The 49,363-nt window shown below is 58.8% G+C and carries 33 protein-coding genes, 1 pseudogene and 1 riboswitch; of the genes and pseudogenes, 17 read left to right on the forward strand and 17 right to left on the reverse strand.

Annotation, left to right across the window (positions count from 1 at the left end; genetic code table 11):
* Positions 1 to 664 precede the first annotated feature (664 nt).
* A complete protein-coding gene (locus H8A92_RS04375) occupies positions 665 to 1,645 on the reverse strand; it encodes a hypothetical protein (RefSeq protein WP_229194624.1) in 981 nt (326 codons plus the stop codon).
* A gap of 757 nt (positions 1,646 to 2,402) precedes the next feature.
* Between H8A92_RS04375 and H8A92_RS04380 the strand changes: the two genes are divergently transcribed.
* Together H8A92_RS04380 and H8A92_RS04385 are read left to right on the forward strand one after the other, a co-directional pair.
* Positions 2,403 to 2,777 (forward strand): VirK family protein, encoded by a 375-nt coding sequence (locus H8A92_RS04380; protein ID WP_229194625.1) that lies wholly within the window; start codon positions 2,403 to 2,405, stop codon positions 2,775 to 2,777.
* A 1,714-nt stretch (positions 2,778 to 4,491) separates the two neighbouring features.
* Positions 4,492 to 5,232, forward strand: a complete 741-nt coding sequence (locus H8A92_RS04385; protein WP_229194626.1) for a hypothetical protein — start codon at positions 4,492 to 4,494, stop codon at positions 5,230 to 5,232.
* A 231-nt stretch (positions 5,233 to 5,463) separates the two neighbouring features.
* On the opposite strand, the gene H8A92_RS04390 is transcribed toward H8A92_RS04385, so the two are convergent.
* The 3 genes from H8A92_RS04390 to H8A92_RS04400 form a co-directional block, all read right to left on the reverse strand.
* Positions 5,464 to 7,782: a hypothetical protein gene (locus tag H8A92_RS04390; protein WP_229194627.1), complete on the reverse strand. Its 2,319-nt coding sequence runs from the start codon at positions 7,780 to 7,782 to the stop codon at positions 5,464 to 5,466.
* Positions 7,783 to 8,215: 433 nt separating this feature from the next.
* A complete protein-coding gene (locus H8A92_RS04395; protein WP_229194628.1) occupies positions 8,216 to 8,569 on the reverse strand; it encodes a hypothetical protein in 354 nt (117 codons plus the stop codon).
* Between the two features lie 177 nt (positions 8,570 to 8,746).
* Positions 8,747 to 9,628, reverse strand: coding sequence for a radical SAM/SPASM domain-containing protein (locus H8A92_RS04400; RefSeq protein ID WP_229194629.1), 882 nt, complete (start codon positions 9,626 to 9,628; stop codon positions 8,747 to 8,749).
* A gap of 1,370 nt (positions 9,629 to 10,998) precedes the next feature.
* A riboswitch (cobalamin riboswitch) is annotated at positions 10,999 to 11,211 on the forward strand.
* Positions 11,212 to 11,307: 96 nt separating this feature from the next.
* Here H8A92_RS04400 and H8A92_RS04405 point away from each other — a divergent pair.
* The 5 genes from H8A92_RS04405 (at position 11,308) to H8A92_RS04425 (ending at position 19,647) form a co-directional block, all read left to right on the forward strand.
* The gene (locus tag H8A92_RS04405) at positions 11,308 to 13,245 is read left to right on the forward strand and encodes a ribonucleoside-diphosphate reductase subunit alpha (protein WP_229194661.1); all 1,938 of its coding nucleotides are present in this window, start codon (positions 11,308 to 11,310) and stop codon (positions 13,243 to 13,245) included.
* Positions 13,236 to 14,309, forward strand: a complete 1,074-nt coding sequence (locus H8A92_RS04410; protein ID WP_229194630.1) for a ribonucleotide-diphosphate reductase subunit beta — start codon at positions 13,236 to 13,238, stop codon at positions 14,307 to 14,309. Before H8A92_RS04405 ends, H8A92_RS04410 begins: the two co-directional genes overlap by 10 nt.
* Before the next feature lie 592 nt (positions 14,310 to 14,901).
* On the forward strand, positions 14,902 to 16,146 hold the full coding sequence (locus H8A92_RS04415; protein ID WP_229194631.1) for a cytochrome P450: 1,245 nt from the start codon (positions 14,902 to 14,904) through the stop codon (positions 16,144 to 16,146).
* A gap of 305 nt (positions 16,147 to 16,451) precedes the next feature.
* Positions 16,452 to 16,778, forward strand: a complete 327-nt coding sequence (locus H8A92_RS04420) for a hypothetical protein (protein WP_229194632.1) — start codon at positions 16,452 to 16,454, stop codon at positions 16,776 to 16,778.
* Between the two features lie 640 nt (positions 16,779 to 17,418).
* Positions 17,419 to 19,647, forward strand: a complete 2,229-nt coding sequence (locus tag H8A92_RS04425; RefSeq protein ID WP_229194633.1) for a hypothetical protein — start codon at positions 17,419 to 17,421, stop codon at positions 19,645 to 19,647.
* A gap of 944 nt (positions 19,648 to 20,591) precedes the next feature.
* On the opposite strand, the gene H8A92_RS04430 is transcribed toward H8A92_RS04425, so the two are convergent.
* Both H8A92_RS04430 and H8A92_RS04435 read right to left on the reverse strand, forming a co-directional pair.
* Positions 20,592 to 21,116 (reverse strand): hypothetical protein, encoded by a 525-nt coding sequence (locus H8A92_RS04430; RefSeq protein WP_229194634.1) that lies wholly within the window; start codon positions 21,114 to 21,116, stop codon positions 20,592 to 20,594.
* A gap of 9 nt (positions 21,117 to 21,125) precedes the next feature.
* On the reverse strand, positions 21,126 to 21,500 hold the full coding sequence (locus tag H8A92_RS04435) for a hypothetical protein (protein WP_229194635.1): 375 nt from the start codon (positions 21,498 to 21,500) through the stop codon (positions 21,126 to 21,128).
* Positions 21,501 to 22,140: 640 nt separating this feature from the next.
* On the opposite strand from H8A92_RS04435, the gene H8A92_RS04440 reads away from it, so the two are divergent.
* Both H8A92_RS04440 and H8A92_RS04445 read left to right on the forward strand, forming a co-directional pair.
* Positions 22,141 to 22,347: a hypothetical protein gene (locus H8A92_RS04440; RefSeq protein WP_229194636.1), complete on the forward strand. Its 207-nt coding sequence runs from the start codon at positions 22,141 to 22,143 to the stop codon at positions 22,345 to 22,347.
* 1,355 nt (positions 22,348 to 23,702) lie between these two features.
* On the forward strand, positions 23,703 to 25,370 hold the full coding sequence (locus tag H8A92_RS04445; protein WP_229194637.1) for an ABC transporter ATP-binding protein: 1,668 nt from the start codon (positions 23,703 to 23,705) through the stop codon (positions 25,368 to 25,370).
* A 301-nt stretch (positions 25,371 to 25,671) separates the two neighbouring features.
* Here H8A92_RS04445 and H8A92_RS04450 read toward each other — a convergent pair whose 3' ends face one another.
* From H8A92_RS04450 to H8A92_RS04465, 4 genes are read right to left on the reverse strand one after another with little or no spacing between them, the layout of a single operon-like run.
* On the reverse strand, positions 25,672 to 26,841 hold the full coding sequence (locus tag H8A92_RS04450; RefSeq protein ID WP_229194638.1) for a Wadjet anti-phage system protein JetD domain-containing protein: 1,170 nt from the start codon (positions 26,839 to 26,841) through the stop codon (positions 25,672 to 25,674).
* A gap of 2 nt (positions 26,842 to 26,843) precedes the next feature.
* Positions 26,844 to 30,278 (reverse strand): SbcC/MukB-like Walker B domain-containing protein, encoded by a 3,435-nt coding sequence (locus H8A92_RS04455; protein ID WP_229194639.1) that lies wholly within the window; start codon positions 30,276 to 30,278, stop codon positions 26,844 to 26,846.
* The gene (locus tag H8A92_RS04460; protein ID WP_229194640.1) at positions 30,275 to 30,913 is read right to left on the reverse strand and encodes a DUF4194 domain-containing protein; all 639 of its coding nucleotides are present in this window, start codon (positions 30,911 to 30,913) and stop codon (positions 30,275 to 30,277) included. Before H8A92_RS04460 ends, H8A92_RS04455 begins: the two co-directional genes overlap by 4 nt.
* Entirely contained in the window at positions 30,903 to 32,432 is a 1,530-nt protein-coding gene (locus H8A92_RS04465) for a Wadjet anti-phage system protein JetA family protein (protein ID WP_229194641.1), read from the reverse strand. Before H8A92_RS04465 ends, H8A92_RS04460 begins: the two co-directional genes overlap by 11 nt.
* 676 nt (positions 32,433 to 33,108) lie before the next feature.
* Here H8A92_RS04465 and H8A92_RS04470 point away from each other — a divergent pair.
* Together H8A92_RS04470 and H8A92_RS04475 are read left to right on the forward strand one after the other, a co-directional pair.
* Positions 33,109 to 33,363, forward strand: coding sequence for a hypothetical protein (locus H8A92_RS04470; protein ID WP_229160131.1), 255 nt, complete (start codon positions 33,109 to 33,111; stop codon positions 33,361 to 33,363).
* The gene (locus H8A92_RS04475) at positions 33,360 to 34,103 is read left to right on the forward strand and encodes a Fic/DOC family protein (protein WP_229194642.1); all 744 of its coding nucleotides are present in this window, start codon (positions 33,360 to 33,362) and stop codon (positions 34,101 to 34,103) included. The genes H8A92_RS04470 and H8A92_RS04475 overlap by 4 nt, the downstream gene beginning before the upstream one ends.
* Positions 34,104 to 34,149: 46 nt before the next feature.
* On the opposite strand, the gene H8A92_RS04480 is transcribed toward H8A92_RS04475, so the two are convergent.
* The gene (locus H8A92_RS04480) at positions 34,150 to 34,290 is read right to left on the reverse strand and encodes a hypothetical protein (protein ID WP_229194643.1); all 141 of its coding nucleotides are present in this window, start codon (positions 34,288 to 34,290) and stop codon (positions 34,150 to 34,152) included.
* A gap of 66 nt (positions 34,291 to 34,356) precedes the next feature.
* On the opposite strand from H8A92_RS04480, the gene H8A92_RS04485 reads away from it, so the two are divergent.
* Positions 34,357 to 34,638: a hypothetical protein gene (locus H8A92_RS04485; protein ID WP_229194644.1), complete on the forward strand. Its 282-nt coding sequence runs from the start codon at positions 34,357 to 34,359 to the stop codon at positions 34,636 to 34,638.
* Between the two features lie 276 nt (positions 34,639 to 34,914).
* Here H8A92_RS04485 and H8A92_RS04490 read toward each other — a convergent pair whose 3' ends face one another.
* Positions 34,915 to 36,246: an MFS transporter gene (locus H8A92_RS04490; RefSeq protein ID WP_229194645.1), complete on the reverse strand. Its 1,332-nt coding sequence runs from the start codon at positions 36,244 to 36,246 to the stop codon at positions 34,915 to 34,917.
* A gap of 126 nt (positions 36,247 to 36,372) precedes the next feature.
* Here H8A92_RS04490 and H8A92_RS04495 point away from each other — a divergent pair, with 126 nt between their 5' ends.
* The 4 genes from H8A92_RS04495 (at position 36,373) to H8A92_RS04510 (ending at position 43,144) form a co-directional block, all read left to right on the forward strand.
* A complete protein-coding gene (locus H8A92_RS04495; RefSeq protein ID WP_229194646.1) occupies positions 36,373 to 36,948 on the forward strand; it encodes a hypothetical protein in 576 nt (191 codons plus the stop codon).
* Between the two features lie 137 nt (positions 36,949 to 37,085).
* Positions 37,086 to 40,496 carry an autotransporter family protein gene (locus H8A92_RS04500; protein WP_229194647.1) on the forward strand — a complete coding sequence of 1,137 codons (3,411 nt, stop codon included), beginning with the start codon at positions 37,086 to 37,088 and terminating at the stop codon, positions 40,494 to 40,496.
* A gap of 186 nt (positions 40,497 to 40,682) precedes the next feature.
* A protein-coding gene (locus H8A92_RS04505) for an IS630 family transposase (RefSeq protein ID WP_229194648.1) occupies positions 40,683 to 41,631 on the forward strand; the annotation gives its coding sequence in 2 pieces (ribosomal slippage) (positions 40,683 to 41,018 and positions 41,020 to 41,631; 948 coding nt in all).
* Between the two features lie 889 nt (positions 41,632 to 42,520).
* Complete coding sequence (locus H8A92_RS04510; protein WP_229194649.1) at positions 42,521 to 43,144, forward strand: hypothetical protein; 624 nt, start codon at positions 42,521 to 42,523, stop codon at positions 43,142 to 43,144.
* A 270-nt stretch (positions 43,145 to 43,414) separates the two neighbouring features.
* Here the strand turns inward: H8A92_RS04510 and H8A92_RS41175 are convergent, their stop codons facing one another.
* The 4 genes and pseudogenes from H8A92_RS41175 to H8A92_RS04530 form a co-directional block, all read right to left on the reverse strand.
* Entirely contained in the window at positions 43,415 to 43,549 is a 135-nt protein-coding gene (locus H8A92_RS41175) for a transposase (protein ID WP_229194662.1), read from the reverse strand.
* 640 nt (positions 43,550 to 44,189) lie between these two features.
* A pseudogene (locus tag H8A92_RS04520) lies at positions 44,190 to 44,546 on the reverse strand (transposase); the annotation flags it as partial.
* 309 nt (positions 44,547 to 44,855) lie between these two features.
* Positions 44,856 to 45,290: an SET domain-containing protein gene (locus H8A92_RS04525; RefSeq protein ID WP_229194650.1), complete on the reverse strand. Its 435-nt coding sequence runs from the start codon at positions 45,288 to 45,290 to the stop codon at positions 44,856 to 44,858.
* A gap of 862 nt (positions 45,291 to 46,152) precedes the next feature.
* Positions 46,153 to 47,556 (reverse strand): hypothetical protein, encoded by a 1,404-nt coding sequence (locus H8A92_RS04530; RefSeq protein ID WP_229194651.1) that lies wholly within the window; start codon positions 47,554 to 47,556, stop codon positions 46,153 to 46,155.
* 339 nt (positions 47,557 to 47,895) lie between these two features.
* On the opposite strand from H8A92_RS04530, the gene H8A92_RS04535 reads away from it, so the two are divergent.
* A complete protein-coding gene (locus H8A92_RS04535) occupies positions 47,896 to 48,222 on the forward strand; it encodes a hypothetical protein (protein WP_229194652.1) in 327 nt (108 codons plus the stop codon).
* A 190-nt stretch (positions 48,223 to 48,412) separates the two neighbouring features.
* Here the strand turns inward: H8A92_RS04535 and H8A92_RS04540 are convergent.
* Positions 48,413 to 49,363 (reverse strand): type III polyketide synthase (locus H8A92_RS04540; protein WP_229194653.1); only part of this gene is annotated, 951 nt, incomplete at its 5' end.

A 49,363-nucleotide genomic window follows, 5' to 3' on the forward strand; every position in this document is an offset into this window, starting at 1 on the left:
TTCACGTGACAATAATAGGCTAACAGCCGAGATGCGGACGAGCGATCGCGCGAACCAGTTTGGTTTATAAGAGACTGAGAAGAGAATCGATTGCCTGACGTCATTTTTGAATGCTGCCTCCATAGATCTTCGGTCGACTATGAGACGTTTAGCCGTCCGCAGCAAAATCGATTGTTTTGATGGAACGCATCCAGGTGACGGATCGGACCGGCTGCAACAGTATCGCTTGCCGGAGACGAGTGGATAGCTGATGCGGTCGCGGCCAAAGTGTTGATCGCCCGTTCAATGTCAGGTCGAGCTAGCTAAAAGGGCGATGCTTCGCGTTCAGCGGCTTACCTCATCACGCCTCCGGCCACGCGTGATGGCCACTAACAAATAGATGCCGTGCGATGTCAGAACGCAGCCAAGATAACAGGACGCCCGAACGGCCGGCTCCTCCCGACCGTCGAATTGCGGCTTTCCCCCTCGGAACCCTCAACCGCCTGTTGCGCATTGCGTAGAGCGCTGCCCCGTTCGATCGGCGAGTTGATCAGATATGGGCGCGCCATGCCCTATACTCAAATTGTAACGCGTGAGATGTGCCGTGTTCCAGATCTACCTTGAGGTGGTTGTCTCGGCGCATGAGCCCAAACGAACCTGCCAAATGGCGCGGTCGACAGAGTATCTATTCACTACTCCCGCGCTTGTAGGGATTGGCTTCGCTTGCGGTTCGGTAACTCTCCAAATTGCCGCCCAGGAACAGGCGCTCAGTCTCTCGGGTTGGAGTTCTGCCGAGTGAGCACATCAAATCGACGTCCCCGTCGACGTGGTCCGGATCTTCGGCATTCATTCCAAGACCGATGCTACTCAGCACGTCGTCAGGCGTCCAGACCGCAGCCTTCGGAACCGTGTAGGTATGCAGGGTGTCGGCATGGGTGGCGATCGCTCTTGCCCAAGTGTCGCGCGAAACGGCGAGTTTTCCCGGATCCTCGACCAACGATACGAAGGCAGATGTGGTTGTCTGGCCGCGCATATGCCAGCCAGCTTGGCGCGCCCGGTCCAGAGGATAGCGCTCTAGCGGGTATCCAACGGAAGAGTGATCCCGAGCAGTGTTGCGGACATGCGATATTGCGCTTGTGTTTTCTTCCTTGCGCGGCCTGCAATCGCTGTTCTGATTCTGAAACCGCCGCAGTGTGACATATGACGAGCCCGCCACGTCCTCGAACACGCGGTCCCGATCGACGGGAGGTGCCGTCGCCGGTGACCAATGTGCCGATTGCTGCTCGGCAAGGTCGATCTCGTTCCGGAGCGCTTCAAGAGTGGCACCTGTCAATGTTGCGGCAAGTTGGGCGCGCGCGCTGACAAAGGATGTGGCTGGATAGAAAACGGCTTCCGGGGCCGCCTGGTTCGACGCAGGCGACGAGGTGCCGGTTGCGGAGCTTGCCAATGACGAGACTAAATCCGACCTTGGCAAAACCGGTTCTTGGTGATTGAGGGTCAGGTCATACAGCTGCTGCTCAAAGCTCCCTCGATCTTCGGGATTGTGTGCGGGTGCGCTGGTCTGGGCGTTAAGCTCGGCTGATTGCCTCTCGATCCGGCTCGGCTGCTGCAGCACTTCGTGAACCTCGCATGGAGTGTCGGCGGCCTTCCGGATATCAACATTCATTTGTGTCTCCATTCGAGTGCCGGCTATTGGCGCAGACTATTGCAGGCACAGCTTTCGAGAAGCTGACGGACCAGGAAGGAAGCCATTTGCCTTGACCTTTGAGGGAGCCGGACGGATTTGGTCAGTGAGGCGATCGTCAGCCAGAAGGAAGGCACGCAAAACCAGGAATCACAAGTCGGCGCTGTCTTGTGCTCTCTGTCGTTGCTGTTTCGAATGGGCCGAGATCAGGTCCCTTGACTGAGCTTGTTCGGACTGCCGCGCTAGGTTCGCTCCACCACCTCATTGCGGGCACGCCGTCTGGGGCAGCAGTCCTTGCCCGGGTATCACATGGACAAGCTGGCGGATGCGAGGCCGACGTGTTCTTTTTAAGTCGTTTGCTCACACAGATGTAAGAACGGCATCCTCTCGGCCGTCGGACCTGCAATGGACGAGCGCGACCGGTCACCGTTTTTGTGGTTTCCAAGCAGCCGACGCTCGATCAAATCGTCTAGTCGATTTCGCACGGGGGCGAGCCACTTTAGCAAACCTGACCTACGAGGTTGTGACGTCGGAATAGCCGTCACAACCACTTGCGTCTAGTTGCGGCAAATTGTCTTTGTCGCAGGCGCGCTTGATGTCTCGAATCCGCCAATCGGCTGACACGACGTCTTGCAACGTACGATCTGTGGTACTTATCGAGGGAGAAGAGCGTATGAAGTGTACTGGCAAAGGACTGGCCATCGTATTGTCCTTGCTTTCGACCGTAGGCGTGAGCACGATGGCGACAGCCGATGAGCCTTCGCCGAAATACACCGAGGTGCTCCATGCCTTGCAGACCGGCAAGAATGTGAAGCTCGTACTGGACATGAGCCGCTGTACAGCCGCGGAGGGTGGCAAAGCTGCGTCGGCAACTCAGGCTGGTCTGGTCATCAATGCCTTCAGGGTGACCCCCCAGAACGGCATTAGCTTCGCCAATGCTCACCAAACGGTGGACGGCTCCGGACATGCCGTGACCGAGTACATCCGCCATAGCCTCAGCCGCGAAGGCAGGCTCACGGTGCGGGCCTCGAAGCTTGTTGTCGGGACCACCGAACTCGTGAACCAGGGCGAATTCATCTGCGAACTGCCGGATGGCGCTAAGTTCATCTGGTAAACGAAGAGAACAGCACAGGGGGACGCGCTTAGAAACCTTGATCCTTAAACCGTGCAAACACCTTCGCATGTCATGACGGATGGTTTCGATCGTGAGAGACGGCCAGATTGTATCTGGCCGTCGTTTCCCGAGCCGCATCGAGTGCACGAACTTGCTGTCTCAAGGTACCGTATGATGGCCATCGATCCTCATTGAACCTCAGTTGTCGGAAGATCGGCGGTTCCGGCTATCCTCATATTGTTCGGAAACGGGCCTGTCATTTGAACATTCCAGACGGGTCTTTCCAAAGTACGTCCGCACCTGATCCGCGATCCTGTGATGTTTGAACCGATCAAGCTGCTGGCCCGCGATGATGACGCATACTCCTCAGCCGCCCGACAATGCGCTCGTATCATGCTTCCCGCGTCTTTTTGGTCCTTTCATCTGAGAGTATCGTGCTTCCAAATGTGGTGACAGTGATTGAACCATCCCGCCTAAGATCGTGCCGCGACTGCCGCGGTGGGTTTGCACGCCGCTTAAGCCTTCGTTTGGACGCAATTCTTGATATTTCAGTTTTCCTTTTGAGGTAACGATTCAGCGCAGACTTCCACGCTGAATCGTCATGCCCAGCCCACTGAGACCAGGGGGCGCAGCAGGGACGACGCTGCCGAGGGGATCACTCAGCCTGCACAAGCGCAGCGCGGAAGACCGGAGAGACGGCCGCGGCGAGCGCAACGGCCCTCGTGGGCGCCGGGGGTAGAGCCCCTCGCGAGGGGGCGTAATCGAAGGCCCGGATGGGAGGCTCGGCGTGCGTCGAGCCAAGTCGGCGAAGCCGACGCGCCAACTCGATAAATTGCTTATTTGACTAAGGCAAACACAACACGGCGCCGATCGACCTCCTCAACAGTTGAGAGCCAGTCATCCCCTTTTTGGCGATGGAAGAAAGTTAAGAAATGATCTTCCTCGGAAAGGCACGATCTGTTTGTTAGAGTCGATCTCCGCACGCGATACGCTCATTAAGTTGTCAAAAATTCGACGAATGAAGATTGTCCTAATTGGGCATCAGTGCATCTCTCTCGTATGCACGTGCCGGCGACGTTAAACTGCCGTCGTTGTCGGAAGATTGTGAAGACGCCTGAGATAGAAAGCACAATCACCAATGGCGAGACTGCTATTGAGATGATTGAAGCGCAGGTTGTGTGTCTAAGAGTGACCGCGACCAGCTTGGAGCAGGAATTTTGTACGAACTGGACTGACTAAACTAACCATGAGGGGGCCCAGCGCTGTTGCCGGGGGGCCAATTTAAAGCGCCAATAGCGAAACAGAAGGCTTTTTGATCCACCAGCGACGTCGCTCGCGTGGTTGCCGAGACGGCAGCATCAAGATGAGCCGCTGCGGACAAGCTCTACTGCTAGGATCGAGACCTTAGTATGTCGGGAAACAGACAAACCCAACACAAGCGTCATCCAAACTGTCGACTATTGCTTGGCACGAAGAATGCACAGCCCTAGCCATGCTGAGAAGCGTTCCGGGCATGGCTACCATCGCAAGTTGCGGCCGTGGCTGGCACTGAAGTGAGCGGCGCGTGACATAAGGCAGACGGGGTCTGCTCGGCCGATACCGGCGGGCGTCTTATCACGTCGCCGCTAACTTTCAACGGCGTGAATAGCGGGTTTGTAGCGCGCTTAGAGCAGAATGAACGGGACGCGCTGGAGAGGGCGCGAGACCTCGGAAAATGAACGCAGAGAACAACTTCGCGGCCCGGCTCCTTGACGCCGGACGCCTAGCAGCAATCGCCCGTACACGTGGCCTGAAGGCGGATGTGTCATACTACGTCGAGGAGGCGCTCAAGGAGCTTTGGCGGACCAGATCACCGGAAGAAGCAAAAGCGATCGCAGAGCGTTGGGTCTTATGGGACGCAAAGGGCAAGCCTTGGCCGCGCATGCCCCCACTGGAAAACGTCGTCCCGTTCAAACGGACCGGCGCGGCCGAGATGCCGAGGACGCCCTTGCAAGCAATCCGCGAATGGTTCGAAAAACAAGATGAGGACGTGCGATGTGAAATCGCCGGCATGGCGGCGCTTTTTATTTTCGAAGGTGGCAATCTTCTCGACTTCAGCAGCAAGGAATGGTGTGACCATTTGCGCCGATGGCTCAGTGAGACGGGATTACCAAACCATAAGGTCATCGGCCGTGCTCTGACGTTTCGCGCCTGTTTCGAGTATTTCTCGGAGAGCAGGTTTACCGAAGCGGCGTGGATGCGATCCAAAGAGGCAGCCGTGAAAATCCTTGCAGATGCTGGCCGCGACCCAACCTCCGAAGCTGCGAGTCTCGCACCTATTGCCCAAAAAGTGCTGGAGACCTTGCCCGCGCGAAAATTTCGCTGGATCGAAGTAGGCAAGTCCTGGAGCATACTCGTCGATAGCAGACTGGCACCCCGGGTCCTCAGGGGTTGGAACGCCTTGCATATGGAATAAGATCAAAGGCAGGGCTTGAATGTGTGCTCGGCACAGCACCGTATACAGGAAGTCGACGGAGTCGTCGTCCGTCTCGAAAAACTGAGCCAACACCTGCGAGACAAAAGACAGAATACTAACCAGACCGCCCACAGCGAAGAGAGGAAACGCCGCGCAGAATGCGACGTTGTAATTGAGTGGCAAGCCGGCTGAGCTCGTTAGCAGGTTGTCCAAAGTGCCAACGAGCATCATTCAGTCAAGTGGCGGCCGATGGAACAGAAGAATGCGGCCTCCGGGTAGGCTTTCGGCCGTGTAGGGCTGACCGTGGATCAAAAAACAGGTCATGGGGACGCCTTGGCTCGGCAGAAGGCCCAGGTTTTGGAGCATGTCGATTACGAGAGGCGAAGCCTCTCGGGGGCCGTGCCTCCAGTCTTGGCCGAACAACTCTCCGAGTTCAGGCACTTGCGGGGCTGGCTGATGGCTCCATGCCGAAGCCGCAGACGGCAATGGAAGGTCTGGCCCCAGTGCCGCAGGGACGTCCTTTTGTAATTCGAGCGTGGCGGGTGGATTAAACCCGGGTACAGGGCCGCCATAGGTAGGCGGGGGAGCCGTCGGCGTCACAAGCGCAGCTTCACCCCGCAAAACGAAGCTAGGGTGGTGGATAAGTTGAACGTCGTTGGGCCCTCTCGGTCCCAATACAGCCGTGTAGCGTTCACCGGCAATCTCATAGTTCATCACTGGATTTTCCGCATCAGGCAAGAAGTCCCAATTACCCAACTGAGAAAGCATCATGTCGGGTGCCGGCTGGGTGCAATGGGAAAAGTCCTTCGGCACGGAGAATGAAACATCAAACGTGTCGCCGACGGCGAAAGAGCGCAGATGAATAAGCTGAATATCATTGTGTCCTCCGGGTCCTAACACGGCAGTATAGGGCTCACCGTGAATGTCGTAGGTCTTCACCGGCTGCGTCGCGTCCGGCAACAGACCCCAATGGCCCAGTTTGGAGCGCATCATATCCGGCGCGGGCTGGTTGCCGTGGGAGAAGTCATCTGGAACGACCAAAGAAGCGTCAAAGCTTTCGCTGACCGGGAGTGGCGTTGTGGCCAGGGCGGCACCGCCTTGGTTCATCATGCGTGCGAAGTATTGTTCAGAGGCAAGGTTCTGCAATCGCGAGTTCGGCGGAGAGGTTGCGGCATCGAGAAACTCTTCTCGGCCGGCACTCTCAATGGGCAGGTTGGCAGCAGAGTCCGGTCCCCGCCAAAACTCCGGAATGACAAGATCGTCCGCGACCACGAAGCCCTCCAGATCGGCGGCTTCGAAAAGCTCTTCCTGGGCTACGCTTTGCAGGGGCGAAGGGACGTCCGGATTCACCCGCGATGCCAGTTCCGATGCATCGAAGGTCATCCCCGGCAGCAAACGATCGATGCCATCGAAAAGCTCCGCCCGCTCTGCACTTTGCAGGTCCCAATGGGAGGCTGAGCTCATCGTTCGCGAAAGTGCCGATCGATCGTAGGGCGCGGCTGCCAGCAGGCCCTCGCGATCCGCAGCATCGAAAAGCTCTTCCTGAGCAAAACTCTGTACGGACGAGAAAGCGGGGGCGCGCATTCCCTGCCAAAGTAACGGTGCATCGAAGCCGGAGGCCGCAAGCGCTCCGCTCCGCGCCGCGTTGTCGAAAAGCACATCCTGCGCGACACTTTGTAGGGGAGAATGAGCGGCCAAATCCATTTCACCCCAAACCTCCGGAGCATTGAGATTGCCAGCCAGCAATACGCCCTGATCCGCAGCATTCTCCAAAAGCTGGTTCTCGACAGTCAGCATGGAGGAACGCGCGGCCGGCTGAGTTGGCGGATGCGAGCCACCTCCTTGTCCTTCCAAATTGTCCTGCCTGACGCCCGCGCGATAGTCGCGGAGTCTGTTCAAAGCGTAGAGGAGTTTCTTGTCTTTCGGGAACAAAGTATCGGCGTGACCGCGCAACTTGTCGGCACTGAGCCTGGCAATGGACAGGGGGCGGAGAGCTGACGCCAACTTCCGGAGGCAGCTTGCGTAATTTCCGGCCGTTTTCGCGTCGATCCCTCGACCGAAGCCTGCCTCGGCGGCCTTCCTAATGAGGCGTTCGTCTTCGTTCGATGGACGGTAATGTGTCGTGATCCGAAGGGTGGCGCCAGGCTTGCGGTAGCGGCTGACAATCAACAATGCTGGGGCGATAATCTTATCGTTTGGCAGCAGCTTCTTGGCGCAATCGAGCAGCGTATCATCATCGAGGGCCGCTATTGATTTGCCATCCTTCTTCAGCGCCTCAGCCAACTTGCGAAGGCGGCGATCGTAAATGCTGATGGTTGTCGGCCCGGGCGGTGGTCCTCGCTCGAGAGCCGCACCAGACGCTGCCTGGATCAGGCGATCGTCTTCCTGAGTGACATCGTAAAGCTGACTGTGAGCATATATAGGCCCCAGCTGTTGCACATCTGCCAGCTGCTGCTCAAAGTGGGCTTGCTGCGGTTGCCGTTGTTCCACGGTTGTCTCGGACGCAGCGGGACGATTATCGGCAGGGTTGATATTGTCAAATTGGTTCATGGTCGCGTCTCCGCTTGCATCGGTCGCGGCGCCTCGGTACTAGCGGTGGCTGTCCAAAACCTGACGTGGCCCCCAAAGCAAGACAGAGAATGATAGCGAACAAGGGCGGCACCCAAGGCGATGCTGTGTGTTCGCGTCGCGAAAAGGAGAGCGCAGCATGACAAGTCCTTCAACTGAGGTTCGAACTGAAATGCGATGCGAGGACCTCGATCCAACGCTCAGCTCGCGATCGCGACGATCCCAGGCCTGTCATCGTGATGATCGCTCTGCCATTGGCCGAGTTCGCGATTGATGAGAGGAGAGCGTATCACTCCTTCAGCCGGATAATCCCTCCCCTCATGAGAACGGCCGTCGCCAATACTGTTTGCGCTATGAGCGTCCTATTGAGCGGAAGATCAGCGTACAATGTCGCAGTTGATTCTGCGGCAGCATCTCACGATGCGCAGGCGATGACCTTCCGGGGAACGAGTTGTCGGATGCCCACATCACACGGTTTGTGGGAGCTGACGGCACCGGCGCCGCCGTGTGCGGGTTTTCTTGGGACGATCCGCAAGTCGATGTCGTTGTGATCGATCGTGGATGGAATATTCTGTAGCTGTTCACCTTGCTGAATTGCAAGCGCAACGTTGGTCGCCGTCAAGGCGGGCATGTGGGGCAGGCCCGTTACGCTCTCTTGTACTCTCGAAACTTCCATTGGAGAGAGGCTCGTTGAATTACTGAAGACGGCAAGGGCTTTTGGATCAATCGAAAGGCACGAGATCAACCGCGAGGCCAAATCGTTCGTCATCCTGCCGGAAAAGCATCTACCACTTCCAGTCGCACCAGTTGAACATAGGCGATCCTTGGGCTCTCTTACGGGCAGGCCCCGGCTCGTGCATTTCGCCGAAGCGCGCTCTGATCCGCCTTCTGGCACTAGTCCAGCAGTCCAGCTGGTGCGGCGAGCTTCCATTGGTATGGCCATTCCTCACAGCGCGCGGGCAGGGGCCCTACAGCATTCCCGCTCCGGTTTGGCAAATTCACACGTCCTGCAAAGCAGAAAGCCATCCGTACCGTTCATGCGGTCGGCGATTTCGCTAAATATCCGGCCTTCGAACAGATCTTCGTACTCGTCGCGCAAAAGATTCCCAAGGACATGACGCCGCTCAAAATCCATGCAGCACAAAGTAACATCGCCGTTTGGAAGAAGGACATTCCGATGTGGCTGTTTCCCATTGCATGTCAGAGTGCCGGCGATCGGCTGCCGCGGGGTGATCATTTTCGGATCTATATGTCCTCGCCTGCTACTCAGCGGCCGCAAGCGTTGCAGCTTTTTGGCGGGGATTACATCGGCTAGATCAGGATGGATTTTACCCAGGATCACAAATTGAATCGAGGGAATGTTTGCCTCAATCAGTCGGCGCATGACATTGATGTAGTTTTTTCCGACGAGGCGGCTGTTCATATAAGTGCCGTCGTCGGGAACGTGCACGACGAAAGTCTTGAACCGGAGCATTTGCAGGCGTCGAACGTCAGTCCCGTTCATTCCAACAAGGGTCGTGAAGATCCAGACGTCGTGGCCGCGTGCGTAAGCATGCTCAACCATCGTGCTGCAATGCGGATGCAACCAGGGTTCCGAATATCCGGAAAAACTAATGCCAGTAGCTGTCGGTACGCGTGAGAGACATTGCTTGAAATCCTGAACACCCAGATGCTTGGCTTGGGATACGGGCCTTTGGCGATCTGCAAACTTGTCCTGGGAGCAATAAGAACATCTGACGATGCAGCCGGTGGTCGTGGTTATCTCCAATACCCGATGGCCGGGCTCAACCACACGCAACTCTTGTAAGACCCTAGGGTATGCCGTCATGTATCTGGTCCTTTCAGGTGCCGGAGCAGGCAATTGCCGCAGATCGAGCGCAGCTAACGCGGCGTCGCGCCTTGCCTGAAACGATCGCAACCGGAGTTTGGACGTTGGCGAGATGCCTTGAATGAAGCCCGTGCCTTGCCACGCTGGTTTCGACAACAGGGTACAGGAGGACCAGTCCGGCGCTCCTCTCTCTGGGTGTCGATTGCCGCCTACCACCATGTCTGCGCCTAGCATCCTCCTTTCCTCCAGAAACACGTCAGCTCGACAGCTCTTAATGTTGTCGAGGAGAGCCGCAAATCGGGCTCCGGGAGGTGCTCGATCCTGAGGACCACATCATCTCCGTGTCGCCGGACCGGGCAGTCAATCGCCGACATGGGACCGCCCAGAGGCGACATACGTTGTTCCGATAGCGTCCGAAATGCCAAGCTTGTTTGCCAAACAGTCGTGGCTTGCGCCGAATCCTGCAACATGACGTCGGGTGCGATTCAAGCGCGTCGGGCGTGATCCAGCACGGCCCTGGAGGCTTTCGCGTGTTGCGAAGAGTGCTCTGGGTCGCGATGAGAGGCGCGACGATCCGGAAATCCTGATGGACGCGGCCGAGTAGGACCAACCTGACTTCTTTGGGCACCGAACAGTAGGCGAAGCCTTTATCGGCAGATCGCGAGAATGGGCCAGACAATTTGTCCGCTACAAACATGCACCGGGCACGTGCCGAATCGATCAGAAGGGCGGCGACCTAGATGCGCCGCGACCAAATGGATCTGCTATGCGCGCCGAACAGCAGCTATACTGGCTAGAAAGATATTGACCAGGCGATCTCGATGGGACGCGCCGCCGCGGACCTGTTGCTTCATTGTGAGACAAGGCTTGCGCCGACGGCAAATTCACGAAGGGAGCCGGTTTCGTCGGGCTTACAGCGGCTTAGCCGCTGCGAGCTCGATGAGCTTTCGTGTTCTTCAGGGCCCTCAGCCGTTCGAGCAGCGAGATCGCACGGGGAGCGTCGTGCGTCGAGGAGCTGACTGCGTCGGCTACGTCCATGATAGCTTTCCAGCGCCTTAGACACGATTTCATCTGGATCGTTGACGCTGATAGCTTCGAAGATCTTGAGCTGAAGATCCGCTCATACTCAACGGAACGGAAAAAACGGTCTCAGAGCCTTTGGTAGGTCTACGTTCCAGATCAGCATAGACTGATGAATGGTCGGCCGGATTTCTGAATTGATTTGCCTGAACAGCCACAGCTGGACGTGTATGGATAGCGGAACATACCGGTGCTCTGCGTCGGCCGCTCCATTCATTGACTTCGCGGTGTCCTCTTCTGAAGCTTGATGTACCCCAAACGAGACTTGACGAATCTCGGCGTGTGACGCCTAGATGTAGATCTGTCATGGTTCTTTCATCCTTTATCTTGAGGACAGGAAGCTAAGAGGGAACCCGGTGCGCCGAACGGCTACTCCGGGGCTGCCCCCGCAACTGTAAGCGGTGAGCGGTTGTCATCATGGCCACTGACGCAGAAAGCGCCGGGAAGGTCGACAGCCGCAGCGACCCGCAAGCCAGGAGACCTGCCGCGACAGAACAAACGTCCTCGGGCGGGGTGCCCCGGTGGAGCGCTTGCACTGAGGGACGTTTGTCTCCTGCAAGTCGTCCGTGGCCCCGGCTCCAAACATCGCGGGGTTGCCGATGTCGCCGTCTTTTGATTTCGATCAGCAGGGTCATCTTGTTACACCATCCAGTGTGCGGGCAGCGCAAGCACAGGCAGCGCCTGCCCCGCTTCAGCGGTCTGTTGCGCCGCCTCCATCGCTGGCTCCGCTGCCGCGTCCCCTCGCGCCAGCTCCAAAGCCGTCTGACCTTGCCCTTGATCGATCGCGCGACAGCCTCCTGACATCGTTCGGCAAGCTGACATTGACCGACCGTTATCTGCTCGCCGGCGAAGGCGTCCAGGACATGTTTGCGCGGGTATCGTGCGCGTTTGCGGACGATGTTGCACATGCTCAGCGTCTATATGATGCAATGTCCCGACTGTGGTTCATGCCGGCGACGCCGGTGCTCTCGAATGGCGGCAGCTTGCGTGGTCTACCGATTTCATGCTTCCTCAATTCGGTCTCGGATTCGCTCGAAGGTATTGTCGGCGCCTGGAACGAGAACGTCTGGCTTGCCTCCAACGGCGGCGGCATCGGTACCTACTGGGGGAATGTTCGCTCGATCGGCGAGAAGGTTAAGGGCGGTGTCACCTCGGGCATCATCCCGTTTATCCACGTCATGGACGGCCTGACGCTGGCGATCAGTCAAGGCTCGTTGCGGCGCGGCTCGGCGGCAGTCTATCTCGATGTCCAACATCCCGAGATAGAGGAGTTCCTTGAGATCCGGAAGGCGTCCGGCGACTTCAATCGTAAGAGCCTCAACCTGCATCACGGCATCAACGTTACTGACGAATTTATGCATGCCGTGCGAGCCGGGACAGCGTTCGCGCTTCGCAGTCCAAAGACCAGCGAAATGGTTCGCGAGATCGACGCTCGCCAGCTGTGGCAACGTATCCTCGAGAACCGGCTGCAGACCGGCGAGCCTTATCTCTTGTTCATCGACACCGTGAACCGCGCCCTTCCCAAGCACCAGCGCGACCTCGGCCTCAAGGTCTCGACCTCCAATTTGTGCAGCGAAATTACCCTGCCGACCGGCACCGATCATCGCGACGAGGAGCGCACCGCGGTGTGCTGTCTCTCATCGCTCAATCTCGAGACATGGGACCGGTGGAGCGAGGAGCCGGGCTTCATCGAAGACATCATGCGTTTCCTTGACAACGTGCTCACCCACTTCATCACGGTGGCGCCGGAGGGCATGAGGCGCGCCCGCTATGCTGCCCTACGCGAGCGCTCCGTCGGCCTAGGCGTCATGGGCTTGCACTCGTTCCTTCAGGCCAAGGGCATTCCGATGGAGAGCGCTCTGGCCAAGTCGTTCAATCTGAACATGTTCCGGAAAATCCGGCGGGATGCCGACGCGGCGTCGGTGACGCTCGCTCTCGAGCGCGGCCCTTGCCCGGATGCGCTGGAACGCGGCGTGATGGCGCGATTCAGCCATAAGATCGCAATTGCGCCGACCGCCTCGATCAGCATTATCTGCGGCGGCGCGAGCGCTTGCATCGAGCCAGTCCCGGCCAACATTTACACCCATAAGACATTGTCTGGCGCCATCTCGGTGCGCAATCCGCATCTCGCCAGGGTACTCACGGCCAAGGGCGCCAACACTCCGGCGATATGGCAGTCGATCATAGCGCACGAGGGATCGGTCGCTCATCTCCACATCCTCTCGGAGCACGAGAAAGCGATCTTTCGCACCGCTTTCGAGATTGACCAGCGCTGGATCATCGAGCTCGCCGCCGACCGCGCGCCGTTCATCTGCCAGAGCCAATCGATCAACCTCTATCTGGCGGCCGACGTCGATAAGTGGGATCTCCATATGCTGCATTGGACGGCATGGGAGCGCGGATTGAAATGCCTCTATTACTGCCGTTCGAAGTCGATCTCGCGCGCAGCGTTCGCCGGCAAAATCAGCGGCGGTGACGAGGCGGAACGACCGCAGCCGCAGCGCACCGACTATGAGGAGTGCCTTGCATGTCAGTGATTGACCTCTCGGCTGTCGATCCGCGCACGTTGATCGGCAAGGGACGGGTCGGCCTCCTGGACTCGACCGGAAGCTATGACGTTGATCGCTATGGCTGGGCTTACGAGTTCTGGAAACGTCAGCAGCAGACCCATTGGATGGGCGAGGAGGTTCCGCTCGGCTCCGACCTCAAGGATTGGGCGTCGGATCGTGTCACTGCCAACGAGCGCGCGCTGCTCACCCAGATATTCCGCTTCTTCACTCAAGCGGACATCGAGGTCGGTGACAATTATCTCAAGCGCTACATCCCGATTTTCCAGCCGCTCACCGTGCAGATGATGATGGCTGCCTTCACCAATATGGAGACCGTCCATATTGACGCCTATGCGTTGTTGCTCAAGACGCTTGGCATGCCCAAGGCCGAGTTCGAGGCATTCCGCGGCTATGCGCAGATGCGCGCCAAGGCTGACTACATGCACGAATTCGGCGTCCATACTGTGGCCGACGTCGCTCGCACCCTGGCCATGTTCGGCGCCTTTACTGAAGGCATGGCTTTGTTCGCGAGCTTTGCCATGCTGCTTAACTTTCCGCGGCACAACAAGATGAACGGCATGGGGCAAATCGTAAGCTGGTCAGTGCGCGACGAGAGTCTCCACTGCGAGGGCATCATCAAGCTATTTCACGAATGGCACCGCGAAACTGGCGCGGTGACGCGCTCCGTTCGCGACGACATCATCGACGTCGCCAGGACCATGGTGAAGCTGGAGGAAAACTTCGTTGATCTCGCCTTTGGTCTCGGTGAGATCGACGGCATGCGCCCTGAGCAGATCCATGCCTATGTCCGCTATGTCGCCGATTGGCGGCTGACCCAGCTCGGGATTGCCCCGGTCTTCGATTTTTTTGAGGCTGGTCAGAGCGGGTTTACCCAGCTCAAGCCGCATCCATTGCCCTGGCTGGTCGAGATCCTCAATGGGGTCGAGCACGCCAACTTCTTTGAGCAGCGCGCTACGGAGTACTCCAAGGCAGCGAGCCGCGGCAGCTGGGACGGCGAAGAGGGCGTATGGGCTACTTTCGCCCGCATCTAGCACGAACGCAACAACGCTTTTGCGCTTCGATTCTGGTGCACCTAGGACTTTTCGCGAAAGTCGGCTGGAGACCGCGCAGGAAGACCACATCTCGTGACATCGAGCTGGTCCACTCAAAATGATTATCGCAGACCGTGACTGCAAAAGCCGCTGGATCTGGCGCCACTCACGATCAGTCGCTCAGGTCTTTATGCTTGTGGAGGATCGGCCGTCCTGGCGTCGACAGAGGTAGGCAGTTCGATATTGAACCTGCGCACTCGGCCGGCGCTCAAACGAGTATGCGTTGCCCAGTTTGACAAGCTTACCCTCGCCGCATGCGGGCGGCGGAGCTGCGTTCTGAGCTTGCGCCCGCCTTTACAGCGCAACGCCGGCGCCGAACCAGAGTGATGATGGATCTCGACTAGCAACAAGCAGATCGATATGGAAAGTCAATGCGGTTCTGGCTGCCGGAAATGGTAGGAGAGGCCGCCCCGCGCTTTGAGATACTCTGTTGGAGCGAGGACATGCTCGCAACTAACACACCAGGGCGGTCGGGGATAGCGACTATGCGGATCCGGATGCTCTCGAACGAGCAAAATCTGCGGAGCCCATCATGAAAGCGAGATCGGCACGCAGAGCCGATGGGGCGTCGAGTATCCCGCTGAGCAAGCTGGATGTAAGCGAAGCCAAGCGCTTTCAGGATGACAGCATATGGGGGTACTTCGAGCGGCTGCGAAGGGAGGATCCCGTTCACTACTGCCTAGACAGCCGCTATGGCCCCTATTGGTCCGTCACGAAGTACCGCGATATTGTCGCGGTGGATACAAACCATAAGGCATTCTCATCAGAGCAGGGTGTCACGATCGTCGACGTGCCTGACGAGCACTGGACCCCGAGCTTCATCAAGATGGGCCCTCCAAAACACGCCCGGCAGCGCAACACTGTAAGTCCGATAGTTGCACCGGACAACCTGGCGAAGCTTGAAAGTCTGATCCGCTCGAGGGTCAGGGTGATTCTGGACGGCTTGCCGCGCAATGATTCGTTCAATTGGGTGAATATGGTCTCGATCGAGCTGACGACGCAGATGCTCGCCACGCTTTTCGACTTTCCCTTCGAAGACCGTCGGCTGCTGACCTATTGGTCAGATGTAGCTGTCACACCTCCGAGAGCCGGCCATGCCATCGACAGCTGGGAAAAGCGAAGGAAAATCCTGTCCGGATGTCTTGAGTATTTCACACGACTTTGGAACGAGCGCATTAATGCCGAGCCGCGCCTGGACCTGATTTCCTTGATGGCACATTCGCCCGACACGCGCAATATGGAGCCGGATGAGTTTCTCGGCAATCTGATCCTGCTGATCGTCGGAGGCAACGACACCACCCGCAACTCGATGACCGGCGGCGTCCTGTTCATGAATCAGTACCCCGGCGAGCTGCGAAAACTGCGCGACAATCCGCGGCTGGTGTCGGGCGCCGTGTCCGAGATTATTCGATACCAGACCCCGATCGCCCATATGCGCCGAACCGCCACTGCAGATTGCATTCTGGGTGGAAAGCAGATCAGCAAGGGCGACAAGGTCGTTATGTGGTACATCTCTGGCAACCGGGATGAAGAAGTCATCGAGAATGGCGACAGCTTTGTGATCGACCGCAAGAATGTGCGGCAGCATCTGTCGTTCGGATTTGGTATCCATCGGTGCGTTGGTCGGCATCTTGCGCAATTGCAGTTGAATATCCTCTGGGAGGAAATATTGCGTGCAGGGCTCGACATCAGGGTTGTCGGCGAGCCCGAGCGAATCGCGTCAAACTTCGTTCACGGCTATTCCGCGCTGCCCGTGCAGATTGCACCTAGTCCCTGATCGCGTCGGTGGCAGGCGGCACGCGGTGCGGTTGGGTTTGTATTGAGCCGCTTTCGTTGCCGCAGGTAGCGAAAGCGGTTTTGATCGGCGCCAAACAATCGCTGCATGTCGGGATCCGGTCGGCAACCGGGCAGGCGTAGTGGCGCTCGTGTAAGGAGCGACAGGTGTAGCGGGCCCGGGCGGCCTTGCAGGCGCCTGACAAGCGAAAAGGGCAAGGCCAACGGCGCCTCAAAGCCCCATCTTCGGGCCGCCTTGAATAGCTGCAACCGTAAAGGTCGATGAGCTTGATATTGAAGATTGTAGCGGTGGCAGCGATTTTCCTTGGAGAAGCGATTTCGATCATCGCCGAGTTGATTGCCTCAAGGCGGTTTGGAAAATCCGGCGGGGATGTGACAATGCTCCTGCCGATGTTTCTGCTGATCTCTTTCGGTGGCATCCTCCTCGTTTTCGGATACGCCCTGGGCTACATGCATCTGAAGAATATCTGGATCATTGTCGCAATATCAGTGGGAGCTATTCTGGTGGTGGAACCGATACTCACCCTTCTCCTCTTTGGAGACGTTCCGACAACCGGTTCGCTGATCGGGCTAATGCTCGGTGTGCTTGGTACGCTCGCTGCCGTATTTCTATGAGGGTGATCTGACTGAGCCTGGATGGGTGCCGGCTTCGGCCAGATGTAGTTTGAAAAGGAACCTGCGCAACGTCGGTTCTGCTCGCTTCGGACGCGACAAAATCTTGTTGCTGATCGGCTTTCTAAGTTGCATCAGGACGTGCTCGAACTTGGTGCGTGGCCGCTGGCTTCGTAAACTCTTCGCTCGAAGTCTCCTTGCCGGATCGTGAGACGCGTGCGGCGGCCGTAGGTCTTGATCGATCTGCGCTGGCCAATTTCCGCCCGACCACAATTCGCTGTTCAGGAGCGAGTGTTGCCTGGTGCTCTCCAGCATTTGGATGGCTTCGTCCAGTTGGCGTGAACACACCACTGGCCTCGAGGCAAGATGACCACGGATCGCCTCGCGGCCGGTATTGCCGCATTCGACAAAGCAGATCACGACCAGGACAGGTTAGTCCGCCGTCACGTGCTTCAGCTGATTATCCCGCAACTCACGCGGTCATGCCCGCAGTTCAGCAACACAGGAGCTGCGACGGGAAATGGAACCACAGGCGACATGAGCTTTCTTGCTCATCCCGGGAGAACGCTCTTGGTCAGCTACTCGTCAGCCAAGCGGTCTATTCAGACAGGCGGCACATCATCGACTTAATCGGAGATAAAGCATGACGGGCATTGGCGGAGCCGGCAAATCGCACGTTGGGACTGCAGCAGCCGACAGCCTCGGGGAACTCGGCGTCGTCGCTGGGGAACGCAGCCAATCCTTCGACGCCGTTGTGGAGCGGATGCGCTCCGGGCCTCAGGAGCGAGCCGTGCCGCTCGCGAACCAGCCACCAGATTTAGATGTGGTTGCGCCAGCGCGGGAGCAGATCAACGCAGCAAAGCGAAAATTTGGGAGCCTCCTTGAGGAGTTTGAAACTTGCCGTCGAGTGGCCAGGCAAGCCCGGGACTTGCCCGAGGCGCAAAAGCTGATCGACCAGGTCGTCAGGGCAGGCTCAGCAGCTCTGGACTACTACGCCGATCTGCCACCAAATTTGGCGCGTCGCATTCTGCCCGACGATCGAGCCCGCCGTCTCCGCGATGACACGCTTGACGCAGCCACCCAATGTAACAACGTGGCCAGGCACATTGTTGAGCAAGTGGAGAAGAAGAGAAAAGAAGCGCTAATTTGGTTCGAGAGGTTGAAAGGCGTCGCTACGCCCGACCAGCTGAGCCGCTCGGTCGCAAGCGTGGCGGAACATCATGCGGCCCACATGGAGTGGTGGGGAAAGAAGGCACTGCGCGCGGAGCGGATGCAATCGGTCTGCGCAGCTACTGCCGACTTGCCAAGCGCTACGCCCGAGATTCGCAAGGCCGAAGCGGCCGCATTAAGGCTGCACACCGGCTGCGCGCTCAATATGAAGTGCATGTATCTGCAATCGCGTATAGCTCTGGCGGAGTTCTTGATTGACGCGCGAGCGAGCACGTTGGAACCAAACGCGCACGAAGCCCTCATGGGCGAGAACGGGCGTGTGCGTCTGCTCGGGACCTTCATCGAAGATGTTTTCCCAGCATTCGTCTCGACAGGCCATGCCGTTATGTACAGCAACGGGGCGCCGCTCGACGCCGAGCATCGCGCCGTTCTAGAAGGTGTCATGGAGCGGCTTTCGGAGTTCGCTCCAGGAGTGAGTTCCATGGTTGCCACGCTGAGGGAAGCCGGATCAGGAGCTGACCTTCCGTTGCAGTTGCTGGACCAGATCGTGGAAGGTGCGTGGCTTACGGCGAACGAAGTCATGCGGTTGCTGGCACTGCAGCCAAAGTTGGCAGCCACAATTGAACCACCGGCTTGGCCTGCGCTGCCGCAAAATACCGCCATGGTGGGCGAAAGCAGTGCAGCGCGCAGAAAGGGCAAAGGAAGGGGCGTAGCCGCCGCAGGCGAGGGAAGTTCGACGGCCAGCCCACCCGAGTCGCAACTCGCCAGGCCCGATGCGGCCACGGCCCCGACCGGCAAGGTTATCGTGCTCTCGGACCTCGGTACCAAAAAACTCGTGACCGCGGAGGAGGCACGCGCGAGCGCCTCAACCTCTGCTACCGAGCACCTGCAGATGTGGCAGGCTCCGCCCTCAAGGAAAGCGCTGGCGAGATTACTTGAGCGACTGGACGAACTGCTGCAATTCAACGTTCCGGCTCAGCAAAGTGCCGTCTCGCAAGCGCGCCAGATGAAGCCCGAGGACGCCGACCACGTCTTGGATCTCGTCATTACGCGCCTGCAGACGCAGGCTGCCGAGATTGAGGCCTGTGTAGTCGCGCTGAAGGAGCCTCGCCGCCGGGTCCTGCTCACGCCGGCGCAGGTGCCCGAAGTGCATGAAAAAATATCTCGGCTCAAGGCGATGCGGTCCGAGGTGAAGGGGCAGGCAAAGTCATTGAACGAACGAAAGGCGGCGATCACGAGCGATTGCATGAAGACCTATGCGTTTCCGTCGCAAAGGTACCTTGAGCAATTGCGGGCGGCGGGGGAATTGGCGCCAGTCGATCCACCGCGCGCCTTGCAGGGAGAGCCAGGGAAGCTGTTCGAGGTCAAGCTGCAGCCGGCGGCGCTGAGCAGTGGTGCGAGGCCAAGCCCGATGTGGGTGCACATCCATACCAAGCGGCCGATACATGCCTGGCAATTGCCAATGCTGGGGGACCGTGACTTCGCCGCTTGCCACGTGAAGTCCGATGAACAGCGCGGCTATAATCGGCACTGGCAGAACGCCCGAGCCGCCGAGGGGCACGACAACGTCGTGATCCACCGAGGCAAGCTCACACCTGCGTTTTGCAAGTCCTTGTTGAGCACTGGAGCTGGCGGCCAGGCGTTGTACCACCTTCCCGATGCTGGGCACGTGTCAGCGCAGATGGGGCGACTGGGAATCTAGCAAGCTTCTTGTCTTGCGACAACATGCCGTTGGATGGCAGCATGCCTCCAGGTCGGCCCGGCGGATTACCTGAGCCGCACCAGGCTCCTCGGGCTCCATCTCCCAGAGGATGGAGCGCGGAGGAAGAGAACACGCACCAAATCCGCGAGAGGCTCGTCGGCCGGAGAGCCGGATCATTTTCGATCACGGGCAATTAAGCTTTCTATGAGGCCATTGGTTACGCCAAAGATCGGCGCGTGGGCACGAAGCCAGCCGCTGAGCGCGGCAGCCGGAGAAACATATGCGTGATCCCCATGTGCGTGATCCCGTTGACGATAGGGGCGGATGTCGTCCCTTGTCGCGAAAGGCCTGCATGTGCGTCGCCCAACTGAGTCACCAACTGACAAGTAACCTCCAGAGGGATTGCTTCCGATGTGGGCATGCCAATAGAAAATTGTGCGCTCTGGTTTGACAAATCGACTTCGTAATGCACAATGAGCCTGCCTTTCCTTTTGCTTCTCTTGGATAAGGCGACGAGAGCCCCAGCATCCCGGCCTCCAGGCCCCCAGAAGGAGCTGGGGCTTTTCGTTCTTCCGAGTGTCCAAGCCGGTGAGGGCGGTGCTTCTCTGCAAACACTAATCTTGTGACGGACACGACCGCGCCGGCGTGGCGGCAAGCTCGTTGTGCTCTGCTGGCATTGCTGTCAGACCGAGCGGGAGCTCCGGCGATTATAATGGAGCATATTGGGTTATCGGCGAGCGAAATAACTCGCTTTTCCTCCGACGGCAAGTGCGACGTCTTTGAAAGACGATGCAGATCTCGGCGAACACTTTGATGGTCGACGCCCGCTACCGGGCCAGCCCCCGCTGGCCACTCCGATCAGGCATTATAGATGCCACAACGCTGCTTCCGATTTTTACGATCAGCACGACAAGAGATGTCGCGCTTTCTCGCACCCTTTAACCTCATCCTCTCGTCTCTGACTTTTTGTATGGGTTCAATTCGCTAGCGGTCCGATAGTCATCCAGATTCCCGCCCAGAAACAGTACCTCGCGCTCCTCGGTTGGGGTATCGCTCACCCATGCAAGATTGGGTTCATCATTCTCAGTCCCGTCCTCAAGGATCCCGACGATCTCTTCGGCCGTCCAGGTGGTGACCCGTGGCACCGTGTAGGTGTGCAACTCGTTCGCGCTTTCCGCGATTGCTTTAGCGCCATACTCGTTGTCATCGTCCGGCGACAGGAGCAGTTGTGAAGCATCCTCGGACAGTGATACGAAAGGCGAAGAATAGGTGTCCCCTCTCATATGCGCTGCCGCTGCGCGACCCAGATCAAGTTGTTGGCCTCCCCAAATATTCAAGGGCGCGGCGTCGTAACGCAAAGCCGCCTGGAAACGCAAATGGTCCAGCGCGCTTAGACGGTCCAGTACTTGTGGCTTGCAATGGCTGGCGTGATTCTGAAAGCGCTGCAGCTCAACGTACGACGATGCCACCACCTCGTCTTAAACGCGGCCACTATCGATGCCGCCGGCTGACGGCCCAGTTGCTTTCGACCATCGTGCCGATTTTTGCGCAGCGAGTTCGATTTCTCTTCTGAGTTCCGCAACGGTTGCGCAGGTCAGCGTCGCGGCAAGCTGAGCGCGCGTCCTGATGAAGGATGCAGCTGCGCACCGTTCGTCCTCCTGAATAGCCTGCGCTCTCAAATTGCCTTCCGTGTCAGTCCGGGACGATTCCGCCCCAGTCGCATCTGATGTTTGGAGGCTCGGCTGACGCTCTCCAAGCCGCTGCTCAAAGTCTGCTTGCCCCGTTTCTTCCTGTTGCTGCTCGACGCAATCCGTAAAAGTCGCAGACGGGCCGATATTGTCAAACGGGTTCATTCCATTTCCCTTGGTAGTATTGTCGATATAAATCGGACAAGTTGATCCGATTTGAGCGAGCCGCGAGGGTCGAAAACCGAGACATGCACAACGGCAATAAAATGGAGCGGATCTGGTTCTCGATGGGGCGGTATGTTGAGGGGATCCAACTCCTTCTTCTGTTCGAGACTTTGTGCCCATCAAGCCCAGCCGTGTCCGAATAATAGAGATGATCTCATGCTAGAGGGTTTAGCTGTCAATCAGCTGACGAGTTTCATTGCTTGAAGATCCAGCCCTTGCGACTGCGCTGGCCGTATCGGCCGTGAAGAAATCGCGTATCCACTAATCGGAAGGTGACGCATGGGGGCGTCGGGAAACCCGTGCGGTCCCAACTATTGCGACGCACAGTGTACGATGATCAACAAACCAGGGTGCTCCGATTGCTTCGATAAATGCATCGATAGCGTCGATGGCTGGGCGAGAGTGTTCGACCATAAACGGCTCGGCCGACTTCTATTGACGTGAGGCGAGGTCCTGCCGAGCTATTCGAACGTATCCATTCCGTAGATAGACCCGATCGAGAAAATCAATTGTACCACTTCCGGTGCGATCAGATAGACGTGGTAGTCGGCTGGGGCCAACCTAGGGAAGCGACTCTAGAATGAAAAAATTCGTGATAGTGACTGCGAACGCCCTTGCGCTTGGAATGGCGGCGGTGCCGACCTTTGTTGCTGAGGTTGCCGCCCAACCCGTCGCCACCAAGATGCAGGTAGCCGATACGTCATATCCTCAATGCGCGGATGACCCGTTGGATGGTATCTGCGACTTATTTTTCTGTTTGACCGATCCGTCGTGCGTGCGGCACTAACGGCGAAGACAACCAAGCATAGGACGAGGATGGAGGCGCCGATCGCTAGCTGGACAGCAGTCGGATCCTCCTCCTCCGGCTACAGCCGACTTCCTGTTCTTGCCGGCGAATGATGCTAGCGCTACAGACCTCAATCGCCTTGGCTCCCATTGGTCGTTCCTGCTGGTGATCGCCGCGTTCGGGGCCAGCTGGTTGCCTATCACTATGACTCAGTTCTTGGATATAATGATACGCAGCCGGATCGCTGAACGAGTCCAGGCCAATCTGCAAGACGCTCCCCTAAGCCAACAGAGGAATGAGATGACTGCGGCGTCGTCGTGGTTGATGACACCCGAGCACTGGTCAGTCGATTAGCGGCAGGTCCGCAGCCAGACCTGAACCTTAGGAGCCTCGTCGTCGATCGGCGGGCACTTCAAAGCCGTCTGAGAGGCTGAACGCGGTCTGGGAATCGCCGGCGACTCGGCGCGTCCCATATAAGGCGTCGCCTGGTCGAAGTGGCTGGATCTGCTCTTGGTGACGCGGCCAGCCGGTCTGTGAGGAGCACTGTGGACAGGAAAAGAAGTTCGCTGGATCGCGTCGCGCGTGCGAGCATTCCGACAACTCCGATATCGGTCCGGCAAAAGGCAAAGAGGCGGACGATGTAGGCGAAGGTCGCTACTCGGTGTTCGCGATTGAGCATACCGGGTGCAATACTTTCTAACATAGCCGCGAACTTCAGAGCGCCCGAATACATTTATCTCGCCGTAAGCCTCCAAGGCTCGCCTGCCGGTAAAGATCAAAATTTACCGAGCACATGTGTACGTCCAGCTCTGTTCAAAAGCCAAGCCAATTGCGATCTGATCAAAGCCATTGCGTTCGTGTCTCTGAGGCTGTTCAAGTTTCGCCACCGAAACTTTGGGATCACGCGGATAAAGACAGGGTGCTTAACAACGATCCGATAACGCGCACTGCTGAGTACCCTTTGTCACCGAGGCAGGCACGGGTCTTAACCGCTGCTAAAATCGCTGAGTCCAAACCTCCTGCCTAATGTCGCCTGGACGCGCTTCAAGGTGAGATCCCATAGCGCCTCGTCGAGATCGCAATCACCAAACAAGAATCGCAAAATTCGCAGCTGGCGTTTTGCCAACCCGCCACAAAGCATGATCTCTCATGTGTGAAGGCGGACGACAACCTACCAGCCTTGGTGAGTTGATGACCGTGCTGGATCGATTGATTTGACGCCAAGCAATGGTAAACGGAAAGTCAGGCGAGCCCTCATCGAGCATCTTCACGTGCGCTCGCATGGAATCGTTATGCGAACAGGTCTATGTCGGCTCTTTCAACCTAAGCAAAGCCCATTCCTCTACCCGCTAGATATGTCGAACGGCAGCACGTTATCACCGGTTTCCGAAATTTTGCATGCGTACTGGCGCTCCGATCGGTGGTTGCTTCTCGTCGTCGTCGCCGTGGTGCTGACCTCAAGCGCAACCAGCGTCGGAGCGCCCTATGTATTTTCGTGTCTCATTGACCGTCTCCCGCGCGAGGGAGACATGTCGGTGCTTGCGTGGGGGTTCGCAGGCTATGCAGTCCTTCTCGGGGTGGCCTCCGCATTGCAGCGCATGCTGCAGTATCTGTCCTTCATGACAGCCGAGAACCTGGGCTTCATCGCTGCAACAGGCTTCTTTGATCGCATCCTGAGGAAAACCGCGACCTTTTTTCTTGAGCACAATCCCGTAGAGATACAGAATGCGGCGGCGCGCGGGCGCAGCGCCCTGACGGCTTTGGTCCAGCTTGGGATCGTCGTCTTCATCCCTGCTGCAACACAACTTCTACTTACGTTCGCTACTCTCGGCGCGCTCCTCAATATCCAGATCGCTGCAATCGTCGTCGTCTATGGCGCAGTCCTGATTACATTGACGTGGAGTTCCACGCGTCGGGCGTACGTGTTCCTGGAACGAGCCAGAGAAGCGGGACAGGACAATGCGCGTTTCGTTGGCAACGTCATGAGCTCCATGGATACGCTGCGCTATTTCGGCAGTCATTCGTGGATGAGCCAGCGCTTTGCGATGACGGCGCGGGAGGTGCGTGATAACTGGCGCGCCTATGTGTTGCAACGCGTTGCCTACATCGCCGTGCTCGGCCCAGCCGTCGCGCTACAATTTGCGGTCACGTTTTTCTTTCTCATACCTGAATACCAGGTCGGGGCGGTCACCATCGGGGATATGGTGCTATTCAACACGCTTCTACTCCAGCTCAATATGCCATTCGAGATGGTTGCTCGTGCCATCTCTGATGTGGCGCGGTCGCGAGCCGATCTCATCCCTCTGGCTAGACTATGGGCCGCACCCGAAGAGCGGCGACCATCTCACGCTCAAGATTTCACGCCCTCCGCTGGCCAGCTCTCTTTCGAGGGCATCGGTTACGCCTACGACAACGGTCGTGGCGTTGCGAACGTCTCGTTTATTGCTGGGCGGGGTGGGATCACGTTCCTTGTCGGTGAATCGGGATCGGGAAAATCGACAATCTTTAAGCTCGTCTTAAAATCGATTGAACCGGACCGCGGTCGTATTCTGGTAGATGGAACCGATATAGCGGGCATCGAACGTGCGGATTGGTATGCCGCAGTTGCGGTCGTGCCGCAGGACGTGATGTTGCTCAATGAGTCGCTAGCCGACAACATCCTGCTAGGGCGGCCCCGCAACGAAGTTCACCTTCGCGCTGTGTCGGAAAAAGCCGCTATTCTCCCGTTGATCGAGGCCTTGCCTGAAGGATTTGACACAGCAATTGGAGAACGTGGTTTGAAGCTTTCCGGCGGGGAGCGCCAGCGTATTGCTATTGCCCGCGCGCTTTATGGCGAGCCGGCGATCCTTCTTCTTGACGAGGCCAGCTCGGCGCTCGATGAAGAAACCGAGCAGGACATTATGAACCATATCCGTACGCTAGCCAAAGATGTGACCGTGCTGGCGATCACTCACCGCAAGGGCGTCGTTTCTACAAGCGACGTCGTGGTCGACCTGACCGACTGCGGCTTGTCAGTGACATAGGTGAAGGGAATGATCGGCCCGGCGCGTTGACGCCGCACAGAAGATGCATCGCCGGACGAGATGCCTTCGCCACTCAAGGAGCCCACGTCATAGAAGCATCCTCGGCATCTATGACGGAATCGGGGCCCTGTACTCCGGTAGACGTGAAGTATTCTAGGGTGCCGATTGCCAATCTGCGACGCCAGGCGGCAGAGGCGGGCGTAAGTTGGCAAATCGGCCGGCTTGCGGTCGGAACAGGCTCCTTCGCCGAGATCCTTGAACTGCGGACGGCGCGATGTCGGCCTCACACCGACACGGATTTCTAACGAAGCTCTGGCAAAACGGGATCGAGTTCTTCCTGCTCAAGCGTCTTGGCTCCATCCTCTGCCAGGTACGCTGCCAGCCGCGCGATCCCGGATTCTGGTGAGCATCGGGCGGGTGCGGATTTTTTGGACGGCACTTGTCCCGAGCGCTCGGCAATTTCGACGCTCATCAGGTGGGGTCGGATCGGTCGGCCGATGGCGCGCTCGATGGTGTGGAAGATCCAGGTCCCGTCGGGATCGATGTCCGACCAATGAAAGATTGGCGTCTGTTCGGATATTGAACCTGCGATCATCCGCAGCGCCTGCTGGGTGGCGAGCGAAGGGTAACCGCCGACGTACATCGTCGTTCCCAGTCGGCGGGGGTCGGCCTCTGCAATGTGCCGGTTGAAGCTTGCGAAGTTTTCGACCGTCAGAATGTACGTCGGCGGCTCCCGGAAACGGACGCGATCTGCTTCCTTGGGAGTGATTCCGAGATAATGTGGAGAAATCCTGGAGAGGTCGGCTCCCTCGAGGTCGATTTTTCCTGCGACCAGCAGCGGTGGCGCGAAGCGTTCCAGTCCGATTGCCCGCAGTGCCTCGCGGGGCCGCGCGCCGGGCGGAAACTCCAGGATGCCGCTCAGGAGCCGCACGACCGCACCCTCGATGCGTTCGAGCGTCTTGCTGTGACCCACCGTCCGTCGCGAGAAGGTCTTGTAGTCGACGTCCAGATGCTTGTTGTCCAGGATGGCCTGAGCGAGAACGAAGGCGTCGCGCAGCATCTCGACGTCGGACGAAGCGAATCCGTGCCACGTCTTCCCCCGTCCCCAGACCTCGGCGATTTGGGAAGCGCTGGTCTTCAGAGAGTCGCGCAGCGCCGATCCGGCGGCAAGCCTTGCCGCAGCGTCCTGCGCAATCCGTGACGCGGGAGTGCGGTCGAGATATCGGTATAGGATCTCCGCCGAGGCCAGCCGCACGTGTGCGACCTGATCCCGCTTGACGCCTCGGCCCCAGCCAACGGACACCGCGCCGGTGCCTTCGGCTTCCCTGATTTGTTTGAGGAAGGCGTCCGCCGCGACTACCGAGGCGAAGGCGGCATAATCCGGGTGGGCGATCGGGCTCGCGGCCCCGGCCTCGAAGCGATCGAGCAGGTCATTCAAGAGGTCGTTCGCGTCCGTGAAACGCCGCGCCATGGCTACTCGGCGGCCAGACGGCTAGCGAGCTCATCTTCGGACATCAGGTCCGGATCGATGGCCATCAGCTCGCGCTTGGCCTTCGCTTTCAGTTGCACGACGGTGGCTCTGGACTGCTCGCCAATGCGGTCCACTTCCACGATCGTATCCATGTGCTCGAGCACGGCGACCCGCTTCTCGAACGGCGCCGCGATCACGAATTGGAGTCCAAGATTCTTATAGAAGCTCATCATCTGCCGCTGGTTCTTGCCATCCATTTTCGAGAAGGCCTCGTCGAACATAGCGAGAGCGAAGCCGGCGGGCTTGCCCGTACGACGCTCGGCGCTGCCGTAGACGGCGGCGAGCGAAGCGCCGATGGCGACGTAGATGGGGACCTGCTGTTCGGCGCCCGATCCGGTGCCGCGCCGCTGCTCCCAGCGGGTCGAGCGGCCGGTAGCGACATCCTCCATGTGGATCTCGAAGGTGTAGAAGTTGCGGTAGTCCTCAAACTGGGTGAAGTCCTTGTCGGGATCCTCTAGCAGCGCCTCGAGTGCAAGGATCGTATCCTTGTGCGGGAAGTCATCGGGCACATCGCCCCGGAAGAGCATGTCAAGCGCCTCCGGAGAGGTCTTGGCGATCTCGATGATCTTCAGGATGGGCTGGAATTCCACCACTTGGGTGCGATGGAAGGAATATCTCTCGTTGTGGAAGGGATGTGCGTGCAGGCTACGGTTCAACGACTGCAGTTCCCGCTCCATCTTGCCGATCCGCGCCGTGAGCGCGTTGATGAACTCGCCGCGGAGCAACGTCGAGGCCTTTTCTGCCGCTTCTCGGGCCTGCCGTTCGTACTGGCGCAGCTCGTTGGACTCAATATCCGAGATGAGCTGCTCCATCCAGGGCTTCACCTCGCGTAGCGGCTCGCTTTCTGCGCCAACTTGCGAGCTCATCCCGAACTGGTCGAAGTAATCGTAGAGGAACTCGCGAACCCGGCGCTCGATCCGGACGCGCTCGACATCCGACGCATCGGCATCTTTGACCGCCTTGTCTGCGATGGCGCGGTGTTTCTCAGCAAAACCGCCTTTTGCTGCGGCATCGAGGCGCTCGCGATAGACGAGCCTGCCTTTCGCTGCGGAGTAGAGCGGGAAGGTCTTGCGGTAGATCGACCGGGCCACCCGGAGGTTGAGCTCGGAGCCCGGCACGTTCTCTCCATCTCCGAGCCTCCTCTCGGCCGATCTGAGTTCGCCGTCATGCTCGCCAAACGCCTTCTGCTGGGTCTTTCTCTCGTCGAGCCTCTTGTCCTTCAGCTTCTGCTGCGCTCGCTTCTTGTCGCGAATGCCGCCGTCGCCCGCGCCGTCGAGTGCATCGAGTCTGGCATGCGCTTCGCCGATCTCGGTCTGCGCGGCCGCGCAGGCCGCAGCGAAAGCCTTTAGGTCGTCACGCCCCTCACAGATGTTCTTCAGAGCGGCAAAGGCCTGCTCCGCGGCTTGGGCCTCCTTGCTCTTGTCAGCCATGAGCCGATCCAATTCCTCGGCCTGATCTTGCAGGGAGCGCAGGGCGTTCGCCTGGGCCGCCTTTCCGATCTTGTGCTGCGAGGCTTCGATCCAGCGATGGGTCCTGACGAGTCCATCGTCGTAGAGGCCATCCTTCATGATGGCCCGGCCGGGCCTATTGAACTGATCGAGCGTGTCGGCGAGACGGACCGTGCCGTAGCGGCGCATGATGAACGCCATCGCGTCCGGATCCTGGCTCCGGAAGATGGAGGGGAAACTGCCGCGCTCCGGCTTGGCCCTGAACTGCTCGAGCTTGTTCAGGCTAACGAGGGATGCGTGGCGAAACTCGCGGCGGCCTTCCTTGAACATCGCGGTGGCGGCGCTGATGTCCGCTCTGTCCACGAACACCGCCTCCCGGTCGCGGCCAAGGAGCGCCTCGGCGGCACCCACCCATTCGGGTTCGGCGACTTCGATGATGTCACAGAGCACGCGCGGGGCCATGCCCTTCTGCCGGAGCCTTCGGCAGAGGAGTTCAGTGTCGTCGCCAAGATAGGCCCGCGCCCCCCCGGAGGCGTGCTGTCGGACCCGTTCGAGCACCTCGTCGCGCCGGCCGCGCAGTCCTGAAAGCTCCGCGATGATCGCTTGACGCGCTTCGTCGATCTTCGGCAGCCATTTTGCACCGCTGGTCGCGAAGGATTTCTCGGCCGCGGAGAGCTCGTCTGAGACGCCCGCTATGTCAGCCCCGGCGGCGGCGGTTAGAAGATGCTCCAGCGCAGGCACGAAGTCTTCGAAGGAGGCCGCGCACATCGCCCGAAGCGGATGCAGGCGACGGATGTTATCCAGGCGTGCCTTGAAGTCGGCCGAGGCGCGCTGCGCCGCCTGCGCGGCCACATCGGCGCTTTGCTGCAGCGACTTTCTTCCGGTCTTGGCATCGTGTTCGGCGATCGCCGCCGTCAGGCGTTCGATCTCCTGATCTATGGCCTTGACGTCCTCCTCGATGAATTCGAGTTCTTTCGCGGCGGCATCTCGGCGCGCCAGCTCGGTACGCCGTTTGGTCTTAAAGTCCAGGTTGATCGCCCGCGCCGCGAGCCAGGCCGCGCGTTTGGCGATCCACTCCTCTCTGAACTTGGTCTCGAGCGCCTCTTCGAGTGCGGCGAGAATCTCCCGAAGCGCTCTCAGGGCTTCGAGTCTGAGGCGCATTTTCCGGATCGTTTCGCTGATATTGCGGTAGGTCTGGATCGACTCGCGCAGCTCCTTGATTCCGATCGGACTGTCCTCGAGGATATAGTTCCGCACGAACTGCGTGGCCGTCTGGTTGTGATCGAGCGTCATTGCATTGACGATCGACTTTTGCAGGGCGCTTGCGTTCTGCTCGCCGTAGGGCGAATGCGGCAGGAGATGGCGCATGTACTCGCGGACGTAGTCGCCTGCCCGATCGCGGTGGTTGACGAAGTTGCCTTCACCGACCGCCGCGACGATCCGGGCGCGCACGTCTTCCCACTGCGCCGGGAACTGCAACTTCCCACGTTGTTCGATGAAGTCCTTGGAGCTTAGAACAGCGCCGACGGTGACGAACAGCGCCAGCACGGTTTCCCTGCTGTCCGACTTCCGCGCTTCGAACGCCATGCCGATTGTGACCGGCGGCCGCGCGTTTTCCGTGTCTTCAAAACCGAGCGCAATGTAGGTGCGCGCCTCGTCGCGCCGTCGCTGGTCCTCGCCGAGCGTGCCGAGACAGTAGTCGACGACGCTGCGCTTCGAGCCGCTACGCGACTTTCCACTGTCGCCGGCGACTGCGTTCAGACGCAGGAACCGCCGGCTGCCGCCGGTGAGCACGACTTGGGCCATGTCGAGGATCGTCGATTTGCCGGAACGGTTCTCGCCAAGGACGCCGACGTGCCCCGTGATGTCGATGTCCGCGACGTCGAACAGATGCCAGTTCACCATCGTCAGGTGGCGTAGCTCCATCATGCCTCGTCTCCCGCGGGCTGCGGAAAGCGGGTCTCCTCGCTGCGTACGTAGCGCTCGAGCCGTTGCAGGGCGTCGCCGCCGCTGATCAGTTTGATCATCGGGCGGATTCTGACCTCGCAGTCCTGCTGCTCGTCATCGAAGTCGCCGATCTCGACAAGGCTGCGCTGGGCGGTCTCGCGCAGGATATCGCGGAAGCGGGCGGCCGAGATCGCGCCTCCGCCGCCGTGTTGCGCCATCTCGCGGTAGCGGTCGAACAGGTCATTCAAGGTGGCGACCACGACGGCCCGGTCTTCGACCGCTCCGACGTTCACCTCTTGCTGCCAGTACGCTGCCAGCACCAGAATGACGATGGTTTCGTCGAGCTTCATCCGGGGCAGCGGCACGTCGTCGTCCATGGCGACGATGCCGGCCCACTGCGCCTCCGGATCGCGATGGACGCGGTACCCGCAACTATCGAAGAAGTCATCGACCACGTTGCGGAAGCGGCCGTCCATGATCACGTTGTAGACGGTTCCGGTTCTGGGATCTCCCGCGAACACGAACTGCCGCCGCAGCAGGAAGTGCAGCGCCTTGCGGAGGTCGCCCGCCTTTTCCGTACCGAAGGAGCGCTCGACGTTTTCGAACTCACTGAGCATGGGGCGCCTCCGCTTTCCGGAGCCAACCGGATCGCCTGACCAGGAAGTTCGCGCAACGAAGCCATTCGCTGTCGTGGGGCGGCGTGTCTGGGCGCGGCTCCAGATCGAAGCCGGCCGCGACCTGCGGCGGAACCTCGCCCGTCAGTGCATAGCGGCGGGCGCAATCGAACGCGAGGAAGTCGTCCACGGTGTCGATTTCCATGAAGCGAGCTTCCTTGGTCGCGAATGGCGGCACCTGGTCCTCAAGGAATCGTCTGACATCCTCGGGCAGGGGCGCGATGCGAGCGATGTACTCGAGACGGAGCTTCTTCCTCAGCTCATACAACGGGTCCGAGGGCGGGCCGGCGAGCTCCCTCGCCTCGACCGGGCGGCGCGGCTGCCTGGCTGGCGCCTGATGGTGCTCCGACCAAGGCGACCGCAGCGGTTCGATGCTCCATTCGACGGTTGCCTTGTCGTGCCTGCCGTCTCGCAGCAGAGCGTCCAGCCGCCGTACCAGGTCGCCGGCCCGGCCGACGAGTCCTTGCCCGCCGCGCTCGGCGTACTTGATGGTGTTGCGGACCCGGGCTTCGAGCTGCCTGCGGAAGGCTTCGATCCGTTCGAACATCTCGCCGATCTGTTCGAAGATGTTTTCGATTGCGAGCAGATCGTCGGCCGCCGCCATTCGACCGTCCTCGACGTCGGCGGCCATGCTGGAAGCGGTGTACTCCTCGGCGAGGACTTGCATAGTGTCCGGTGTATAGGAGATCCGCCGTGCGAGATCGACGATGGCATCGCGGAAGCGGTACGGATGGTTGACGGTGAGGATGGACTCGAAATCCTTCAGCAGGAGCTGGTCGACGAACTCCTCGAAGAAGGCTTCCAGCCGGGTAGCCACCGTCTTCGATTCCATGACGGTCCGTCGGATCCGCTTCAGATCGGCCAGAGTGGCGCGTAGGCTCTTGGTAAACTGGTCGGCCTGGTTGCGTGCCTCGCGAACGGCGAGCGCGGCTTCGCGCTGCTTGCGGTCGGTGATCTCGGGTCTCAGCTTTTCGACGGCTTCGAGATTGAGGCGGATCTGCACGATCAAGCCGCCGAACCGCTGCGAGAGATCCTTATTGAGGCTCGCGAGCCGCTGGATCACGAGCAGCGGTCCCATAGCCATGTCGACCGTGACACGGAGCCCGTATTCCTCCTCCTCAAGCCAACCCCAGGCGAGCAGCCGCGCGTAGAGTTGCCGTGCCAGACCGAGCGCCTTGTCGCCCCTCTCGGACGCGAGCGCGACGTCGGCCTTCCGGATACGGCGGCGACCTGCCGAGATCATTTCCGGCAGGGTGCCGAAGTCGTCGCCTTCGCTCCAGAGGGCCGGGTTGGCGCGCATGACGTCATAGATGGCGTGGACGACCTGCTGCGGAGTCGGGAACGACGGCGCGCCTGAAAAGAAGCGTTCAAGGAGGTCGAGCAGACAGGCCGCGTACAGGTGCTTGTGATCGCGCGAGAAGGCCAAAAAAGCCTCATCATGCAAATGACGGAACAAGGACAATCGCTACCACTCCTGAATCGGCGTCATCCAGAGAAGGGGCGAGCTGCCTGCCCCTAACCTCATGATCTACTGGGGAAATACTTCAGTCGAGATGCATCGCGAGGACTCGCAACCAGAAGGGTTTTGTTCGCTGTATGTTCCTGTATAGCTTGCTGAAGGGAAGCTGTCGAGCCTCAGGGCTCCGTGCCTGCGCTTTGAGGGAGGGATGGGTCTTCGGGGAAAAGCCGTTCAAAGAACTTTGGCAAGCTATGTTGTCCAATGAGACAAAAGCCCCGCTATTCGACCGAAGTAGACGCAGAGAACCGCCCGACGCAGCGGCGTGACGCTTCATTGCGTCGAAGCAGCGCTCCGACAGGACGAGCCATTGGCGCTTCGGACAAAACCGTTCAACGCTGGCTACGGGGGTTTTGTGGAGGGGGCGTCGCAGGTTTGCGAGGGAGTGCCATTTTTGGCAGGCAGACAAAAGATCAGAAAGCCGAGCTTGCCACTTTCATTTGGGTAAATCCCTGGGCCTCTAACGCTCCGTCGACCTTCCAAAGGACTCCGCTCAGATGGAAAAGCGTGGGACCAATTCTTTAGGTCTTTCAGGGGCTTACGGGCGTACAAAACCCCTAGAAGGCTGCGACTCAATGGATTTTCAGCCCTTTTCGTACTATATTGGAAGGAAGGAGAATCCATGTCGGCCCAACGTTCCGCGACCAAGCCCCATTACACCGCTGGCGTTATCCAGAGGCTGGCGACCGCCAATAACGTCTCGGTGGTCGTGACCTCGAACGATGTCTTTGCCCATCACGTGACGCGCCTCTCTGGCGATGATGTGAATTTCGATCCTATCGAGAATACTATCGTCGCGCTTCAGCGGGCCGGGCTTTTGGATCGTGTTCAGGCCGTGCGGCTTCAGGCGCGCTATCTTCGCGAAAGCCGTCCGTGACGTTTGATCCGTTCGGGGATTTTGCGTCGCGCGGCTATTTGCGCAATGTCGCAAAAGCCAAAGATCCCGAAATCGTTCAGCGCCTCCTGCACAATTCTTTCCTGACCGGCATCGACGCGGCTTTGGATCATCTCAAGGCGCGGCCTTCCCTGAGCTACGACGACGTTCTAAAAACGCATAGAACGCTCTTCGAGGCCGTATTCCCTTGGGCTGGACAAGATCGGCACACAAACGCGTCCCACATCCACGTGAAAAAAGGCGCTATCTTCTTCGCTCATCCCGATGACATTCGCAAAGCGATCGACTACGCGCTGGAAAAGGGACAGGACAAGACCTTCATGGCGGAAAAGCCCGGCGAAGTGATGGGCTATCTCGCTTATGGTCACCCGTTCCTCGACGGCAATGGTCGTTCCATCATGCTGATCCATGCAGAACTTGCTCGCCGTGCGGGCATTGGGATCGGCTGGGCCGCGACGGATAAGGATAAATACCTCGCCGCTTTGACGGAAGAACTCGAAGACCCGGGCAGAGGCAAGCTGGATGCGTATCTAAAGCCGTTCATCCGCAAGGGCTCGCAGACGAGCGACATAGCGGGGGCTATCAAGGCCGCGCCGGGCTTGGATGGCAGTGAAGCCGACACCGTCGCGGGCGACACAACCGATCCAAAGGTCAAGGCGCAATATGAAGCGCAGGAAGACAAGCGCAAGGGCGGGCAAAATGCTGCGCTGAAAGACAAGTAAACCCAACCTCGGCTTGGGGGCGCGACGCGCGAGTGCGCGTACAGGCTCAACGCGCATCGCGCAGCAGGCTCATGAAACGGAAGGGCCGGATGGCAAAGTAGCCGAAGAGAAGTCCGACGCCGACCGTCGTTCGCCCGGCTCCACCGATCTTTGAGCCAAGAAGTTGCCCGTGGTTGGTAATGCTCAAGGCCAGCACCAAGGCGTTCGCTGAGCTTTATTAGGTGGCGAGGACCTATGCAAAGGAAACCGACCGTTGGTGGTGCAGCCGGGCGAACTTCAATTTCATTTCGCAGACGAGGAAATCGCGAGCCGCTTCGTGCGGTTTTGTCGCGAAGAGAAGTTCGAGCTGACCTACCGCGATAAGAGGCAACTGGGGGAGCTAGGAAAACTGGACACGACGGAAACGAGTAAAATGCGGTTGCGCGATCACTCCTGGATGGTGAAGAAGTTTCCAGAAGCACGCACATATCCAATGCGGATCGAACTCGCTGGAAATTACCTCAGATGTCGAAATCCGTCGGCCAGTCCCTTCTAAATCACGGCTTAACTTTACCTGACGCTTTCTCGGGACGAGAGCCTTGAGGTACTTTGCGTCGTCGATCGCGTCGTGTGAAGCGCTGTGGGCGCCCGACAGTCTGATGAGCCTGGTAACCATCGACGAGGTCTTGAGTGCTCTCAGGGTACTCCGCGCTGTCGGCTCTCGACGGTCGCGCGATCGACGTGCGGCAAAGGCAGCATCCCACGTTCTCGTCAGGCGGCATGAGGCGTCCCGCGATCGGCAGGAAGGTACACGTGATCATATTGTCCAGCGCTATGGCGGGCTTTGCTTGTTTACAGCGTTATTATTCTTGAGCGGTGCAGTCTCCGGCATCATGAGCATGGCACAGAGCGCGGCCGTGCTAGCGATAAGCATGTACCAGGCGGGCGCCAGCGCGCTGCCGGTAAGATAGATCAGCCAGGTGACGACTGGTTGAGCTGTGCCTCCGAAGATCGCTATGGCAAAGGCGTAGATCGTAGCGAAGGCGCCACCACGAATGTTCTTGGGCAAACCTTCGGCCATGCTCACATAGAAGGCGCTATACGGAATCGTTCCGATGAGGGTGAGCGCGCCGAGGCCCCCGAGAAGTGCGAGGGCACTGCGGCTCTCTGAGATCCAGAAGAATACGGGATAGGTCATCAACAATGCAGCGATCTGCGGCCAAATCATGATGTGCCGGCGGCCTGCGCGGTCTGCGAGGCAGCCGCCCAGCAGTGCGGCAACAATTCCTATCGTATTGCTGACGAGCGTAGTGCCAAAGGCGAGAGGCGCGGAAACGTGCAGGGTGCTCAGGGCATAGGTGGTCATGTATCCCGTAACATAGGTAATGATCGTGCAACTGGCCAAGATGACAAATCCCAAGCTCATGATGCGGCGCGCAACAGGCGATTTCCCTACAGTTTGGATGACCAGAGCAGGCAGCTCAGGGCGGTGCAACGTTTCGGGCAAGGAGTTCCGCAGCCAAAATCCGAACGGCAGCGTGGCCGCGCCGAGCAAGAGCGCGATCCGCCATCCGTACGCATTGAGTGCCTCGCTTGTCATGGTCAGGGAGATTATTTCTCCAACAAGCGCCCCGGCCGTTGCAGCGATCTGTTGGCTGGCAGGCTGAAACGAGACAGCAAGACCGCGCCCCTCGGCCGGCGCCGCTTCCAGCAAATAGGCAGTTGTCGGACCAACCTCACCACCGAGCGCGAAGCCTTGCACTAAACGGCCGACAATGACCAGGAGCGGAGCAGCAGCTCCTATTGTCCCGTATGAGGGAGTAAGCGCTAACACAAGGATCGCGGCGCTCATCAGGGCAAAGCTGACGGTCATCGCGGGCCGGCGGCCGGCCCGATCCGAGTACGAGCCGAGCACGATGGCCCCGATCGGCCGGGTCACAAAACCCGCGCCGAAGGTTGCGAGCGACAGCATGAGGCTGGCGAACGGGTCGCTTGCCGGGAAAAACGCTTGTCCGATCTGGATCGCGAAAAAGCTATAGGTCCCGAAGTCGTAGAATTCGAGAATATTCCCGATCGTTGCACCTAACACGGCGCGGCGGGTCAAGCGTTCGTCTGCGGCATTGAGGACTGGGTCCGGCTTCTCCTGAGTAAATTGCTTGACCATCATCGATCCGTCTGAGGCCCGATCGCCGTCCCGAGCATTTTAAGCAGCCGGGTCGCGCGCGTTGCATTCGACCTGCTCTACGCGTCGTCTAGCATGAAGTGACGGGCCTCGCGTCCCGAGTGTTTTATGCCTGACGCATGCCAGGACGAAGCTCACGACGACGAGTGCAATAAGAATGCCCGCCTGTTGCGGCGCCATTCAAACGCTGAACTGATCGGCAACAGCAAAGATGAACAAAGGAATGCGCTGCAACTGCCAGGGGGCATCGTTTTGCTCGTGTGCCTGGCGAGTGTGCGACAACATTGGTGGGTGTTCCAACACGAAGCGCCTGCTTTCGCGCAGACGGGCAGTCGCGCGTGGATGCTGCGTTCAGCTGGTTGCGCGCGGGTGGACGCATCAGGCTATTTGGCCCGTCTTTTGCTCCGCTCGTTGTTAGTTGCGCGCAAGCCGCCTGCTTTGTCGGGATTGGTCCGCTGCACAAAGGGGGGGGCTTTGCGCGATCAAATGACAATAGGAGCGCATATTGGCGGTACCATGAGAACGATCGACATCGCCTGGCGCCGAGGCTTCGGGCGATCATTTCGATCAGGCGCAAACCGCTCGGCCGATCGCAATGGCAAGCGTGAAGTGCCCCAGTTTGAGCTTGAGGAAGTTGAAATCAAAGCCACCAGCAATGAGGGACATGCTTGTGAGTTGACTTGACTTCATCGGGCTACGAAGGCGCAAGGCCGATGTCCGATCAATGACGGCTGCGCTTCGCTGGCGCATCTGCGTGCACGCGCGCTCCAAGTTGGACGGCGAAGCACGCCGGCAATCAAGACCTCGAACAGAATCTTTAAATGAAGACGAAGACAATTACGACCATCGTGCTTGCGGCTAGTGCCTTGCTGGATTCTCCCAGTAGAGCGGTTGAAACTTACGATGTTAGGGATTCGAACGGCGTGTCCTTTATCCGAGCACGGATATTCGGTCCCGGAGATGGCCCTTTCTGTTGTGGCGGAGGTAGCGAGCCGGCGTATTCAGCTCGGGATCTAGCGCAATGGGAAACGGACCATTCGCTCGCAGCGATCCGCTATTGGGCCGAAATCATAAGGGTCAAACCCGGGCAGTCGCCGGCCGTCGTCAACATCGGCGGAATTCAGGGCAACACGGCATGGGCCTCAGTCCAGACGTCGCCTGACGGCGAGAACAAGGTGCAGGCGGCAGTCACCGGTCAGAATCCGGGCGAGTTGAACCATGGCGCACATGGTATGATCGCGATCGGCGAAATGGGATTTTCATCCGAAGCATACATTCCTTCGCAATTGCCAATGACGCCGAAGATCGGCCTGGCACCTGTTATGATTCATGAGTTCGCTCATCAGCTGGGAATGGCCGGTACCATTGGCGGCTATGATGGTTGGCCCACCGAGCCGATATCACCGTACTTCCCGAAAGCGATAAATGCCTGGACTAACCATTTGTATGACGACAACGGCAAACAAGCCAGGCCGGGGCAGGTGATCTATTGCTCGTTGTGCGTGAACCCGCCAGCTAAGGACGTTTTCGACCTGCGCCGCGATCGGGGCTATTTCGCCGGGACGCAAGTGAGCGAAGTGCTGGCCGGTGCCATGCCAGGTATTCCGGTTCGAGTGATGACTGAGGACGGCCGGCTGGATGTCCCCTTTGTCTCGCATAGCGAGCTTAAGAATAGCCTGTTGAGCCACCAGCAATACCGGAACTACACCGCCCCGATGGAGGCGGAGATCGCCGCCTTCCAAGACATCGGCCAAAGCATTGATCGGCGTGATCTATTTGGTTACTCCATCTATGGCACCGGTCGCGATCTGATAAACGACAATCCGTTCTTCGCTCGGAATGCTGAGGGTACCGCCTATCTGCCAAATACGTACAATACGGCTACTCTCGGACTGGGACTGCACGTCTATGGCAGCGGCAACACTGTGGTCCAGCGCGCCGACCTGCTTTCGAAAGGAGCAGGGGGCGCCGGCATCCGCGTCGACGGCGAAAACAATCACATCACGGTCCCGTCCGGAACCCGCGTGTACGCCGACGGCGCGTATGGGCGCGGTGTCATGTTCGCCTATGGTAAGGATCACACACTGACTCAGCGTGGCGATGTGCAGGCTCTCGGTGAGCATGGCATCGCGGCAAGTTTCGACTTTGGCAACAATGCGATGGGCAATTACTATGAATATCGTGGCTCGTATATCCGAACGATTGGCGATAACCAAGCCCCGATGCTGAGCGAAATCGCAGGTCCGCTCGTCAGCAAGTTCGATCTGACCGGGCGACTGGCTGGCAGTCATGCAGCGATGTACATGTCGAAAAACGGTTACGTCGGCGAGATCAATGTGATGCGTGGCTCTGCATTGTCGGGGGACATCTTGTCTGACTACAACCAGCTTGACGAGAACGGTGCTCCGCGTCTGACCAAATTAACGTTCGGGTTGAAGCCTGATGCGAACGGTCACTCAACGCAGGAGCCAGACGCAAATTTTGCAACCCGCTACGACGGTAATATCGTCGGACGTAACAATCTTTCGCTGCAGTTCGCCGGTGGCGCCACGACATTGGCTGGCAATCACGCGGTGTACGATGCAAGTGTCGCGCAAGGTGCAACCCTGTCCGGTAACGGCAGTTATCTGCTCAATGCCAGTGGTCGCTTCACCAATAGCGGTGTTGTCGCGCCCCTCATCAACGGTCTGGGCAACAGCATCAAGGTGTATGGCGACTATCTGCAAACCTCGACCGGTCGCTTGCAGGTCGCCGTAAACGATGCTGGCGCGTTCAGCCATCTCGTGGTGAACGGCAATGCGACGCTCGATGGTACGCTCACGATCACCCCGCAGCGCGGCTGGTATGGCAGCGGCTTTAGCGTCTCCTCAAATCAATGGCTGAACGCAACAAATCTTACAGGCTCGTTCGCGAACGTGACGACAGCCCTGCAATCGCCAACGTTGGTGGCGAGTGCAGCGGCTCAAGGCGACAACACCTACGCCTTGACGCTCTCCCGCCCATCCGATGCCTATTCGCGTTATGGAGCCGATGCCAACAGCCGCCAGGTGGGCGCGGCGCTCGATCGAGTAGCTGGCAGCGCGGCTGTAGGGCTGCACCCGCTTCTCGCGGCGCTCGACTTTTCCGCGCCGGACGGCACGGCGGTGACATCTGGGCTGCGTCAACTTTCTCCGTCGATCTATGCGTCGGAGCAGGGCAGACGTGTCAATGACAGCTACTATGCGCGTTCGGCAGTCTACAACCGTCTCGAACAGGCGTTTGGCGGCGCGCCAACCGCGGCGATGGCGGTGATGGGTTATGGTCCTGAGCCGAGGCGAGACGGCAGTTCTGCCTCTGCCACCGGCCTGGTCGGCCCGGCTTCTTCTGACCTGTCCTCTTATGACCTGCGGGGGTATGCAGCGTGGGCTTCTGCCTTTGGCGGATGGACGACCCAATCGGGCGATAGCAATGGTGCAAGCACCAGATCCTCCATCAGCGGCCTCATGACCGGGGTCGACACGCCGGTATTTGACGACTGGCGCGTCGGTGTCCTTGCGGGCTATAGCCGTTCCACTTTCGAGGTTGGCGCGGCCTCGTCGTCAGGCCGCAGCGACAATTACACGTTCGGGACCTATGCCGGCACCGAGTGGACCGTGCCAGAAGGGGCCATCGCCTTCCGTTCAGGCCTTGCCTATACATGGCACGATCTTGAGATGAGCCGCAACGTGAGGTTCCCAGGGTTCAACGACAACTTGATCTCGGATTACGATGCAGGCACGTTCCAGATTTTTGGAGAACTCGGCTATAAAGTCCATCTCGGTAAGTATTCGGTGATCGAGCCCTATGCTAGTCTCGCCCATGTTCGCGCGGCGACGGACAGCTTTAGCGAGAGGGGATTGAACGGAGCGGCGCTTAATGTGCGCGCTGGCACGATGGATACGACGCTCTCCACGCTCGGCGTCTACGCGACCACCCGTTTTCAACTTGGCCAGATCGCCACGACTGCGCGAGCCGATATTGGCTGGCGTCATGCCGTAGGCGACCTCATTCCGCTGTCGACAGCCAGCTTTGCTGCTGGATCCAGCCCTTTTGCAGCTTCAGGCCTATCCATCGGCAAGGACGTGGCACTCGTCGAATCCGGTTTGGACTTCCAGCTTTCGAACAACAGCACCCTTGGCATCGCCTATCAGGGCCGGTTCGGTTCAGGCATCACCCAGAACGGACTGAATGCCACCTTCAATGTGAAGTTCTGATGCAATGCATTTCGCCCGCGTGCTACACAGCAATGAGATCTCGCTATTTCAATCCAGGTTTCCTCGACGAGAGGCTGGCGCTTACGATCGAGGCTAGAGCGGTTCACGAATTTACTGAATCTGGAGGGATTCCGGTTCCGCGGCGAATATGATTCAAGATGCTGGCTGGATCGGAGGCCAGCATCGATGGTCAGACCCCTTTCCAACGACCTGCGGAAGCGGGTGGTCGCGGCAGTATCGAAGGGTGAGAGTTGCCGCTCGGCGGCCTTGCGTTTTGGCGTGGCCGTCTCCTCGGTGGTGAAGTGGTCGCAGCGTTATCGGGCGACCGGCTCTGTTAAACCGGACAGAATGGGCAGACAGCGTAAGTCTGTGCTGGATCCGCACGGCGACTTCATCAAGGAGCGGATCAGGCAGACCCCGCATTTGACGCTGCACGCGCTGAAGGACGAGTTGGCGGCGCGCGGGGTCGCTGTTTCGCATAATGCGGTGTGGCTGTTCATGCGCCGCGAGGGGCTGCGGTTCAAAAAAAACGCTGTTCGCTCTTGAACAAGGCCGCTTTGATGTGGCCCGCCGACGGCGACGCTGGCGATCGTGGCAGGCTGGCCTTGATCCTCAGCGCCTCGTCTTCATCGACGAGACCTGGATCAAGACCAACATGGCTCCGCTGCGTGGATGGGCACCGAAAGGAGCTCGCCTTCGCGGCTTCGCACCACACGGCCACTGGCGCACGATGACCTTCCTCGGCGCACTGCGTTACGACCGCCTTGCGGCTCCCTGCCTGTTCGACGGGCCGATCAACGGGGAATGCTTCCGCGCCTATGTCGAGCAGATCCTACTGCCATCGCTGAAGCCTGGCGACGTTGTCATCATGGACAATCTCGGCAGCCACAAGTCGACTGCGCTCCGCCGCATCCTCAGGGCGGCCGGAGCCAGGCTTTGGTATCTGCCGCCTTACTCGCCTGACCTCAATCCGATCGAGCAGACCTTCGCCAAAATCAAGCACTGGATGCGCGCCGCCCAAAAACGCACTATCGACGAGATCAGCCGACACCTCGGCGAACTCATCAAAACCATCCAACAAGACGAATGCAAAAACTACTTCGCAAACGCTGGGTATGCTTCAATTAAAACGTGAAACGCTCTAGCCTGCTTGAACGCCGGTGCTGACTTCCGCGCGGGATGTCGGAGCGAACTCTCTCGAGGGCAAGCAGCATTTGCATCAACGCTGACGATCTTCCGACATCGTCTAGAGCGCCTCAAGCGTCGGGTGGGACGAGCAGCCGTCCGACTCCGGCTCGCATGATCACCGAGCGTGAGCCGGAGATCCAGCTGAATTCCAAAGGAACATTGGGGGCCCAAGGACCGAGCGCCTGCGGAAGGAAGCCTCGACGCAACGGGTCGCGAACGGCGCGACAACTCAATGGCTTCGGGCAGGCAGCGCTGGACAAAGCCATGCGCGAATGCGCGCAACGGATTCGGCCATCCTGGCGAGGCCGAGGCTCTGGAGAAACGCTCGCGCGCTGCGGACGAGCTCTGGAAAAGTAGCGGCAGTGGCTGGAGCCCCTTTGCGGCGTGCCCCGGGAATAGGCCGGCGGGACCATGCGAACCATCGTCCAATACGGCGTTGAGATAACCTCGTCTTAAGGCGGCTTAAACTTCGAAGTCAACCATCGGGCCGTGACCTTGAAGTGACTCTTTTCCCAGTGTTCACGCGAAGTGAGGTGTCACTCGACGCGGTCCGCCGCTTCAGTAGTCTTAGGGGGTGGCTATGCATCGTGCTTCCGAGCCGGTTTGGTCCTGCGATCTTGCACAAAAACGCTGTTGGTTCATCGAGCAGCTCGCACGTTAAATCGCTTACATTAAGTGTCGAAAGAGGCTGAGTGTAGGGAACGCAGCGCGATGTGAGGTCGTCAGACATAATAGATTGTACCGCGCATCTGCGGCGTGCCGCTTCGTCGCCTCTGCCGTAGAACGTTGGTGTGGTTCTTGCTCATGCACAACCCGCTCAGTCGAAATACTCCGTTATGGCGCTGACGGTGCGAATTCTTAATACAAAACAAGGGCTAGCTTTGATGTCGAATGTGCGATTCAGTAGATTGCTATGGTGTTCTTTTGGAGCTGCAATCACGCTCTGTTCGCCGCAGCCCGCGCTCGCTGCCGACGTACCTCGCTCGCCGAAAACAGAGATCACTAACAGGTTCGTTGTGACTTCCACCGTGAATGATTTTCGGCTTGTTGAGTGGAACGACATTTGTGCCGATCCCGCCGAGTTCATTGGGCAGCCTATCGAGCTTCGAAAGATGAGATGCGTCTACGGCATGGACGGCTTCCGCTGCGTTGCATTTCCACGCAAGATTACAGCCTCTGCAAAAACAGTTACGGTTTTTGCAAAGTCTGTCATTCCGGCGGGCGAACGGGCGGTCTTGAAAAAGAACTGCACGACGCTTCAGGCGATGCTGCAGTCGGCTGCCTGCCGAAAGAACATTCGGATCATTCCAGCTCAGTTTAGCGAATGGTTTGGCGGCGAGGTTGCAAAAAGCGTCGAGCTGAACACCGATAAAATACAAATACTACCCGGGTCGCGACCGAAGCGTTATGCCGGCAACTGCAGCGCGAGGCGCGGGTGGAAACCGAAGTCAAGGCGCTAGTCTGGCAACGGGCGCAGACACTCGCCACGTTCGGAAGGCTTCACGTTCATGGAATGGTCTCCACAGCGTGTTTGGCCAAGCCGCGGCCTGGGGTTAACGGAAAAAGACGCGCGGGTGTCTGGAGGCACCACCCGCGCCGAGTTTTCTACGCCAAGCTTGACCTATCTGGAGACGCGTGAAGATAAACAGCCAAGCCGATGAGCCTCTCAGCAGCTCGCATGCCAAACGTCACTATGCAGGAATAAAGACAAAAAGCGCGGAGCCTGCCTTCTATCCAAGGCAGCTCCTACCCGAGCGCTTGGTGACTGGCGCGACTCCTGTCAAACTGCGCAAGGCGGCATAGTCACGTTGCTGCAGGGCATCGAAGGCTTCTGTGAGCAGCGCGGCGAGGACGATCCTTTTCACTTCCGGCAAGGATGCGACGATCTCCTCGTCATGCTGCTTCCTCTGCCTCGGCTCGGCCTTTCGGTCGGAATGAGGCGGGGGGAGTGCCGAGTTTGCACTCAAAGCTCCACATCAACACCTCGCCGATGCCAATAAAGTGCGGTGGCTGCAATGGCGGACCTGTCGCTCAGGGGGCGATCGGCAATCGACCGCCGATTTTGCTGCAAAACCAGTCGGCGCAACCGCCCGCCAACGTGGCCAAGGCGCAAAACTCTAGTTCTCGGTGGTCCAAACTTCAGTCTCACTGCAAGCTACTTGGCGTACCTAACCGCTGCTGGATGAAACTTCAGTGGCAGGTCACTTGGTGAAGCAAGCATTTGCTTCTCGCAGAAAGCAAGCATGTCCATTTCCTTCCTTCGCCTTTGTCAGCTTGTGGATAAGCCTCGTCACCTTCGTGGTCGCGGCTTGTCGGCTCTTGGCTTCGGCCGTGTTTGGCTCAGATAGCGTGCCGCTCTCCTCCAACCGAGCACGCCGTCGCTCCATCTTCGCGCGCGTGAAGTTCCTGTCCGGGTTGTTCGCGGCCTTGAACTTGCTACCGTCGATGGCGACGGCTGGCCGCCGCCAGACGGCCCGTTTCTTGGCAGAGTTCGACGAAGCTCGCACACACCTTGCGGAGCGCCAGGCCGTCGTCCTTGCGAAAGTCCGCAATCGTCTGTGATCGGGAGCGAGCCGAACCGGCAGCCACATCACGTCGACATTGCGCCCGGCCTCTCGTTCCAGCCGCCGGCCCGACTGCACCCGGGTTTAGATAGCCGTAAATGTAAAGCCTGAGGAGCGCCGAGGGATGGTACGATGGCCAACCGCTGCCGGCTCCGCAACCTCAAAGCCTGTCTCAGCCGAGCGCATCGACAAATACGTCGATCACGCGAACCGGGCTGCTCTTGTCAACCAAGTCGTCGAGGCATTTGGGGCAGCAGCGTCCGCTCCCGCGGTCTGCTTTGCATGAACGCCGCACCAATTCCCTTAAAGACTCAGGGGGGGGAATCGTAACCGCAGCCCAGTGTTTCGCTGCCAGGACGCGTTGCGGACATTAGCGAGTAAAAAAACGAGTCAGTAACGAAGCCTTAGGCTGGCACAACAGATGTAGTGAACTTCGCGTAGAGGGGACCAACGTCATCGAAAGCGCATTCGTGCGCGGCCGAGGGACGTCGAACAAGACCGCGCTCACGATGGTCTTCAACTCGCGTCGTCTCGATAGGGACACCGCTGCCGAAACTCTCCCCGGTGTTAAACTCGCCGACGGAATCAACGTCGCCAGACCGCAAACTCAATCCAACGCCGCCTGGCGCCTTCCGGCGTCAGGATTCGGCACTAGCTCTTTAACCCACGATAAGTCGCACCGTGGATCGAAAGACAAGTAATCGCAAGTCAGTTCTTCACCCGGTTGTACGTCACGGGCTGTAAAAATTCGGCAATGATCGTCTTGATATGTGTTTGGCTGACTGCTGTGATTCATGAAACGGGCATTGTCAGCATTGTACTCTACAACACCGTCATCAACATCGCGGTCTCTTGGATAGGCATGCTTGTCAAGTAAAGCTTGAAATGTTGGAGGTAGGGCTTCGTACTGTTCAGGCGTCACGGCAATGTCAACGATTGGATTATGAATCCAAACTAATGTGCCTTTAGGTAAAAGAGTAGCAGAGAAAAGTCCGATGCCGCCAAAGCGGTCTGGCTTCAAAATGGTTTCAACAATCAACACTGAAATATCTCCAAAAGTGACTAACACCCAGCAGGCTAACTGACCTAAGTCTCGCAAATCTCCTGTAAGAATTGATAGGGTCGTTTAATCGCGCTTCCGCTACAATTTCGATTTTTCTTCGATCTCTGCATTGTTTTCGGTGCTGCGGCTGTCGGATCAGGATTCTCAGTGAACTCGGCGAGCGTCGGTGGCATAGTTGGGAGGATCTATGCACTGCTCTCAGAGGTTTCAGCGACTATCTGCCTCAAAAAATAGGAAGGGCATTGCTGGCCGGCTTTCCGCGGAGGCGCTGGATGCTGATGTCAAGAGCTATAACCAGGACACTGGCGTTGGCGGCAACGTCGGCGCAGCACTGGCTCAGCTGCGGAAGTCATCGGTGGGCGCTAGAGCGATGGCGATCGCGCCTGGTATCCCGACCATTGCTGATCCCGAAGATACGGCACTGATAGGCTCGAGGCGGATGGACGACGCCGCAGACGCCGTTGGCCAGAGGAGCTTTTGCGGAAGGCCACGACCAGGATATGCATCTGGGGCTGATGGACCACCAGACCCGTCGTCGTCGGGTGCCGCCAGCTCAGTCGACCGGGGTTTCAATGGGAGGCAGGAAGCAGCCTCTTTACTCCGAGGATGCTTCCTTTATTTCGGGGCTTGAGGAAGGCCTTACGAAGGGCAATGCCGCCAAACGTTCCGTCAAGAACACCGTAGGTCTTTTCTTCGCAGCTTTGACGGCCGGCTCTTCAATAACAAGAGGCGATGGCCGTTCGGCTGAACGAGGAGTTGCTGAGCGATGATGCGCGCAAGTTCATCGGGACGGGTAGCGCTCATCTACACCGCCCACAAAGGTCGCCAATTGGACGGGCTGCTAGCGTCGGGAGTGTCCGTCGGCGTCTCCATTCGTGGGGTGATGGATGAGCCGAACGTCATTGGGCCCTCCCGGGCCCAAGAGGGCGGTGTAGCGCTCGCCAAGAATGTCGTACTGTTTTGACGGCTGCGCCGCGTCCGGCAAGAGGCCCCAGCGGCCGAGCTTCGAGAGCATCGTGTCCGGGGCGGGTTGGGTGCCGTGCGAAAAGCCCTCGGGAACGGCCCATGATGCAGCATAAATCTCGCGGACCGCAGGGGACGTCGTCTCAGCCCTGGAGGACGCCGGAGCGGCATTTTCCGTCGACCGTCCAAGCTGCGCTTGCGAGGCCCGATTCGCCGGTTGCGCACTGGGGTTCGGAAGGCCTTCCGGTCGAAAGCCGGGACGCATGGTAGCGCCTGGCGGATTGAGTGGGCTGCTTCGCCTCATCGTCGCCGCGGGCACGAACAGCGCGGTGTAGCGGTCAGTGTGAACCACGAAACTGTTGGGTCGGCTGTCCTGGCTCGGCGGGATGCTGCTACCGTCAAGCGCAGCCGACGCGCGCTGGTCGCCCTGCCGGAAGTTGAAGGGACGAACGACGGCTCCTAAATCCAGGGTCTGCTGATGGCGCGCGGTTGGCTCGAGAGACGATGATGGGCCGGCGTCTTCCGCCATCGCCCACAGCTGATCCTGATCGTAACCTTCCTCAGGAAGGACCAATGGCGAACCGACCGCTGGCCCGAAAGGCGACGGTGCGCCGGCGCTTTCCATCAGCACACGAGCCATCGAATTGCCCGGCTCGCTCAGCTGGCGCTCAATAGCATCCAGTTCCGCACGGCTTAGCGTCCTCTGCCTCTTCGCAGGCCTCAACTGGCCCGTGTAATCCTCACCCATGAGGACCTCGTGCCTTGAAAGGGAGGAGCTCCCGGTCAGTTCGTTCGGAGCCGGCTGGTAGCTATGGCTCCAGCTGAAATGATGCACAGCTTCTCCGGGATCCGGTGCCTGTTGATCGCGCGCGGTTGGCATGAGAGACGATGCTAGGATGGCTTCGCCCATCATCCCTCGCAGCGGATCCTGATCGTGATGTTCTGCAGTCAGCTCGTTCGGCCAACTTAAAGCTTCTCGTGGCGCGCTGTGCTGCGCGGCGGCGCCCCCGAGGCGTCTGGCAATTGCGTCTTCGGGATGAGGACCGCGGGCCCTATGGTGCACAAGTTCCAACGCCTCGGTGAGCCTACGGTCTTCGTCGGACAAACGAGGATAGTAGTGACCTGGAGAAACAGGAACCCCTGCGACGGCACTGGTATCAAGCTGCGGCACTTCATCCAAGTACGGCTCAAACGCCGCTTGCTGCTGTTGCGGTTGCGGCTCCGCGGCGTTGTGAGCAGCGCGATCTTGGTTGAATGGGTTGATGCTGTTAGATGGGTCCATGTCACCTCCCGTTTGAGTCGGTCGCAATCCCGAGCAGATAGTGTCGCTCTCTGTTCTCGCTCTATTAGGTTCAGCTGTCGACAAGCTGACGCACTTAGAGACTTAAGAGAGCCAAATTGGCTAGCCCGGCTGCCACACTCACCCGAGGGACGCGCCAGGGATGCCCGATTACATTTTCCGGAAACACTGGCTGGGCTGAGTCGGAGCCGGCACGAACAGATTCTATTTTGAGTGGCATCATGAGACCTACAAAATCGTCCCAAATAAAGTGTGTACTGAGCTGGGACGTGCTCTGACGATGCCGTCCGGATGGTGCCCCAACTGAGGCGGACTTCTTCGTTGAAGGCATGCTTTGCCGAGAAGGTCTGGACTCTGGCCGCAAAGAGGAAATCGGATCCAGCGATCTTGGCACGTGTCGCGGTGCGGACGGTGCAGGAATTTCCGCATGCGACTGATGTGAAGATGGACGTGATGTGCGACATGTTGCGTGTCGCCAGGAGCGGGCTTGAATTATTGCACTCGCAAGGCGTCATCCATCGAACGGGCGAGTACCTAAAAATCGAGCAAAAGCGCTTTCCGGTGTTCAAGGCCATCAAAGCGGTGCATGTGCGACTAAACCGTGACGAAGATTCGAAATTGATCAAATCGGCGTCTGAGGTTGCCTAACAGGGGACAGCCAGATCGGTTCAGGAGCGATGCTGTAACTGCAAGCGGTCTCGCGGACGCTGCTGGGTACCGTTGAGCAGACCTGACCAGCGGCAGCATCTCGGGCGCGCGAGCGCTCGACAGCACCAAGCGAACAGTTTAGTGATGCCGATCACGACTAGGCAAACCGCTGCAATTGGTTGCCCGGCGGCTAGAGGTGGACGGGCTTTGGCTGTGCTGCTTCCGTGTCAGCCCATTTCAGTAGCGTCAGTTCGGCTGAAAAGCCAGGCCCGAAGGCGCCTAAGATACCGTATGATCCAGCCGCTTGCTCCTCATGCGCCAGCACGTGTTCCAGCACGAATAGCACAGTTGCGCTCGACATATTTCCATGAAGTCGAAGTGTCTCATAGCTGGAAAAAAAGCTCTCAGAGGATCTGCCAAGGCCCCGCTCACAAACTTCCAATACTTTTCTCCCGCCAGGATGAAAGATAAAGCTCCTTACCTGGCCAGGAAGGACGCCTGCCTCCGCGAGCAGCGAGCTCATTGCACGTGGCATCAATTCGCTAATCATTGACGGAATGCGCTCGGAGACCACGACTTCAAATCCCGAATCGCCAAAATGCCAGCCCATTAGAGAAGTCGAGTCCGGGTGAAGCAAACTCGTACTTCTCACGATATCCAGCTTGCCGGTACCGCTTTCAGCTGGCCCGATTAGTAACGCGGCAGCGCCATCTCCAAAGAGGCTTGAGGCGACAACGTTCTTTGGCGTGAGATCATTCGGTTGGAATGTAAGGGAAGTCAGCTCCACAGCAACGAGGAGAATACGTTCGTTGGTTGCTCGGCAAAGGGCTCCTGCTAAACTAACTCCCGATGCTCCCCCAGCGCATCCGAGGCCAAAAATCGGCGTCCGTCCCACGTCTGGTTGCAACCCGACTTTGAAGATCAGGTCCACGTCGAGACTAGGGGTCGCTATCCCTGTCGTCGAGACGAACAAAACCCGATCGACTTGCTCGGGCTTAACCCCAGCCCGGTCGAGACAGAGCACGGTCGCTTTGCACGCGAGCTCGTTCGCCCGATCCAAATATATCTGGTTGGTCTCACTTATGCGATGCTCGCCGAGGAGCCATTCGGGCGTAACACAAAAGAACCGCTGATCGACCAG

It is taken from the genome of Bradyrhizobium acaciae (assembly GCF_020889785.1).
Classification (GTDB): Bacteria; Pseudomonadota; Alphaproteobacteria; order Rhizobiales; family Xanthobacteraceae; genus Bradyrhizobium; species Bradyrhizobium acaciae.

Excerpts from the sequence above, each read along its gene's own strand:
- H8A92_RS04375 (WP_229194624.1), bottom strand. The coding sequence starts at position 1,645 with ATGAATGTTGATATCCGGAAGGCCGCCGACACTCCATGCGAGGTTCAC.
- H8A92_RS04380 (WP_229194625.1), top strand. The coding sequence starts at position 2,403 with ATGGCGACAGCCGATGAGCCTTCGCCGAAATACACCGAGGTGCTCCAT.
- H8A92_RS04385 (WP_229194626.1), top strand. The coding sequence starts at position 4,492 with ATGAACGCAGAGAACAACTTCGCGGCCCGGCTCCTTGACGCCGGACGC.
- H8A92_RS04390 (WP_229194627.1), bottom strand. The coding sequence starts at position 7,782 with ATGAACCAATTTGACAATATCAACCCTGCCGATAATCGTCCCGCTGCG.
- H8A92_RS04395 (WP_229194628.1), bottom strand. The coding sequence starts at position 8,569 with ATGACGAACGATTTGGCCTCGCGGTTGATCTCGTGCCTTTCGATTGAT.
- H8A92_RS04400 (WP_229194629.1), bottom strand. The coding sequence starts at position 9,628 with ATGACGGCATACCCTAGGGTCTTACAAGAGTTGCGTGTGGTTGAGCCC.
- H8A92_RS04405 (WP_229194661.1), top strand. The coding sequence starts at position 11,308 with ATGTCGCCGTCTTTTGATTTCGATCAGCAGGGTCATCTTGTTACACCA.
- H8A92_RS04410 (WP_229194630.1), top strand. The coding sequence starts at position 13,236 with ATGTCAGTGATTGACCTCTCGGCTGTCGATCCGCGCACGTTGATCGGC.
- H8A92_RS04415 (WP_229194631.1), top strand. The coding sequence starts at position 14,902 with ATGAAAGCGAGATCGGCACGCAGAGCCGATGGGGCGTCGAGTATCCCG.
- H8A92_RS04425 (WP_229194633.1), top strand. The coding sequence starts at position 17,419 with ATGACGGGCATTGGCGGAGCCGGCAAATCGCACGTTGGGACTGCAGCA.
- H8A92_RS04435 (WP_229194635.1), bottom strand. The coding sequence starts at position 21,500 with ATGAACCCGTTTGACAATATCGGCCCGTCTGCGACTTTTACGGATTGC.
- H8A92_RS04440 (WP_229194636.1), top strand. The coding sequence starts at position 22,141 with ATGAAAAAATTCGTGATAGTGACTGCGAACGCCCTTGCGCTTGGAATG.
- H8A92_RS04445 (WP_229194637.1), top strand. The coding sequence starts at position 23,703 with ATGTCGAACGGCAGCACGTTATCACCGGTTTCCGAAATTTTGCATGCG.
- H8A92_RS04450 (WP_229194638.1), bottom strand. The coding sequence starts at position 26,841 with ATGGCGCGGCGTTTCACGGACGCGAACGACCTCTTGAATGACCTGCTC.
- H8A92_RS04455 (WP_229194639.1), bottom strand. The coding sequence starts at position 30,278 with ATGATGGAGCTACGCCACCTGACGATGGTGAACTGGCATCTGTTCGAC.
- H8A92_RS04460 (WP_229194640.1), bottom strand. The coding sequence starts at position 30,913 with ATGCTCAGTGAGTTCGAAAACGTCGAGCGCTCCTTCGGTACGGAAAAG.
- H8A92_RS04470 (WP_229160131.1), top strand. The coding sequence starts at position 33,109 with ATGTCGGCCCAACGTTCCGCGACCAAGCCCCATTACACCGCTGGCGTT.
- H8A92_RS04490 (WP_229194645.1), bottom strand. The coding sequence starts at position 36,246 with ATGGTCAAGCAATTTACTCAGGAGAAGCCGGACCCAGTCCTCAATGCC.
- H8A92_RS04495 (WP_229194646.1), top strand. The coding sequence starts at position 36,373 with ATGCCTGACGCATGCCAGGACGAAGCTCACGACGACGAGTGCAATAAG.
- H8A92_RS04500 (WP_229194647.1), top strand. The coding sequence starts at position 37,086 with ATGAAGACGAAGACAATTACGACCATCGTGCTTGCGGCTAGTGCCTTG.
- H8A92_RS04510 (WP_229194649.1), top strand. The coding sequence starts at position 42,521 with ATGGCGCTGACGGTGCGAATTCTTAATACAAAACAAGGGCTAGCTTTG.
- H8A92_RS04530 (WP_229194651.1), bottom strand. The coding sequence starts at position 47,556 with ATGGACCCATCTAACAGCATCAACCCATTCAACCAAGATCGCGCTGCT.